We start from the raw sequence: 57,671 nt of genomic DNA on the forward strand, positions 1-57,671 counted from the left end.
CGTCCCGCGGCGGACCCGAGCGACCCGATCCGAGGTACTGACCGTGACCACGACGCCCTCCGCTTCCGCCGCCGACCCCGCTGCCGGGGCCGCCGTGAAGGCCGCCGACCGCGCGCACGTCTTCCACTCCTGGTCCGCGCAGGGCCTGATCGACCCGCTGCCGATCGCCGGCGCCGAGGGGTCGTACTTCTGGGACTACGACGGCAACCGCTACCTCGACTTCTCCTCGCAGCTGGTCAACACCAACATCGGCCACCAGCACCCCAAGGTCGTCGCGGCGATCCAGGAGCAGGCCGCGAAGCTGTGCACCATCGCGCCCGGATTCGCGGTGGACGTGCGCTCCGAGGCCGCCCGGCTGGTCGCCGAGCGCACCCCCGGCGACCTCGACAAGATCTTCTTCACCAACGGCGGCGCGGAGGCCGTGGAGAACGCGGTCCGGATGGCCCGGCTGCACACCGGCCGCGCCAAGGTGCTGTCCGCGTACCGCTCGTACCACGGCGCCACCGCCACCGCGATCAACCTGACCGGCGACCCGCGCCGCTGGCCCTCGGACACCGCCTCGGCGGGCGTGATCCACTTCTGGGGCCCGTTCCTCTACCGCTCCGCCTTCCACGCCGAGAACGAGCAGCAGGAGTGCGAGCGCGCCCTCGCGCACCTGGAGCAGACCATCGCCTTCGAGGGCCCGCAGTCGATCGCGGCGATCATCCTGGAGACCGTCCCGGGCACCGCCGGGATCATGGTCCCGCCGGCCGGCTACCTCGCCGGGGTCCGCGAGATCTGCGACCGCCACGGCATCGTCTTCATCCTCGACGAGGTCATGGCGGGCTTCGGCCGCACCGGCCACTGGTTCGCCGCCGACCACTTCGGCGTCACCCCCGACCTGCTGACCTTCGCCAAGGGCGTCAACTCCGGCTATGTCCCGCTGGGCGGCGTCGCGATCAGCGCCGAGATCGCCGCCACCTTCGACCAGCGCCCCTACCCGGGCGGGCTGACCTACTCCGGCCACCCGCTGGCCTGCGCCTCCGCCGTCGCCACCATGAACGCGATGGCCGAGGAGCGGATCGTGGAGAACGCCGCCGACATCGGCGAGCGGGTCATCGGCCCCGCGCTGCGCGAGATCGCCGAACGCCACCCGTCCGTCGGCGAGGTCCGCGGTCTGGGCGTCTTCTGGGCCCTGGACCTGGTCAAGAACAAGGAGACCCGCGAACCGCTGGTCCCCTACAACGCCTCCGGCGCCGCCAACGCTCCGATGGCCGAATTCGCGGCGGCCTGCAAGCGCGGCGGTCTGTGGCCGTTCGTGAACATGAACCGGACGCATGTCGTCCCGGCCTGCACGGTCACCGAGGCCGAGGCCAAGGAGGGCCTGGCCGCCCTCGACGAGGCCCTCGCGGCAGCCGACGCCCACACCGTCTGAGGCCGGCGCCGGGCCCGCCCGGCGACCGGAACCGCAGGTCACGGGCGTGCTGTGCGGCATGCTCACGGCAACCTCGGGCAGCGAACCGGAGCGGCCCTCGCCTATCGTGGGCGGGGGCCGCACCCATCTGCGCGGTCAGGCACGTCGAAGGAGACGCACACGATGGCCGCCGGCGGAGACAGCTCAGTCATACGACGCAGCACCCTGCGCCAGCAGATCGCCGACGCCCTGCGCGACGAGGTCCTGGCCGGCCGGCTGCCGTCCGGCCACCCCTTCACCGTCAAGGAGATCGCCGAGCAGTACGGCGTCTCCGCCACACCGGTGCGCGAGGCGCTGCTGGACCTGTGCGCCCAGGGCCTGCTCGACGTCGAACAGCACCGCGGTTTCAAGGTGCACGCCTTCACCGCCGACGACTTCCGCGCCATGGTCGAGGCCCGCACCCTGATCATCGAGGGCATCTTCCGCAGCGGCGCCGACCAGGCCCTGCGCGCCACCGCCGCCGGGGTGCTGATCTCCATCCGGCGCCGCGCCGACGAGGCCGAACGGGCCGCGCGGGCCGGCGACCTGGACGTGCTGATCGGCTATGACCTGCGCTTCTGGCGCGAGCTGAGCGGCATCGTGAACAACGCCTACATCAGCGACTTCCTCGACCGGATCCGCGTACAGACCTGGATGTTCGCGGTCCCGCTGCTGCGCCGCGAAGCCGACCTCAAGGGGCTGCTGTGGCACGACCACAGCGCGCTGGCCGATGCCCTGATCCAGCACGACCTGGCCACCGCCCAGCGGCTGATCACCGAGTACAACGAGCACTCCCTCGCTCTCGTCGGAACGCGCGGCTAGCACTACGCTGTCCCGACCATCGGCCGTAATGGGCCGTACCCGTAGCTGTACGTGCGCCGGTGTCCCCGTCCCCGACCGGAAGCGAGCCCACACTCGTGGCATGTGACCTGTGGCTGGTACCCCTCGTCGATGTGCTGTGCCACAGCCCCGACAACCCGTTCTCCGAAGAGATCGCCGCCTACGACAAGGCCCTGACGGAAGCGGGCCTGCCACCGGTCCCGGTCTTCAGCTATATGCCCGGCCTGTCCGGTGACGTCGCCCCCGTCGCCGGCTTCGACTACGACGCCCTGCACTTCCTGCGCCGCGCCTACCTGCTGCGGCTGTGCGGCCTGGAGGTCACTCCGGTCGACGAACTGGGCGGCGACTACGAGCAGTTGCTGGAGATGTTCGAGGCCACCGCCCAGCAGTCCCACCTGGTGTGGCACTACGACCACGCGGGCGCGTACGTCCCGGTCGACTTCCCGCACCCCCTGGCCAACGACGAACTCCTGGAGGGCGGCGGCCCGCTCGGCTCCTCACACGGCCTGCTGCGCGACCTCGAACTGGTCGCGCCATCCCTCGGCATCGATCCGGCCAATCCCCCCGCCGCCCCCGCCCCACCGGCCGGCCCCACCTCCCTGGAGGAACGGGCCACCGCCACCCCCCTGGACGACAGCCCCTTCGCCCGAGAACGCCACGTCTGGCTGGGCCTCCACGCCGCCGCCACCCGAAGCCTCGGCCAAGGCTCCATGATCGTCTTCAGCTAGCACCAGGCCCATCCCTCAACCGACCACCCGCACCCACCCACCAACCGCCACCACCCACACGCATCTCCCCACCCACCCACGGGAGGTGACGGGCCGGAGGGGCAGGGGTGTGGGACGTAAAGCGAAGCAGTCCCACACCCCTGCCCCGGAGGCCCGTCACCGCACCCCGACAGCCCCGCGCAGCGGACCGGCCCGCCGCAGGCGCCACGGCGGGACAGCCGAAAACAAGGGCCGAAGGCAAAGCGCAGCGCACCCCCACGGCGGGACAGCCGCAAACGCGGGCCGAAGGCAAAGCGCAGCGGAACGGCGGGACAGCCGCAAACGCGGGCCGAAGCCAAAGCGCAGCGCCCGGCGAGGGCACCGCGCAGCGGGCCACAAACGGCGAGCACCCCCACGGCGGGACAGCCGAAAACGTGGGAAGGCCCTACCGAGGCCCTTCCGGCGGCCGCTGCCGAGGCATATTCGGCCGCGGCGCCCGCGGCACCGCAAACCGCCCCGACGGCGCCGCGCCCTCCGGACGCGGCGCCACGGCGGCGGAGCCGCCCCCGTCGCCCGCGGCAAAGCGCAGCGAATCGGCCCGGAATTCCGCCATCCAGTCGGCCGTTTCGGCCCGCACCAGCTCGCCGAGGTCCTCGTTGAAGCGCCGCAGTACGCCCAGACAGCGCTCCGCCGCCTCGCCCGCGGTGCCCTCGGCCGGCCCGAGCACCTCCCGTACGCTCTCCGTTGCCCAGTCGAACTGGAGCGCCTCCAGCCGCCGGTGGATCGCCTGCGCGGTCGCCAGGTCCCGCATCCATCCGGCGGTCACCCCGAAATACCGGTCGCCGCCCACGCACACCGCGGCCAGCAGCAGCGACAGACAGCCCCAGGACGCGCCGCCCTCCCAGACCCCGGCGAGGTCCAGCAGCGGCAGCGCCCCGCCGGCCGTCACCGCGGCCGCGGCGCCCAGCCGCAGTGCCCGCGCGCCGCGGCGCTTGGCCACCCGGTCGTGCAGGTACCAGTCGGCGGCGCGCAGCGCGCCCTCCTCGGTCCAGAGATAGAGCGCGTCCAGACGGTCGGCCGGTTCGCCCCAGTCGCCGAGCGGGAAGACCCGTCCGGCGAGATCCCGGCGGACGGGCCCCCGGCCGCCGCTCTCCCGCTGGGGGCGGCGGCTCTCCCGAGGGGGCCCCTCGGGCTGCATCTCCGGCTGACTCACCCGTGCGCTCTCTCTCTACGTTCTTCACAGATACGTGCGGTGCACGCGTGACATCCGGGACGGCCGTTGCGCGCAGTCCCCCTTCCTACCGCCGAACGGCTGGCGTCGGCCCCACGATCACGCTCTTTCCGCCCGGAAGTGGTGCGGGATCGGGTATAAGGCCGCCGGGCTTCTCACCCGAAAGAGTGGCCAACGCGGTGACGCACAGTTTCCAGCCGCCGCGGCGGCGCTCGACCCCCGGGCCCGGCCGACGTCGGGGCGGCCGGGGCTCTCGTCTAGGCTGCCACCGTGAAGGTCCTCGTCATCGGCGGCGGCGCCCGCGAACACGCCCTGTGCCGCTCTCTGTCCCTCGACCCCGACGTCACCGCGCTGCACTGCGCTCCCGGCAACGCCGGCATCGCCGAGGTGGCCGAATTGCACGGGGTCAACGCCCTCGACGGCCAGGCCGTCGCCGAACTCGCCGCCGGCCTGGAAGCCGATCTGGTCGTGGTCGGTCCCGAGGCCCCCCTGGTGGCGGGCGTCGCGGACGCCGTACGCGACCGCGGTATCCCGGTCTTCGGCCCCTCGGCCCAGGCCGCCCAGCTGGAGGGCTCCAAGGCCTTCGCCAAGGACGTGATGGCCGCCGCGGCCGTCCCCACGGCCCGCAGCTATGTCTGCACCACCCCGGAAGAGATCGACGCGGCCCTGGACGCCTTCGGTGCGCCGTACGTCGTCAAGGACGACGGTCTCGCGGCCGGCAAGGGCGTCGTCGTCACCGAGGACGTCGAGGCCGCCCGCGCCCACGCGCTGGCCTGCGACCGGGTCGTCATCGAGGAGTTCCTCGACGGCCCCGAGGTCTCGCTCTTCGCGGTCACCGACGGCGAGACGGTCGTCCCGCTCCAGCCCGCCCAGGACTTCAAGCGGGCCTACGACGGCGACCAGGGCCCCAACACCGGCGGCATGGGCGCGTACAGCCCGCTGCCCTGGGCCGACCCCAAGCTGGTCGACGAGGTCATGGCCACCGTGCTTCAGCCCACCGTCGACGAGCTGCGCCGCCGCGGCACCCCGTTCTCCGGGCTGCTCTACGCGGGCCTGGCGATCACCTCGCGCGGAGTGCGGGTGATCGAGTTCAACGCGCGCTTCGGCGACCCGGAGACCCAGGTCGTCCTCGCCCGCCTCAAGACCCCGCTCGCCGGCCTGCTGCACGCCGCGGCCACCGGCACCCTCGCCACCTTCCCGCCGCTGCGCTGGAGCGACGGCGCCGCGGTCACTGTCGTCATCGCCTCCCACAACTACCCGGACACCCCGCGCACCGGCGACCCGATCGACGGCCTCGCCGACGTCGTGGCGGAGGACGCCCCCAAGGCGTACGTCCTGCATGCCGGCACCAAGCGCGACGACTCCGGCGCGGTGCTCAGCGCGGGCGGCCGGGTGCTGTCCGTCACCGCCACCGGCTCGGACCTCACCACCGCCCGGCAGCGCGCCTACCGCGCCGTCGGCCGGATCTCCCTGGACGGGTCCCAGCACCGTACGGACATCGCCGCCAAGGTCGCGGACGAGGCCGCGGGCGCCTAGCGCGCACGGCCGCGACGGCGCGTGGGGCGCCCGGATGTGCCCCTCGCGTCCGTCGCGGCCGGTGACATCTCCCCTGGGACACATGGCACATACCGTGGCATATGCCTCAGGTCTGTGGGCGCAGACCGGGCCGCGTCACCCCCTGGCCGGTGAGTGCAAACCGGGCCGAATCGCCCGCGGCCCCTACCCTTCCGACACCGGTTCCCGGCTTTGCCCAAAGCCATTCCATCGAGTGACCGCACCAAGTAACCGGCTGACGAGACGAAAAGCCCCAACTAGGGTGCCGCGCAGGCGTCCTGTGGTGGCCGTGCCGGATTCCGGCACGGTGATCACGGCGGCGTCCGGCAAGTGGCTCACCGGCATTGCGATGTCAGTGGCCGGTGCCACAGTGGGTGGGGAGTGAGCTCGCTCCGCACAACGCGCAATTCTCGTACGTCCGTCCCGTGTTCTCTCCGTCCGGCTCCATCAGGACAGCAGGGGGTGTACAGGCTCGTGGCAAGTCCGGAAACAGGCGTCCTGGCGGCGCGTGCCCGCGCCCTCGCCGTGCTGCGGATCCGCAGCACCGCGCTGGCCGTGGCGCTGCTGCCCGCGGCCGTGGCCGTGGTGCTGCTCGCCGGCCGGGCGACCGGCCATCTCGGCGCGGGCCCGGGCTGGGACCTCGCCCGCTGGATCGCCGGCGGCCTCGCGGCGCTCAGCCTGCTGCTGACCGCGCTGGTCGCCGTGGTCGTCGCGCGCGCCCGGCCCGCCCTGAGCCCGTCCGTCCCGATCTCCGAGAAGTCGGCCCCCGACCTCTACCGCCTGGTGCGCGACCTCGCCGACCGCCTGGAGGTCCCCGCGCCCTCCGCCATAGCGCTCACCCCGGACTGCGACAGCTGGCTGGAGGACCGTACGCACCGCGCCCACGGCCCGCCCCGCCGCGCCAAAGGACGGGCCGACGGGGAACGCCGGGTGCCCGAGGCGCCGGTCCTGGTCATCGGCTCGCCGTTCCTGTGGTGGATGCGGGTCGCCGAGCTGCGCGCGCTGCTGGCCCCCGTCGTCGCCGGCACCGGCCCGTCCGCGCACCCCGACATAGCGGCCGCCCGCCGCTTCATCCGTGGCCTGGACGCCGCGGTCGCGGTGTCCGCCCGCGCCCGGCGGCCGGTGCGGGGCCTCCCGCTCCGCTTCGTCGGCCGGGTGGCGCGACTGCTGCTGCGGGCCGGCCGCGAACACGCCACGATCATGGAACGGGCCGTCGCGGCCGCCGCCTCCGAGCGCGCCCAGACCGTGGACTACGGCCTGCGGATCGTCGCCCAGGAGCAGGTCGGTCTCGCGTACGCGGGCTGGGACCGGTTGCTGACCCGGGTCGCGCTGCCCGCCTGGCGGATGGGCCGCTGGCCGTCCCGGCTGGACGCCGGGGTGGTCTCCGCGCTCACCGAGCTCTCCCGCCGGGACCGCCTCGCCGACGGCTTCGCCTCCCGTCTCGGCGAGCGCCCCGCCTGCGACCTCCTGGAGGAGCCGGGCGCCATCGACCGCGCCGCCTCGCTGCTGGCCGCCCGCCTCTTCCATGGCGGCCCGGCCGAGCCGGGACCCGACTGGTCACCGGTCGGCTGGAACCAGTACCCGGAAGAGGTCGTGGACCGGAAATGGCGCCTGGAGGCCGCCCGCCTCCACCGCGTACTCGACAACCTCCCGGCGACCGCGCTCCCGGTGGCCCCGCCCGCACCGGCGGCCCCGGCCCAGGACCCGGCCCCCGCCGCCCCGCCCCTCTCGTACGCCCGCACCGCCGCCCGTACGCCCGGCCACCACCCGCCGGAGCGCCCGCCCGCCGACGAGCCCGCCATGGGCCGCCGCGACGAGCAGCCGCCCGCCCCGGCCCCCGGTCCGACCCTGGCCCGCGTCATCGACCGGCTCACCCATGACGCGTGCGCGGGCGATCTCGTCGCCGCCCGGCTGGGCGCGGAGGTCGAGCGCGAGGAGCGGGAGGAGGCGGCCCGCCAGGCCGCCCGCGGCACCTCGCAGCAGGACGCCGCCATCGGTGTGGCCTGGGGCGACGGCATGGCCGAGGGCGGCCTCCCGCTGTTCCCGCTCCAGCCGCCCCGTACGGGCCGCGAGCTGCTCGCCGACCACGTCACCGCCATGGTCTGCTGCGCCGCCGTCGACACCGCCGGTGCCACCCCGGGCTTGGACTGGCTCGACGGCCCGGCGCTGCTGGTCGACGGCGCCCGCCGCTCCGACCTCGGCCGCCCGGTGCTCAGCCTGGTCGACGACGGCGATGCGGAGCCGCTGCGCGGCTGGCTGACGACGATCGGCGTACGGCCGGAAAAGCCGGTCCGGCTGGTATGACACCGGTCCGCGGCGGCCGGCGGAGCGCCGGGCGTCCCGGGCCGCTCGCTCCATCGGCTGAATGTTCCCTTCCAGTTCGCATTTCGGGGGCGGTTGCATCTAAATTCACGACGAAGGGTGACGGAGTGGGTGCGTAATGTGATGTGCTGGGGGACGGCCGGCCGGGTTGGTCCCGCCGGCGCAGCACCGGCCCGAGGGGCCGCGGCCGATGGGGGACGCGGGAGGGGAGTGGAAGGTGGCGACGGATCAGATCAGGCGCTGGGAGTCGGGCGCCCTCGCCCACGCGGTCACGGACCCGTTCGGGCAGGGCCCGCTGCCCTGGCTGCGCGGCAGCGAGAACTACTTCGACTCCGGCCGCATCATCCCCTGGTACGTCGACCCCGCCGTCGCCCAGGGCGATCTGAGCGTGCCCGCACCCCACAAGCACAACGGCCCGCGCACCGCCGATGACGTCCACCGCCAGATCAAGGGCTTCGCCGGCCCCGGTGCGGTGGCCCCCGGCGAGGCCATCGACTTCCGGGTCTCGGTCGACCCGCCCCAGCCGTTCAGCATCGACATCTACCGCATCGGCCACTACGGCGGCACCGGCGCCCACAAGGTCACCACCAGCCCGCGGCTGGCCGGTATCGTCCAGCCGCCCCCGCTGACCGCCGAGCGCACGGTCTCCTGCCATCACTGGTGGCTGTCCTGGCGCCTCCAGGTCCCCACGTTCTGGAACCTCGGCGCCTATGTCGCCGTGCTCACCACCGCCGACGGCCGCTACCGCTCCCACATCCCCTTCACCGTCCGCGACCACGAGCCCGCCGATCTCCTCCTGCTGCTGCCCGACATCACCTGGCAGGCCTACAACCTCTACCCGGAGGACGGCCGCACCGGCGCCAGCCTCTACCACGCCTGGGACGAGAAGGGCGCGCTGCTCGGTGAGCGGGACGCCGCCACCACCGTCTCCTTCGACCGCCCCTACGCGGGCGCCGGCCTGCCCCTCCATGTCGGCCACGCCTACGACTTCATCCGCTGGGCCGAGCGCTACGGCTACGACCTCGCCTACGCCGATGCCCGCGATCTGCACGCCGGCCGGGTCGACCCGTCCCGCTACCGTGGCCTGGTCTTCCCCGGTCACGACGAATACTGGTCGGTGCCCATGCGCCGCACGGTCGAGGCGGCCCGGGACACCGGCACCTCCCTGGTCTTCCTCTCCGCCAACACCATGTACTGGCAGGTCGACCTCTCCCCGTCGCCCTCCGGCCCGGACTCCCTGCTCCACTGCCGCAAACGCCAGGGCCCCGGCCGCCCCGTGCTCTGGCGGGAGAACGGTGACCCCGAACAGCGGCTGATGGGCATCCAGTACGCCGGCCGGGTCCCCGAACCGGCCCCTCTGGTCGTCCGCAACGGCAGCCACTGGCTGTGGGAGGCCACCGGTGCCCACGAAGGCGATGAGCTCCCCGGCCTGGTCGCCGGTGAGGCCGACCGCTACTTCCCGCGCACCAGCCTCCCCAAGCACACCGAACGCATCCTGCTCGCCCACTCCCCGTACCGCGACAGCGAGGGCACCCGCCGCCATCAGGAGACCTCCCTCTACCGTGCCCCCAGCGGCGCCTGGGTCTTCGCCTCCGGCACCTTCGCCTGGTCACCCGCCCTCGACCGCCCCGGCCACGTCGACCAGCGCGTCCAGCGCGCCACCGCCAACCTCCTCGACCGCATCTGCAAACGCGACTGAGCCCACCGTCGTACCGCCGGGGATGACGGGACAGCCCCTAGCGTGCGGCGGCCGGCCCCAACTCCCGTGCCAGCGCCACGGTCAGCGCCCGGAAGATCCGCACTCCGGATCGGGGTCCTTCTCCCGGGTCGCCAGCACACTGTGTGCCCACGGCGCGTCCAGCACCGGTATGTACACCGTGCCCGGCCACGGGTAATAGCGCGCGAACGACTTCAGCGCCGAACCCGCACCCCGCCCCGCCACCACGCTCGTCAGACAGTCGTGCGGCGTCAATGCCCAGTCGGGGCTGCGCCGTTCACCCTCGTCGAAGTACAGGTAGTCGGTGAAGGGCCGCGGGGTGTGCGGCGGCAGCCGCAGATACGGCAGGTCGATGATGTCCGCCCGCCGCACCCCCTCGCCCGCGGCGTCCGCGAGCGAGGACGCCGCGGACACCACCACGATCCGCTGCTCGGTCGTCAGCACATCGACGGTGATCCCCTCGCTGTGGAAGGCGGGACGTACGAACGCCACATCCACCCGGTCCTCGCGCAGCGCGCTGCAGTGCTCGGTGAACGTCAACTGCACCAGTGACAAGGGGACTTCCGGGCGCGCCCGGCGGAAGGCGCTGACCGCGGCCGGGGTCACCTCGGCCGAACCGTGGCCCATGACGCCGACCCGCAGCGGCCGCCGCGGCGCCGCCCCCTGGGCCACGTCCGCCACATCGTCCATGGCGGCGTTGGCGGCGGCGAGCAGCGTACGGGCGTGGCTGACCAGCCGTTGCCCGGCCGGGGTCGGTGCCACGGGGCTCCGCTCCAGCAGCGGGGTGCCGAACTCCCGCTCCAGTTGCTGAATATGGCCGGTCACCGCCGCGGGCGACAGGAACAGCCGGGTCGCCGCCCGCCCGAAGTGCCCTTCCTCGACCACGGCGAGGAACGAGGAGAGCCGCCGCAGATCCATACGGCCCACGATAATTCCGGCCCGCGCCTGCACCCGGGGCCGTTCACACTTCCTGAACGGGGGAGGCGCCGCGGCCCGCGCGGCCCGTAGAAAGCCCTGCATGACGACCACGGCAACCTCCGGCGCGGGTCTCCGCTCCGGCCCCCCTGCGCTTCCGCCCCGCCACTGGCTGCGCACCGGTTGGGTGATGACCGCGTCGGGCTGGAGCGCCAACCAGTTCTCCGCCCTGCTCGGCGCCTACCACTCCGGCCCCGGGCTGACCGAGGCCACCACCACCGCACTCTTCGGCGTCTATGTCCTCGGCCTGATCCCCGGTCTGTTCCTGGGCGGCCCGCTCGCCGACCGCCGGGGCCGACGCCCCGTCGTGTTCAGCGCGCTGGCGGTCTCCGCGCTGGCGACCGCGCTGCTGATGGCGGGTGCGACGGTCACCGGTCTGCTGTGGCCCGGCCGCTTTCTGACCGGCATCGGCGCCGGTGCCCTGCTCGGTGCCGGCAGCGCCTGGATCAAGGAGCTGTCCTCGCCGCCGTACGACACGGTCTCCGCGGCCGGTGCCGCGGCCCGCCGCTCGGGGCTCTTCCTCTCCGCGGGCTTCGCCACCGGCGGACCGGCGGCGGCACTGATCGCCCAGTGGGCCCCGGCGCCCCTGATCACGGCGTACCTCCCACACCTCGTCCTCTCCGCGGCCGCCGCCCTCGCCGCGGCCCGCACGCCGGAAACCGCCCGAGCCGGCGGGCCGTTGGCGGCCACGGCCACGGCCACGGCGGCGGGGTGCGGGGCGGGGGCCATGCAGGCCGGATCCGCGACTGCCGGGCCCCGTACGGGAGGGCGCGCGGCGGTGGTGGGCACTACGGGCGGGCGCGTCGCGGTGGGCACTACGGCCGGGCCCGCGACCGCGGCAGCCCCTACGGGCGGCCATGTGCCGGCAGCGGCCACCGGGAACGCCTCCGAGACAGTCGCCCCCGCCCCCGGCACCGCCTTCCGCCGCCTGGTGGCCCCGGTCGCCCCCTGGGTGTTCGTCGCCCCCAGCATCGCCCTCGCCACCCTCCCCGGGCTCGTCGACGCCGGGCTCACCGGCTGGCAGACCGTGTACGCCGGCCTCGTCACCGCCGTCACCCCCGGCACCGGGCTGCTCGTCGCCCCGCTCGCCCGCCGCCTCGCCGCCCGGCACCGCGTCGCCACCGCCGTCGCCGGGCTCGCCGCCGTCATCCTCGGCCTGCTCCTCGCCGCCTTCGCCGTCGCCGGTATACGGCCCGATGTCGCACTGCTCGCCGCCGCCGTCCTCGGCGCCGGATACGGACTCTGCGTGGCGTACGGCCTGACGGAGGTCGCCGCCCTGGCGCCCCCGGGCCGGCTGGCGCGCCTGACCGCACGCTTCTGGGCCCTGTGCTACCTGGGCTTCTGCACCCCGTACGCGATCACCCTGCTCACCGGCTGGTTCTCCCCGGCCACGATCCTGCTCGCAGCGGTCGTCCCGGCCGCGGCCACCCTCGCGCTGATCGCCCGCCGGGGCACCCGCCGCACCGGCTGACACCGGACTCCGGGGGCGCACCCGGCCCCCGTCCTCCACCTCCGGCGTGCGTGAGGGAGAATCGGTAGGACTCCTGGATCAACCTACGCGGAGGAAGCGTGCCCGGTTTTGTAGAAAAGCCTGAGCCGGTGGAGGTCCCCGGGCTCACCCACCTCCACACCGGCAAGGTGCGCGACCTCTACCGCAATGCCGCCGGTGACCTGGTCATGGTCGCCAGCGACCGGACCTCGGTCTATGACTGGGTGCTGCCCACCGAGATCCCGGACAAGGGCCGTGTCCTCACCCAGCTGTCCCTGTGGTGGTTCGACCAGCTCTCCGACCTGGTCCCGCACCATGTCCTTGGCACCGACGTCCCGGCCGGCGCCCCCGTCGACTGGGCGGGCCGCACCCTGGTGTGCAAGTCGCTGGACATGGTCCCCGTGGAGTGCGTGGCCCGCGGCTACCTCACCGGCTCCGGTCTCGCCGAGTACCGGCAGACCCGTACGGTCTGTGGGCTGGCCCTCCCCGAGGGGCTCGTCGACGGCTCCGAGCTCCCCGCGCCGATCTTCACCCCGGCCACCAAGGCCGCCGTCGGCGACCACGACGAGAACGTCTCCTACGAGGAGGTCGCCCACCAGGTCGGCACCGAGGTCGCCGCCGAGCTGCGGCAGACCACCCTCGCCGTCTACGGCCGGGCCCGCGACATCGCCCGCGAGCGCGGCATCATCCTGGCGGACACCAAGTTCGAGTTCGGCTTCGCCGACGGGCAGCTGACCCTGGCCGACGAGGTCCTGACGCCCGACTCCTCGCGCTTCTGGCCGGCCGACCTGTGGCAGCCGGGCCGCGCCCAGCCGTCCTTCGACAAGCAGTTCGTGCGCGACTGGCTGACCTCTCCCGCCGCGGCCTGGGACCGCACGGGTGAGGAGCCGCCGCCCGCCCTCCCGCACGAGATCGTGGAGAGCACCCGCGCCAAGTACATCGAGGCCTACCAGCGCCTCACCGGCCTCAGCTGGGCATAACGGAAAGGACCCCGGTCACCGACCGGGGTCCTTTCTTCCTTGAGCGGACGACGAGGCTCGAACTCGCGACCTCAACCTTGGCAAGGTTGCGCTCTACCAACTGAGCTACGTCCGCACGCTCCGCGCAAAGCTCCTGGAATCAGGCGCCGCCGCGCGGTGCGGGGTCCACTATAGCCAACCCCGCTCGCGGGCGAGGCGCGCCGCGGCATGGCGGTTCTCCGCACCCAGCTTCGCGGTCGCCGACGAGAGATAGTTCCGCACCGTCCCCGGCGACAGCGACGCCCGTGCCGCGATCTCCGTGACCGGCGCCCCGGCCTCGGCGCATTCCAGTACCTCCGCCTCCCGGACCGTCAGCGGTGACTCCCCGGCGCTTATCGCGTCCGCCGCCAACTCCGGGTCCACATAACGGTTTCCGGCATGCACCGTGCGGATGATCTCCGCCAGCCGCTGCGCCGACACGGTCTTCGGCACGAACCCCCGCACCCCGGCCTCCAGCGCCCGCTTCAGATGCCCCGGCCGCCCATGACTCGTCACGATCATCGACCGGCACCCCGGCACCTCGCCCCGCAACGATGTGGCCACCGCCACACCGTCCGTCCCCGGCATCTGGAGATCCAGCACCGCCACATCCGGCTCATGCGCCCGCGCCATCGCCCGCGCCTCCGGGCCCGTCGCCGCCTCGGCCACCACCAGCAGATCGTCCTCCAGCGACAACAGCGCCGCCAGCGCCCCACGGATCAGGTGCTCGTCATCCGCCAGCAACACCCGGATCGCCCGCTCATTCACTCCGCCACCCCGCCTCTCCCTCCACCACGACCCCTCCCGGCACGCTCCCCGCCCCGCCTCTCCCTCCACCACGGACCGCTCCCCGCACGCTCCCCGCCCCGCCCGCGCTACCCACTCGCCGCCCCCACCGGGAGTTCGACCGTCAGCCGGAAGCCGCCGTTCGGGACCCGGCCCGATGTCAGGCTCCCGCCCAAGGGGCGAAGGCGTTCCCGGAGCCCCTTGAGACCGCTGCCGGGGACCGATCCGGCGACCGCCTCGTCCGGCGGGTGGGTGACGCCGTCGTTCTCCATGGTCATCACGAGCACCGAGCGCTGCGGATCGATCCGGGTCCGCACCGCACAGCTCCGCACCTCCACCGCATGCCGCAGGACGTTCGTGGTGCCTTCGCGGACGACCCAGCCGAGCGCCGACTCCACCTCCGGCGACAGCTGCGCCCCTTCCTCGCCCTCGATACGGCAGTCCACCCCGGCCGCCCGCAGTATGGAACGGGCCCCCGCCAACTCCGCCTGGAGATCGGCCTTCCGATAGCCGCGCACCACCTCCCGGACCTCCCGCTGGGCCTCCTGGGCGATCCGCTGCACCTCCACCATTTGCTCCACGGCCTCCGGCCGCTCCCGCCGCGCCAGCTGGACCGCCAGCTCGCCCTTGAGGGCGATCACCGCCAGATTCCGGCCCATCACATCGTGCAGATCCCGGCTGAACCTCAGCCGCTCCTCGGCGACCGCGAGCCGTGTCTCGGTGCCGCGGGCCGCATCCAGCTTCCAGATCACGCCGAGCAGCCAGCCCGTGGGCCGCGCCAGCCCGAAGCTCCAGATACCGGCGAAGAACAACAGGACCGCCATGCCCACCGCGCTCAGCCAGGAATGCGTGAGCAGGAAGAGCAGTGCCATGGCTGCGACGGCGCTGCCGGCCAGCGCGGCCAGAAACTTCCGCTTGGACACCACCAGGCTGTGGGCCATGAAGAACGGTGTGAGGGTCGCGCCGATCGCCAGCCCCGTCGAACCCACACTGTCCTTGTCGGCAGGCCCATGGACGGTGATCAGCGCGAACAACGCGACCTCCGTGACGAGGGTCAGCACCCCCGAGACCAGCAACAGGGTGCGCGGCGTCGCCCCCCGTTCCAGATAGCGGTTCACCGCGCGGTTCAACAGCGGTACGGCCAGCGCGGCCTGAGCCACATTCAGCCCCATGGCCACACCGGCCAAGGTGACCGGCAGCGGGCTGCTGCCCGCCCTGCCCATGACGGGAGCCATCCCGCTGAGCACGGGAAGCCAGGGGAGGAGGTACAGACTGCCCCGGAAATAGGCGTCGATCATGGCCATCTGGCCCCGCCGCCGCCACATCGCCCGTAGCTTGCCGATCATCCGCTGCCCGCCCCCGTCGTCCCGATCGTCCTGCGCCGCTAGCGCCTCGGCTCCCAGCGGAACCACCGCTGGACAGCAAACAACGCGAGCCCCGTCCAGACCAAGCCGGTGATCAGCTGCCCCACCGTCTCCTTGAGGCCCTCGCCCCCGGTCCAGCCGGCCCGTATCAGCTCCATCGCCGGTGACAGCGGAAGCAGTTCGAGCACGGAGGCCACCCGCTCCGGAAGGATGTCCAGCGGGGCCACCATCCCGGACCCCGCCAGCGACACCATCATGAAGGGGAGCACGGCGAGCTGAGCGGCCTCGGCCGACTTGGCGAGAACGGAGGACGCCGCGGCGAACCCCACGGTCGCGGCCATGCCGAGCACCACACCGGCGATCAGGAGATGCGGCGCGGTGGGCAGACCGGCGTCCAGGAGCAGGCCGCCCAGGACCACCAGCAGGACACACTGCACCAGCCCCAGCAGTACCGCCGGAAGCGCGGTGCCCGCCAGTATTTCCAGATCCCGCAGCTCACCGGTCCGCAGCCGCTTCAGGACCAGTTCTTCACGCCGAGCGGTATACGAGCCGGTGAGGCTGGAGTAGACGGCGAAGACCAGGACGTATCCGAGGGTCGCGGGCAACAGCGCCGATCCGATCGACAGCCCGGTGCCGGCCACCATGTTCTCGACCGCTCCCTTCATGGCGAACGCCAGGGCGACCGGGATGATCAGCGAGGTCGTCAGCGCGGTCTTGTTGCGGCCGAGAAGGGTCAACTCGGCCCGCCCCAGGGCGAGGAGACGCGCCGCGGTGCCCGTCTCCCCGGGCGTTCCGGCGCGCTCGATACCGCCGGCTTCCCGCACGCTTGCACTCATGAGTTCTCCAGCCCCTTTGCGATGTGCAGAAATGCCTCTTCCAGAGATGCGGACCTGACATCCAGATTGCCCAGCGCTATCCCCTTGTCCCGCGCCCAGACCAGGACGCCGGTCGCGGCCCGCTGGAGGTCGTCCGTCCGCAGCCGGACCGTGCGCCCGTCCGTCTCATGGCCGAGGACGCCCAGTTCGCCCAGCGGCGGGAGATCACCGAGATGGAATCCGGTGGGCAGCTCGAAGGAGATGTGCGAGGGGTGTGCGGCGACCACGTCCGCGACATGCCCCGCCGCCGCGATCCGCCCCTCGTGCAAGATCGCCAGCCGGTCCGCCAGCTCCTCGGCCTCTTCGAGATAGTGCGTGGTCAGCACGATCGTGGTCCCGGAGTCCCGCAGCTCGCGGACCAATTCCCACGTGGCATGGCGCGCTTCGGTGTCCAGACCGGTCGTCGGCTCGTCCAGGAACAGCACCTCGGGCCTCCCCAGCAGCGCCAGGGCGAGATCCAGCCGCCGGCGCTCGCCGCCGGACAGCTGCTTGACCCGCACATCCCTGCGCCGCTCCAGCCCCACGGAGCCGAGCGCTTCATCGACCGGGCGCGCCCCACTGGTGCACCCCGCCCACATCCGCACGGTCTCCGCGGGCGTCAGCTCGGCGGGGAAGCCGCCCTCCTGGAGCATGACGCCCACCCGGGGTCGCACCTTGCGCCGCTCCCGGAACGGGTCATGGCCAAGGATCCGGACCCGCCCGGCCGTGGGCAGGGCCAGGCCCTCCAGCAGTTCGAGAGTGGAGGTCTTGCCCGCCCCGTTGGTCCCCAGAAGCGCGAACAGCTCCCCGCGTTCGACGGAGAAGTCGATACCGCGCACGGCCTCGAAGCTCCGCTGCCCGCTCCGCGCCTTTTGCTCGCCACGGTCCCGCGGACCGCTCGTGCGCCGCCCGCCGGCACCGTAGCTCCTGCGCAGGCCGGTGACTTCGATCACATCGGCCCCGGAACCGGCGCTTCGCGCGCCGCCGCGGCCGACACCCCCGATGGTTTTCTCCCCGATGTTCATGAGACCAGCGTCCCGCCGGATCAAGGTTCCGGGCAGTGCGGGCTGTCATCGCAGCTGATGACAAATGTCAGTTGCCCCCGCGCGGAAGCAGGGAAGGGGGAGAGGTGATGACACAGAAAGAAGGCCCCGGTCGCAATGACCGGGGCCTTCTTTATCTGAGCGGACGACGAGGCTCGAACTCGCGACCTCAACCTTGGCAAGGTTGCGCTCTACCAACTGAGCTACGTCCGCAGGCATCCACTCGGCTTTCACCGAGCGGCGCGACAGCTACTCTACCTGATCCTTTAGGAAGGTCGAGCAGTCAGAGCGGGTGACAGGGATTGCACACTGCGCCTCCCTCTTGGAAAGAGGGCGCTCTACTACTGAGCTACACCCGCGTGACTCCGTGAGGTCCGGCCTTTCGGCCTCGCCCCTCGGCGTGCTCCAGACTCTAGCTGATCAGTAGGGGTGCTGTGCAAGTCGGCTGCGCGCGGGCCGAGGGATGCCGGCAACTCCGTCAGTGATTGGCGGCGTTGAAGGCCTCGTAGACCTTCTTCGGGATCCGGCCGCGCGGGGGGACGTCCATCTGGTTGGAGCGGGCCCAGGCGCGGACGGCCGCGGGGTCGGGGTTCACCGCGGTCCGGTGGTAGGCCTTGCCGGACTTGGCCCGCTTGCGGCCGGCCTCGACGAACGGAGCGAGGGCACCGCGCAGTTTCTTCGCATTGGCGGGATTGAGGTCGATCTCGTACGACTTCCCGTCCAATCCGAAGGTGACCGTCTCTGCGGCTTCTCCTCCGTCGATGTCATCGGAGAGCGTTACTACTACGCGCTGCGCCACGGATATCGGTCCTTTCGGGGAGCAACCCCTTGTTGACATGGGGTGATGCTCCGGATCCGGCTGATTGGGATCAATGCTTTTTCATTTGTACAGCGATGGGCATTGCATTGTGAAGCCCAGTTAATTTTGTCAGCGTGTCTTCCCGCAATCCGGACCCCGGATCTTTTCGAGGATTTTTCCTGCGGTGCACTCCTGCCGATACCTGACCGTGATCCGGCGCACTGTATATCTATGCGCGTAGATTTTCGAACACGGTACTGTGAGGACACCGCCTTACGCACCACACCACCGGGAGTGCCAGTGGCACGCGTCGTAGTCGACGTCATGCTCAAGCCGGAGATCCTCGACCCGCAGGGGCAGGCGGTGCAGCGCGCACTGCCACGCCTGGGCTTCGAGGGGATCGCCGACGTCCGTCAGGGCAAGCGTTTCGAACTTGAGGTGGAGGGTCCGGTCGACGAAGCCGCCCTCGCTCGCATCCATGAGATGGCCGAGACCTTCCTCGCCAACACCGTCATCGAAGACTTCACCGTGCGGGTCGACTCATGACCTCGCGGATCGGAGTCATTACCTTCCCCGGCACGCTCGACGACCGCGACACCCAGCGCGCGGTCCGGGTGGCCGGTGCCGAAGCGGTGCCGCTGTGGCACCGCGACAAGGACCTCAAGCAGGTCGACGCCGTGGTGCTGCCCGGCGGCTTCTCGTACGGCGACTATCTGCGGGCCGGGGCCATCTCCCGTTTCTCGCCGGTGATGGAGTCCGTTATCGAGCAGGCCAAGGCCGGTATGCCCGTCCTGGGTATCTGCAATGGCTTCCAGGTGCTCACCGAGAGCCACCTGCTGCCCGGCGCCATGCTGCGCAACAACCATCTGCACTTCATCTGCCGCGACCAGAAGCTGCGGGTGGAGAACGCGGAGACTTCCTGGACCGTGGACTACACCTCCGGCCAGGAGATCAGCGTTCCGCTGAAGAACATCGACGGCCGGTACGTCGCCGACGAGCGCACGCTCGACATGCTCGAGGCCGAGGGCCGGGTCGCCTTCCGCTACCTGGACGGCAACCCCAACGGTTCGCTCCGCGATATCGCCGGCATCACCAATGAGGCGGGCAATGTCGTCGGCCTCATGCCGCACCCCGAGCACGCCGTGGAGCCGCTGATCGGTACGGGCCGTACCGACGGCCTCGGATTCTTCACCTCGATCCTGAAGAAGCTGGTCAACGCATGACTCTCGACACCGTCAAGCACGCAGCCGAGACGCCGGACACCGACCAGCCGTGGGCCGAACTCGGCCTGAAGCAGGACGAGTACCAGCGCATCCGGGAGATTCTCGGCCGCCGTCCCACCGGCGCCGAACTCGCCATGTATTCGGTCATGTGGTCCGAGCACTGCTCCTACAAGAGCAGCAAGGTCCATCTGAAGCAGTTCGGTGAGAAGGCCCCCGAGAACGACGCCCTGCTCGTCGGCATCGGCGAGAACGCCGGTGTCGTCGACGTCGGCCAGGGCTACGCCGTCACCTTCAAGGTGGAGTCCCACAACCACCCCTCGTACATCGAGCCCTACCAGGGCGCGGCCACCGGCGTCGGCGGGATCGTCCGCGACATCCTGGCCATGGGTGCCCGCCCGGTCGCCGTCGTCGACCCGCTGCGGTTCGGCGCCGCCGACCACCCCGACACCAAGCGCGTCCTGCCGGGCGTGGTGGCCGGAATCGGCGGCTACGGCAACTGCCTGGGTCTGCCCAACATCGGCGGCGAGGTCGTCTTCGACGCCTGCTACCAGGGCAACCCGCTGGTCAACGCCGGCTGCATCGGCGTCATGAAGCACGAGGACATCCACCTCGCCAAGGCGTCCGGCGCGGGCAACAAGGTCATCCTCTACGGCGCCCGCACCGGTGGCGACGGCATCGGCGGCGTCTCCGTGCTGGCCTCGGAGACCTTCGACGACTCCAAGCCCGCCAAGCGCCCCGCCGTCCAGGTCGGTGACCCCTTCCAGGAGAAGCTGCTCATCGAGTGCACCCTGGAGATCTTCAAGGAAGACCTGGTCGACGGCATCCAGGACCTCGGCGGCGCCGGGCTGTCCTGCGCCACCAGCGAGCTGGCCTCGGCCGGCTCCGGCGGCATGCGCGTCGAGCTGGACACCGTGCCGCTGCGCGACTCCTCCCTCTCGCCCGAGGAAATCCTCATGAGCGAGTCCCAGGAGCGCATGTGCGCGATCGTCGAGCCCGGGAAGGTCGACCGCTTCCTGGAGATCTGCGAGAAGTGGGACGTCATCGCGACCGTCATCGGTGAGGTGACGGACGGCTCCCAGCTGGAGATCTTCTGGCACGGCGAGCAGATCGTGGACGTGCCGCCGCGCACCGTCGCCCACGAGGGCCCGGTCTACGAGCGCCCGTATGCACGCCCCGACTGGCAGGACGCCCTCCAGGCCGACGACGCCGCCAAGCTGGCCCGCCCGGCGAACGCGGAGGAACTGCGGGCGCAGGTCCTGCGGCTGGTGGCCTCGCCCAACCAGGCATCCAAGGCGTGGATCACCGACCAGTACGACCGGTTCGTGCAGGGCAACACCGTCCTCGCGCAGCCGGAGGACGCCGGTATGGTCCGCATCGACCCGGACAGCAACCTCGGTGTCGCACTCGCCACCGACGGCAACGGGCGCTACGCCAAGCTCGACCCCTACACGGGCGCGCAGCTGGCGCTGGCCGAGGCGTACCGCAATGTCGCCGCGTCCGGTGCCAAGCCGCTGGCGGTCTCCGACTGCCTGAACTTCGGTTCGCCCGAGGACCCGGCCGTGATGTGGCAGTTCGCCGAGGCCACCCGTGGTCTCGCCGACGCCTGCCAGACCCTGGGCACGCCCGTCACCGGCGGCAATGTCTCGCTCTACAACCAGACCGGCGAGGTGGCGATCCACCCGACCCCGGTCGTCGCGGTGCTCGGTGTCATCGACGATGTGAACCGCCGTACGCCGATCGCCTTCGCGGAAGAGGGCCAGCTGGTCTACCTCCTGGGTGACACCCGCGAGGAGCTCGGCGGCTCGGCGTGGTCGCAGGTCGTGCACGACCACCTCGGCGGTCTGCCGCCGAAGGTGGACCTGGAGCGTGAGCGGCTGCTGGCGGAGGTGCTGATCTCGGCCTCCCGTGACGGCATGATCGACGCCGCGCACGACCTCTCCGACGGAGGTCTGATCCAGGCGCTGGTGGAGTCCTGCCTGCGCGGCGGCAAGGGCGCCCGCCTCGTCGTTCCCGACGGGCTGGACCCCTTCGTCCTGCTGTTCTCGGAGTCGGCGGGCCGTGCGGTCGTCGCCGTCCCGCGCAGCGAGGAGCTCCGCTTCACGGACATGTGCGGTGCCCGGGGGCTGCCGGCCACCCGCATCGGCGTGATCGACGGCGCGGAGATCGACGTCCAGGGGCAGTTCAGCATCCCGCTGAGCGAGCTGAAGGAGTCGCACGAGGCCACGATCCCGGGCCTGATCGCCTGAGGCCGGGCCGGGCGGTGCGCACCGCCCCCGTATGACGGTCCGACGGCCCGTCCCCACCAGGGGGCGGGCCGTCTCCGCTTTCCGTGGTGGGTCGCGCCATTGCCAGGGGTTACGTAATTACGTAATCTCTCACCATGGATCTGGAGCAGCGGGTGGCAGAGCTGGAGCGACGGCTGGCCGTCCTGGAGGCCGGCCGGCCGGCACCTCCGCCCGAGCGCGAGCCCGAGGACGAGCTGTGGGCCCTGCGGGGCCTGAAGGCCCAGCTCGCCGAACTGGGCGCCGACAACGGCGGAGTGCTCTTCACCGGTGCCGTACGGATCCCGGCCGGGCAGCGCTACGAATGGCAGTACGGCCTGGTCACCGACACCGTGCTGGACCGCGACTGGGCCGCGGCCGCCGAGTCGTTCGCGGCCCTCGGCCAGCCCGTCCGGCTGCGGCTGCTGCGCGAGATCCTCGGTGGCCGCTGCACCGCCGCCGAACTCACCGAGCTCGACGGCACCGGCACCACCGGCCAGATCTACCACCACCTGCGGCAACTGACCGCCGCCGGCTGGCTGCACACGGCCGCCCGCGGCCGCTACGAGGTACCCGCCGACCGCGTCGTACCGCTGCTGGTGATGCTGACCGCCGCCGGGCGCTGACGCCCGGCCACACGACCTCACGGGGGAGACGGAATGAAGTCCACCACTGAACGCAAGCTCGCCAGGAACGCCGCACGCGCCTGCCTGCTGATCTTCCTCGTGATCTTCGTCGCGAGCTTCTTCGTCGACATTCCGTATTGGTGGGGCTGGGTCCCCCTGATCCTCTGGATACTGATCGCCTTCGGAGTGAACCGCCGGGCGGCCCGCGCGGAGGGGGACGGCGTGACGGGCCCGGCCCGCGCGCCGGTGGCGGTCGCCGCCCCGGTCACCGGCCGCTGGAAGGCTCTCAACAGCCCCGCCGACAAGGTCCCCAGCCATGGCACACGGGCCTACGGGCAGGCGTACGCGATCGACATCGTGGCGGAACCGGAGCCGAACTCCCGGCCCGGCTTCGGCTGGTGGCCCCTGGTCCGCCGCAACGAGGAGTTCCCGGCCTTCGGTGCGCCCCTGCTCGCCGTCGCCGACGCCACCGTCGTCCGTGCCCAGGACGGCAGCCGCGACCATCTCAGCCGCACGTCCTGGCCCGCGGCCGTCTACCTGCTCGCCCTGGAGGGCCCGGCCCGTACGCTCGGCGGCGCCCGCCGGATGCTCGGCAACCATGTGATCCTCGACCTGGGCGACGGCGTTTACGCGCTCTACGCCCATGTCCGCCGCGGTTCGCTCACCGTCCGTACGGGCGACCGGGTGCGGGCCGGCGAAACCCTCGGCCGGTGCGGCGACTCCGGCAACAGCAGCGAGCCGCACGTCCACTTCCAGCTCATGGACGCCGCCGACCCGGTCACCGCCCAGGGGGTCCCGTTCACCTGGCAGGGCGTCGGCATCCCGCGCAACGGCGAGACCTTCGAGCCCGGGGCGCCGCGGACGACACCGGTGAGCTGAGCGCCGGCGGCCCCGCGCCCGCATCACGCATTCGGCAGCACCTGTCGGTGCCGCCTCGTAGGCTGACGGATATGCATCCTGCCGCCCGGAAGCCGCGTCCCCGCCGGTACGACCCGAAGAAGACCCGTGGCGCCGTCACGGCCCAGCTCGCCCACGTCCAGCAGGCCGTACGCGCCCTCGACCCCGGCCAGTTGGCGCTGCCGACCCGGCTCGGTGACTGGACGGTGCGCGAGCTGGTGGCGCATCTGTCGATGGCCGTGGGGAGCGTGGCGCGCAGTCTTGAGGGGCCGGTGCCGGTGCGGGCGGAGGCCACCCTGCTGGAGTGGCCGGCGGCGGCCGCGCCGCGCGCCTCCGACGTCGACGCGCGCACCCGCGCCCTGGCCGACGCGCACGACCCCGTGGAACTGCTGGAACGCACCGCCGCGCAGTTCGCCGAGGCCGTCGCGCCGGAGCCGGACGACCGGCTGCTGCCGGTCCTGCCCGGCGCGATGCCGCTGGCCGACTTCCTCGTCACCCGCTGTCTCGAACTTGTCGTGCACACCGACGACCTTGCGGCGGCGACCGGCCTGGAGATCCCCTTCGACCGCCAGGCCCTGGCCACCACCACCCGCCTGCTGGCCGACGTCCTGGCGGACCGGGCCCCCGGCGGTTCGGTGGAGCTGCGGATTCCGCCGTTCGCCGTGGTGCAGTGCGTGGCGGGCCCCAAGCACACCCGCGGTACCCCGCCGAACGTGGTCGAGACCGACCCGCTGACCTGGATCCGGCTCGCCACCGGCCGTACGTTCTGGGCCGAGGCGCTGGACGCGGCGACGGTCACCGCCGGCGGCGAGCGGGCCGATATCAGCGGATATCTGCCCGTGCTGAGCTGACGGCGGCGGGCCCGGCACCCGCACCCGACGCGGGCGGCGCCCCCCGGCACCCGTACCGACGGCTTCCGCGGCGGCGTCGCGCATCTCACACGGAGCGGGGCGCGCCCCCACGCCGCAAGATCCACACGGTCCGCGCCGCGGGCCCCGCATCCGGCGGCACACCAGGTGAGCCAAGGGATCCGAGGCGCGCCGGGGTGTTGAGCCGCCCGCCGGGGGGCGTGGGCACGTCAGGCCGCGCGGCCCCTCTTTTATGCACTCATCCAGTTCAGCGGCCATCCCCGGTTCGGATGAATGCGCGACCTGCCCTAGACTCGGTGCCGTGCCACGTGGTGACGGACGACTCAACCACGACCTGCTCCCCGGCGAGAAGGGCCCCCAGGACGCTTGCGGCGTCTTCGGTGTCTGGGCTCCGGGTGAAGAGGTCGCCAAACTCACCTATTTCGGGCTGTATGCGCTGCAGCACCGTGGACAGGAGTCCGCGGGCATCGCGGTGAGCAACGGCTCCCAGATCCTCGTCTTCAAGGACATGGGCCTGGTTTCCCAGGTCTTCGACGAGACTTCGCTCGGCTCCCTCCAGGGCCATATCGCGGTGGGCCATGCCCGCTACTCCACCACCGGTGCCTCGGTGTGGGAGAACGCCCAGCCGACGTTCCGTGCGACCGCGCACGGCTCGATCGCGCTCGGCCACAACGGCAACCTGGTCAACACCGCCGAGCTGGCGGATCTGGTCGCCGCGCTGCCCCGCGAGGGCGGCCGCGCGACCCAGGTCGCGGCCACCAACGACACCGACCTGGTGACGGCGCTGCTGGCCGGCCAGGTCGACGAGGAGGGCAAGCCGTTGACCGTCGAGGAGGCCGCCCCGCGCGTCCTGCCGAAGGTCAAGGGCGCCTTCTCGCTCTGCTTCATGGACGAGCACACGCTCTATGCCGCCCGCGACCCGCAGGGCATCCGCCCGCTGGTCCTCGGCCGCCTGGAGCGCGGCTGGGTGGTGGCCTCCGAGTCCGCCGCCCTCGACATCTGCGGCGCCAGCTTCATCCGGGAGATCGAGCCCGGCGAGATGGTCGCCATCGACGAGGACGGCCTGCGTAGCACCCGCTTCGCCGAGGCCCGCCCCAAGGGCTGCGTCTTCGAGTACGTCTACCTGGCCCGCCCGGACACCGACATCGCCGGCCGCAATGTGTACCTCTCCCGCGTGGAGATGGGCCGCAAGCTGGCCGCCGAGGCGCCGGCCGATGCCGACCTGGTGATAGCGACCCCGGAGTCCGGCACCCCCGCCGCCGTCGGCTACGCCGAGGCCAGTGGCATCCCCTACGGCTCCGGCCTGGTCAAGAACTCCTACGTCGGCCGGACCTTCATCCAGCCCTCGCAGACCATCCGCCAGCTCGGTATCCGCCTCAAGCTCAACCCGCTCAAGGAAGTCATCCGCGGCAAGCGCCTGGTGGTCGTCGACGACTCGATCGTCCGCGGCAACACCCAGCGCGCCCTCGTCCGGATGCTGCGCGAGGCCGGCGCCGCCGAGGTCCACATCCGGATCTCGTCCCCGCCGATCAAGTGGCCGTGCTTCTTCGGCATCGACTTCGCCACCCGCGCGGAGCTGATCGCCAACGGGCTGAGCGTGGCGGAGATCGGCAAGTCGCTGGGCGCCGATTCCCTCGCCTACATCTCCATCGACGGCATGATCGAGGCGACCACGATCGACAAGCCGAACCTGTGCCGCGCCTGCTTCGACGGCGAGTATCCGATGGAGCTGCCCGACCCGGAGCTGCTGGGCAAGCACCTCCTGGAGTCGGAGACCAAGGCACCGGCGAAGTCCGACGTGGACGGCGTCCAGACGCTCACGGCCGGGGTCGGCGGCGCCGACGCGCTGCGTCGCCCGTAGAGCTCGTACACACACGACACGAAGGTTCTCAGCATGTCCGCTGAATCATCTGAGCGTGCTCCGCACGCGGGCACTGGTGCCAGCTACGCGAGCGCGGGCGTCGACATCGAAGCCGGCGACCGCGCCGTGGACCTGATGAAGGAGTGGGTGAAGAAGGCCACCCGCCCCGAGGTCGTCGGCGGGCTCGGCGGCTTCGCCGGCCTCTTCGACGCCTCGGCGCTGAAGCGGTACGAGCGCCCGCTGCTGGCCTCCGCCACCGACGGCGTCGGCACGAAGGTCGACATCGCCCGCAAGATGGGCGTCTACGACAGCATCGGCCACGACCTCGTCGGCATGGTCGTCGACGACCTGGTCGTCTGCGGCGCCGAACCGCTGTTCATGACCGACTACATCTGCGTGGGCAAGGTCTACCCGGAGCGGGTCGCCGCGATCGTCAAGGGCATCGCCGAGGGCTGTGTGCTGGCCGGCTGCGCGCTGGTCGGCGGCGAGACCGCGGAACACCCGGGGCTGCTGGGCGCGGACGAGTTCGATGTCGCCGGTGCCGGTACGGGCGTCGTCGAGGCGGACCGGGTACTGGGCGCGGATCGCATCCGTACGGGGGACGCGGTGATCGCCATGGCGTCCTCCGGCCTTCACTCGAACGGGTACTCGCTGGTCCGTCATGTGCTGTTCGACCGGGCGGGCATGGCCCTGGACCGGGAGATCCCGGAGTTCGGCCGCACCCTGGGTGAGGAGCTCCTGGAGCCCACCAAGATCTACTCGCTGGACTGCCTGGCGCTGACCCGTACGACCGAGGTGCACGCCTTCTCGCACATCACCGGCGGCGGCCTGGCCAACAACCTCGCCCGGGTGATCCCGGACGGTCTGCACGCCACGGTCGACCGTGCCACCTGGACCCCGGGCCCGGTCTTCGACCTGGTCGGCTCGGCGGGCTCGGTCGAGCGCGGGGAGCTGGAGAAGACCCTGAACATGGGCGTCGGCATGATCGCCGTTGTCCCGCAGGGTTCGGTGGAGGCCGCCCTGACCACCCTCGCCGACCGCGGTGTGGACGCCTGGGTCAGCGGTGAGATCGTCGAGCGTGGTGACCACGCCGAGGCAGTGACCCTGACCGGTGACTACGCGAGCTGACGGACCGAGCCGTCCCCCTGGTCCGGACCGGGCCGGGGGAGGTGCCGCCCGCACGGACAGCGGTCTGTGCGGCGGTCCCGGCCATGGTCATCCGGCCAGGCATCCGGGCAGCACAGAACCCGGTCCGGGTATGCCCAGGACCGGGTCCGTGATGCTGTTATGGGTGCCGCGAGCGCAGAGACTCAAGCGCGACGACGCTGGTCCGACGAGTCGCCCTCGTCCTCTTCGTCGTCGTTGTACAGCTCTGCGTACCGTGCGTACGGGTCGTCGTCCTCGTCATCCTCGAACGGCTCTCCGTTCGGAGGCTGCTGGTTCGACTGCGTTGCACCCAGCTCGTCGGCCAGTCGTGAGAGATCCGTCCCACCGCTGCTGTACTTCAGCTGGCGGGCGACCTTTGTCTGCTTGGCCTTGGCCCGGCCGCGCCCCATGGGTCGACCCCCTCAATGACGGGGCTCGGTGGCCCCAGAGTCTTGACACGCGTTCATGGATCAGAGCGGGCTCTCGACAGAGAGACCGGCCCGTAGGGCTTTAACGGTACCTGCTTCCGCGGCCATGCGGTACGTCGCCCGCATCACCCGCCGCTCGGCACGACCTGCAAGGTGCCCCGTCCCCGCTGGTCAACTGCGATTTTAACCTGTCCTGTACGGCGACCCGCCGACGGGTGGTGAGGGATGTCTCCCTGATCACCCGTGGCGGGCCGCGCAAGGCACGCTTTCCGGCCGACACGGCCCATATCCGGCCGCGTCAGGCGCGCCGGGCCTCCGCCATCCGCTGTTCGGCCAGGCGATCGGCGGCCGCGGCGGGCGGAATGCCGTCGGCCTTCGCACGAGCGAATATCGCCAGCGTGGTGTCGAAGATCTTCGCCGCCTTGGTCTTGCAGCGGTCGAAGTCGAAGCCGTGCAGCTCGTCGGCCACCTGGATGACACCGCCCGCGTTCACGACGTAATCGGGGGCGTAGAGGATGCCGCGGTCGGACAGATCCTTCTCGACGCCGGGGTGGGCGAGCTGGTTGTTGGCCGCGCCGCACACCACCTTCGCGGTCAGCACCGGCAGCGACTCATCGCTCAGCGCACCGCCCAGCGCACACGGCGCATAGACGTCCAGGCCCGCGGTGCGGATCAGTGCCTCGGTGTCCGCGACCGCGGTGACCTGCGGGTACTTGGCGCGGACCCGGTCCACCGACTCGGCCCTGACGTCCGTGATCACGACCTCGGCACCGTCCTGGAGGAGGTGCTCGACGAGGAGGTGGCCGACCTTGCCGACGCCCGCGATGCCCACCTTGCGGCCGCGCAGCGTCGGGTCGCCCCAGGCGTGCTGGGCCGAGGCGCGCATGCCTTGGAAGACACCGTAGGCGGTCAGGACGGAGGAGTCGCCGGCGCCGCCGTTGGCGGGGGAGCGGCCGGTGGTCCACTTGTTCGTACGGGCGACGACGTCCATGTCGGCGACGTACGTACCGACGTCGCACGCGGTGACATAGCGGCCCCCGAGGGAGGCCACGAACCGGCCGTAGGCGAGCAGGAGTTCCTCGGTCTTGATCAGGTCGGGGTCACCGATGATCACGGCTTTACCGCCGCCGTGGTCCAGCCCGGCCAGGGCGTTCTTGTAGGACATGCCGCGCGACAGGTTCAGGGCGTCCAGCACGGCCTCCTCTTCGGAGGCGTAGGCATGGAAGCGGGTACCACCGAGGGCGGGGCCCAGGGCGGTGCTGTGGATGGCGATCACGGCCTTCAGGCCGCTGGCACGGTCCTGGCAGAGAACGACCTGCTCATGGCCCCCCTGCTCCGACCGGAACAGGGTGTGCAGAACGCCGCCGTCGGTGCCGGCGGAGGCCGGACGTACGTCAGTCACTGTGGTGACTCCCATAAGTCGCGAAGGACGCCCTCCTTCGGGTGGGGAGGGCCGGTTGAAAAGAGCGTAAGACCTGCGCGGCCGGTTGATCGGTCGGGTGCCGAGGATCACCCTCTCCCGGGGGACGGGCATGGGACGATCTGGTCGTATCGCAGGCCGGCGGGGCCCTCGGGACCTCCCGGTGGTGGACTTCCCCTTTGAAGGAGCGGGCGTGGCCCTGGCGTCGTCGGTGAAGGTCCCGTACATGGCATATCTACGGGTCTACGAGCCGCTGGCTGCGTTCCCCGAGCCGGAGCGCTCCCACTGGGCCCGCTATGCCAAGCGGGCGAAGACCCCTACCGCCCAGGACGAGCAGCGGCGGGCCCTGGCGGATCTGCTGCCCACCCCACCGGTGCCGGTGCCGGTCCACGAGAGCGCGGACGCCTTCATCGCCGTGGTGAACGAGGTGACCTGCGTCTGCCCCTGGCGCACCCGGCTGCGCGGCTGGCAGGCCCTGGAGTCGCTGGACGAGCTGCTGCCGGCCTCGGTGCTGGACGCGGCGCTGCCCCCGGTGGTGCGCCGGCAGGCGGCCACCGACTACGAGCAGTGGCGGGAGCGCAACCCGGACGCCCGGCCCTGGATCCGCGGTGCCGCCTGGCACGTCCCGGTCCGCTGGTTCGTGCTGTTCTCCGACGGCGAGCGGGAGTACACGAAGGGTGAGCAGGAGTCGGTGATGCGCTACCGGACGCCGATGGTGCAGGCGCGGCGACGGGTCGCCCGGGGCCTGCGGACGCTGCGGGACGCCCTGGAAGAGGGGCCCTTGATCGACGGCCTGGTAGATGTGGGGCGCTGGCTCGAAGAATTCCATCCGCGTTCGCTCGTGGAGCTGGACTACGGCGGGCTGGTGCACGCGGTGCCCGAAGCGCAGCTCGCCGAGGACCGTTCCGCCGCCGAGGTGGCGGAGGGGCTGGCGGCGCTGCGCGAGGGGGACGGCGAGCGGGCCGGAGTCGCGTACGAGAAGCTTTCCCAGCGGTGGCGTGCGGTGCGGGAACGGCAGTTCTCCAGCTGAGGCGCCGGTGCGGTGCCGAAGGCCGTGGCGTGGCAGCGCTGTGTTCGCTTTCCGGTGGTTGGACGGTAAAGGACGTAGGTCCTGATCCGGGCGATTGCCTCAAGCGTGACCTAAAGCACTGACATCGGGTCTTGCTCCCAAGCCATACCCTCGTGCCAAAATAGGACAAGGAGCCCGACCTGGGCTCCTTCCGTCCAACTAAGGGCGGATAGATCGGTATTGCGTTCCTTGAGGGGTCTCGTGGCGGCTGATCACGCTGTGACTGATCGTCACGGTCGGGTGACTGTCCGCTATGGCACGGTCCATCGGCATCCGCCGAGGTTGAACACCTGAGAGGGCAATTCCATCGGTTTGGCCGACGTGGCTGGACAGATGGTGTAGTTGTAGTGCCGAGGACAAGCCGTTCGTCCTATAACCGACTCGGCCCGCGTCCGCCATTTCGGGCAACGTGGGTCAAGGTGCAGAATTTAGAGGAAAGAACCGTGATGGTTCGGTTCTCCCGAGGAGGCCGCTCATGACCGCTCGCACCCCTGACGCCGAGCCGCTGCTTACCCCTGCTGAGGTCGCCACGATGTTCCGCGTGGACCCGAAGACGGTGACCCGTTGGGCCAAGGCAGGCAAGCTCACGTCCATCCGCACGCTCGGAGGACACCGGCGTTACCGCGAGGCTGAGGTCCGCGCACTACTCGCGGGCATTCCGCAGCAGCGCAGCGAGGCCTGAACAACCGCATAACCAGGACGTTTTCGGGGCCCCCAACCCGAAAGCGCCCGCTTTGTGCCACATAGCTCGACCGCTTCACCACGCTTCACACAGCTTCATACGACGCGGCGCCTGCCCCACAGGCCCCACGCCCGCTCCATGTGGGTACGTCGTTGATCGCGCTGGACTCCGCCGGGTCCAGCGCGATTTTTTTGTGTGCGCCCGCTTCAGGGCCCGTTGGGGCGGTCGGGCCGGCCTGGCGCCCACGTCGCCCCGGACGGCGGTCAGCGGGTCTCCACGGGCCCTGTGAGGGGCTTTCCGCGGGGACCCCGAGTCCCCTCTCGGAAGCCTCCTCAGGGGAGGTGCAATTGCACATATTAAATTGACCGGTTGTAGGGCGGGTGTAAGTTCCTCATCGCGCCAAACTTGTTCGGTGACACCCGTCACACGACGTGGCGCTTGAAGACGATACGGCCGCTGCGATAGAGAACTCCGCTCGCCACACCCAACAGCCTGTCACCGCACCGCGGGTGACGCAGGCGTCGGTGGTCACCGGCTCGCGGGACCTTCGCCCTCGTCCGCCGGCGGCCCACAGACGGCCCCGGACGAGTCGGAGGCGGAAGCGGGCGCCCCGGGCCCGGAACGGGCCGTGTGCGGCTCCATGACGAGCCGTTGCAGCTGATGGCAGACAGGGCAGTGCCGCGTCAGATGGCGATAGCCCGTGGCGGCTGCCAGATGGGCCCGCAACAGCGCCCTGGTCTCGTGCCGTACCGCAGTCGTCATGCGCATACCTCCCCGGCCCCACGCCTTCCTCAGTGAGTACCCGCGGTACGTGCCGCCGTCAATACAGCGGGCGGCAATCCGGCTACGGTCCGCATTCGTCGGGAGGGAAATGGCCGGCGCCGCGACCGGGCCCGGTGGGGTGCGGGCGGAGCCGGAACGTGATCGGCGCCACGGCCCCCTCCGCGCCACGGCCCCCTCTGCGTGCGGCAGCGGCGGGGAGCGGGACCTGACGGGATGTGGGGTGCCGGTGGCGGCTTCGCGCGGCGCGCGGGGTGGGGCCCGAGTACGGACAGCAGAAAGGCCCGCATCCGAGAGGATGCGGGCCTTTCTCTATGCGGTCCTGACGGGATTTGAACCCGCGGCCTCCACCTTGACAGGGTGGCGAGCACTCCAAACTGCTCCACAGGACCTTGCGTTTCGCTTTCCGCTTGCGGCGGGCTGCGAAGCAAGACTGTACAGCAGGTCAGGGGGTGCGGTCGAACTCGATACCGGCAGGCCGGGTTCCTACGGCGCGGCGGCGTCCACCGCCTTCACGATGCGCTTGTCGGAGACCGGGTACGCGGTCCCCAGCGCGTGGGCGAAGTAGCTCACCCGGAGCTCCTCGATCATCCAGCGGATCTCCAGGGCCGCGGCCGGCACCGGGCGGCCCGGCGGGAACTGCTCCAGCAGCCAGGCGTATTCGTCTTGCATCTCCTTCACCTTCGCCATCCGGGTGCGGTCCCGCTCGGCGTTGGTGGGCAGCTGCTGGAGACGGCGGTCGGCGGCCACCAGATAGCGCATCAGGTCCGGCAGCCGCTTGGCGCCGTGTGCTGTCACGAAGCCCGGCTTGATCAGTGCCGCCAGCTGCTCCCGGATGTCCGTGAGGGACGGCAGGAGTGAGGGGAACGCCGTCTCCTTCAGCCGGCGCTCGCACGCCTGCCAGGCGGCCAGCACCTCCTGGACCTGCTGGATGGTCTTCAGCGTGACGTCCACCAGATCCGCGCGGACCTGGTCGAAGAGCTTCCGGAAGGACTCCTCGTCCCACGCCGGACCGCCCCGGGCCGCGATCAGCCGGTCCGCGGCGGCGGTGACGCAGTCCTCGAAGAGCGCGGCGATGGAGCCGTGCGGATTACGGGACAGCGCGAGCTTCTGCTGATTGCTCAGCCTGTCCTGGGCGAACTTGGCCGGATTGGACGGGATGTTCAGCAGGATGAGCCGGCGGGTGCCCGCCCACATCGCCGTGAGCTGCTCGGCCTCGGTGTCGAAGAGGCGTACGGCGACGCTGCTGCCCTCGTCGACCAGCGCCGGGTATGCCTTCAGCGGCTGGCCCGCACGCCGGGTCTCGAAGGTGCGCGGCAGCGTGCCGATCGTCCAGGAGGTCAGCCCGGTCCGCTGCTCGGGGCCGGCCGGCGCCGGTCCGCCGTCCGCGCCGCCCTTACGGTCCCTGGCCGGCCGCTCGGCGGCCTGCTCGAAGGCCTTGGAGATGGCCGCCCGGGTCTTCGGCTTGAGCTTCAGCCGCAGCGCCTCCAAGTCCTTGGCCTCGGCGAGCTTGCGGCGCCGCTCGTCGACCACCCGGAAGGTGATCTTGAGGTGGTCCGGGACCTTGGCCGGGTCGAAGTCCGCGGCCTCCACGGGCACGCCCACCATCCGCTGGAGCCCCGCGGCCAGAGACGTCGTCAGGGCGCCCTGAAGGGGGACCGTGGAGTCCAGGAAGCGGGCCGCGAAGTTCGGTGCCGGGACGTAGTTGCGCCGGATCGGCTTGGGCAGGGACCGGATCAGCTCCGTCACCAGCTGTTCGCGCAGGCCCGGGATCTGCCAGTCGAAGCCCTCGGACGAGACCTGGTTGAGGACCTGGAGGGGGATGTGGACGGTCACACCGTCCGCGTCCGCGCCCGGCTCGAACTGGTAGGTGACCTTGAACTTCAGCTTTCCCTGCCGCCAGGAATCCGGGTAGTCGTCCTTCGTGACGGCCTCGGCGGACTCGTTGATGAGCATCGAGTGCTCGAAGTTCAGCAGCTCCGGCTCGTCGCGGTGCTTCTTCTTCCACCAGGCGTCGAAATGCGCGCCGGAGACCACATCCGCCGGAATGCGCTGGTCGTAGAAGTCGAAGAGCGTCTCGTCGTCGACGAGGATGTCGCGGCGCCGGGCGCGGTGCTCCAACTCCTCGACCTCGCCGAGGAGTTTGCGGTTGTCATGGAAGAACTGGTGATGGGTGCGCCAGTCGCCCTCGACCAGGGCGTTGCGGATGAACAGGTCGCGCGAGGTCTCCGGATCGATCCGGCCGTAGGTGATCTTGCGCTGGGCGACGATCGGGACGCCGTAGAGCGTCACCCGCTCGTACGCCATCACCGCGGCCATCTTCTGTTCCCAGTGCGGCTCGCTGTACGTGCGTTTGACCAGGTGCTGGGCGAGCGGCTCGATCCACTCCGGCTCGATCTTGGCATTCACCCGCGCCCACAGCCGGGACGTCTCGACCAGCTCGGCGGACATCACCCAGCGCGGGGGCTTCTTGAAGAGCGCTGAGCCGGGGAAGACCGCGAACTTGGCGCTGCGGGCGCCCAGATACTCGTTCTTGGCGTCGGTGTCCTTGAGGCCGATATGCGAAAGCAAACCGGAAAGCAGGGAGGTGTGGATGTGATCCGGCGCCGCGTCCTCCTCGCTGAGGTGGATGCCCATGGTCTTGGCGACCGACCGCAGCTGGGAGTAGATGTCCTGCCACTCGCGTATCCGGAGGTAGTTCAGGAACTCACTGCGGCACATCCGCCGGAAGGCCGAGGAGGACAGCTCCTTCTGCTGCTCGCGGACATAGCGCCAGAGGTTGAGGAAGGCGAGGAAGTCGGAGGTCTCGTCCTTGAAGCGGGCGTGCTGCTGATCGGCCTGCTGCTGCTTGTCCGCGGGCCGCTCGCGCGGGTCCTGGATGGACAGCGCCGCCGCGATGACCATGACCTCGCGGACACAGCCGTTGCGGTCCGCCTCCAGCACCATCCGCGCCAGCCGCGGGTCGACCGGAAGCTGGGAGAGCTTGCGGCCGAGCGGGGTCAGCCGCTTCTTGGGGTCCTTCTGCTTGGTGTCGAGCGCGCCGAGCTCACTCAGCAGATCGACGCCGTCCTTGATGTTGCGGCGGTCCGGCGGGTCGATGAATGGGAACTTCTCGATGTCGCCGAGGCCGGCCGCGGTCATCTGGAGGATGACGGAGGCGAGGTTCGTCCGGAGGATCTCCGCGTCGGTGAACTCGGGGCGGGAGAGGAAGTCGTCCTCGGAGTAGAGGCGGATGCAGATGCCGTCGCTGGTACGGCCGCAGCGGCCCTTGCGCTGATTGGCGCTGGCCTGCGAGACCGGCTCGATGGGCAGCCGCTGGACCTTGGTGCGGTAGCTGTAGCGGGAGATCCGGGCCATGCCCGGGTCGATGACGTACTTGATGCCCGGGACGGTCAGCGAGGTCTCGGCGACGTTCGTGGCCAGCACGATCCGCCTGCCCGTATGCCGCTGGAAGACGCGATGCTGCTCGGCGTGCGACAGCCGCGCGTACAGGGGGAGGACCTCGGTGAACGGGAGGGCCTTCTTGTTGAGCGCGTCGGCGGTGTCGCGGATCTCCCGCTCGCCGGAGAGGAAGACCAGGATGTCGCCCGGCCCGGCGGACTGGAGCTCGTCCACGGCGTCGCAGATCGCGGTGATCTGGTCGCGGTCCGCGTCCTGGCCGCCCTCCTCCAGCAGCGGGCGGTAGCGCACCTCCACCGGATACGTCCGGCCGGAGACCTCGACGATCGGCGCGCTCGGCTTCGTCTCCTCGTCACTCCCGGCCGGGGAAGCGGCGCGGTCCGGCGCCGCCCCTACGGACGCGAAGCTGCCGAAGTGCCGGGCGAACCGCTCCGGGTCGATGGTCGCCGAGGTGATGACGACCTTGAGGTCCGGGCGCCGGGGCAGCAGCTGGGCGAGATAGCCGAGGATGAAGTCGATGTTGAGGCTGCGCTCGTGCGCCTCGTCGATGATGATCGTGTCGTACTGGCGCAGCTCCCGGTCCGTCTGGATCTCGGCGAGCAGGATGCCGTCCGTCATCAGCTTGACGAGGGTGTCCCCGCCGACCTGGTCCGTGAAGCGGACCTTCCAGCCGACCGCCTCGCCCAGCGGGGTCTTCAGCTCCTCGGCCACCCGCTCGGCGACCGTACGGGCCGCGATCCGGCGCGGCTGGGTGTGCCCGATCAGGCCCCGGATGCCCCGGCCGAGCTCCAGGCAGATCTTGGGGATCTGCGTCGTCTTGCCGGAGCCGGTCTCGCCGGCGACGATCACGACCTGGTGGTCGCGGATCGCGGCGAGGATCTCGTCCTTCTTCTGGCTGACCGGCAGCTCTTCCGGATACGTGATCTCGGGCACCGCGGCGCGCCGCTGCTCGACCCGCAGCTCCGCCTCGTCGATGCCGCCGGAGATCTCGGAGAGCACGGCCGCCCGGGCTTCCGGCTTACGGATACGGCGCGCGCCGTCGAGCCGGCGCCCCAGCCGCTGCTGATCGCGCAGCATCAGCTCGGGCAGACGTTCCAGCAGGTCGGAGAGGCCGGGAGCGGCGGTGCCGGGCAGCGCGGGAGCAGAGCCGTCGGGCAGGGCGGAGGCAGGCTGACTGGACATACGTCCCCCAGGATCTCACCTCGGATAAACGACTGGCGAACCATTTGCCCGCGCGGACGGCGCCCCGCGCTCCCCGGCAGCCCGCCGGGAACCTCCCTCGCGCCCCGGCCGGTGCTCGCGGCCGCCCGTTTCCGATGCGGCGGCACCGCCGTCCGGGTGGCCGCGGGGAGAGCGGGCGGGGACCGGAAACAGGATTACGACATGATCGCCGGTAGGCGAGAATGCCCGTATGGACAAGGGAATACGACGGGTTGCGGGCATCGTCATGATGGTCGCCGGTATCGCGCTCGGCGCCTGGCTGGTCTTCGGCGCGCCGCACGACTGGGAAGGCGATGTGCGGCTGGTGAAGATGGCGATGGGCCTGGCGGCGACGGGGATGATCACCGGCGGTGCCCGGCTGATCTTCTGGCAGCCGGAGGACGAGCCCGCCGGGGAAGCCGGCGTCGGATAGCGACGAAAAAGGCCCCGATTCGAGGAATCGGGGCCTTCTCCCAATGGGTGTGGCTGGGGCCGGGGTCGAACCGGCGACCTATCGCTTTTCAGGCGATCGCTCGTACCAACTGAGCTACCCAGCCGCAGCGGTCCTGACGGGATTTGAACCCGCGGCCTCCACCTTGACAGGGTGGCGAGCACTCCAAACTGCTCCACAGGACCTTGCATTGTGCGAAAGTGGCGTGAGCCAGTCTCGCACACGGTGATGCGTGCCCCCAACGGGATTCGAACCCGTGCTACCGCCTTGAAAGGGCGGCGTCCTGGGCCACTAGACGATGAGGGCTGGTGGCCACCTTGGCGTCGTTACCGGCGCCGTCGGGGACGTGAGAAGCATATGGGATGGGAGGACCGTTCGCCAAAACGGTTTAGCGGGGGTGTTCGGACGGGCTCCTGGCCGGGCGCGCGGAAGGGCCCGACGGGGGCCCGGAGGACGGGCCCGCCGAGGGCGGTGAACCGGACGGCGCGGGCGTGGCGCCGGGTTGGTTCTCATGGGGGAGGTGGCGGCTGACCTCGGCCCGCGACAGGCCCAGTCCGCCGAGGGTGATCTCGTCCCACGCCTGGAGCCGTTTCGTCCGCCGGTCCAGATAGAGCACCGAGGCCAGGACCGGCTCGGGCTTCTTGTTGTGCACCGCGCGCAGTCCGCCGCCCGTCGAGCCCTCGACCATCAGCCGGGTGCCCTGGGGGAGCAGGGTGTTCTCCCGGTGGTGGACATGGCCGGCCAGCGCCAGCGGGGCCAGGCCGTCCGCCTCGCGCACCGCGGCGGGGTTGTGGGCCAGGGCGAGGTCGACGGGGGTGCCGGCCAGCCGCTGGGTGCGCAGCGCGTCGGCGAGGTGGCCGCCGGCGGTGCGCTCGGCGGGGTCGCCGGCCGCCACCACGGAGCGGTCCGGGGTGAACTGCGGGTCGCCGACGCCCGCGATACGTACGCCGGCGACCTGGGTGACCTTGCCGTGGTCGAGGACGGTGACATGGCGTCGGCCGGTCAGGTACTTCTGCGTGCCCCGGGAGTCGTGGTTGCCGCGCACCCATACGTAGGGGGCGCCGAGGGTGGAGACCGGGTCCAGGAAGTGGTTCTCGGCGGCCGAGCCGTGGTCCATGGTGTCGCCGGTGTCGACGATCACGTTGATCCGGTACTGCTTCACCAGGGAGGCGATGATCCGCCAGGCGCCGGGGTTGAGGTGGATGTCGGAGACGTGCAGGACGCGGATGGTGGTCGGGTCCGGCTGGTAGACGGGCAGCGTCGAGGTGGCGTCGTAGAGCTTGGTGACGTTGGTCACCAGGCGCGCCAACTCCTTCTGGTAGACGTTGAATTCGCTGACGATGCTGCGGGCGTTGCCGACCACCGAGGGCGCCGAGGTGAGCAGGCCGGAGAACTTCGGCTCCAGTACGGACTCGGGGTTCCAGGTGGCGTATGCGGTGCCCGCGGAGGCGCCGAGCAGGGTGAGCGCCAGACCGCCGGCGGCCAGTGCGCGGCGCGGGCGGCGGTAGACGGCCAGGCCCAGCGCGGTGGCGCCGGACGCCACGGCGACGCAGGAGTGCAGCGCCAGTCCCAGGGCGCCGCGGGTGACGTCGTGGGTGACCTCGGCCTGGAGACCGGCGAACCGTTCGGGGTGGTCGACCAGCGCCTGGGAGCGGACCGGGTCCAGGCGGTCGACGTCGACATCGAGCCGTACGGGCGCGTGGTGGCTGCTCAGTTCCAGGTCGCCCAGCGGCGCGACCTCGATCCGGGTGCCGCCGGACAGCGAGGGGCGCAGCGCCATGCTGGTGTCCATCGGGCCGACGGGGACACGGAGGCTGCCGATCAGCAGCAGCCCCAGACAGGCGCCGACGACGGTGACGGCCATCAGGCCGAGGGTGGATGCCAGGGGGCGGTGCGGAGCGCCGTCGAGCAGGGTGGCGGTGGGGGCCGTACGGCGGGAGCGGTAGCCGCGGCGGACGGCTGCCGGGAGGGCGCGTACGCCGTCGAGGCCGGTATGGAGCAGTCGGTGCGGGTGGCTTTGCGGGGCGTCGGGGTTCGGTGTCCGGGAGCGCGCTGCGCGGGCCATTGGTCCCGTATGCCCGGCCGTGGCGCCGTTAAGCGAGGAGGGGGCGCTTCCGGTTGGGCTGCGGTGCGGCGGGCGGACCGCGACGATCGGTGGGGAGGCGCCGTGGCGGAGAATGGTGGTGTGCTGGAAATGACGCGCGAGGAGTTCGAGGAACTGGTCGCCGAGGCGCTGGACCGGATCCCGCCGGAGCTGACCCGGCTGATGGACAACGTGGCGGTCTTCGTCGAGGACGAACCCCCCGCCGAGGACCCCGACCTGCTCGGGCTCTACGAGGGGACGCCGCTGACCGACCGGGGGGAGTGGTACGCCGGTGTGCTGCCGGACCGGATCACCGTCTACCGGGGGCCGACGCTGCGGATGTGCGACACCCGCGAGGACGTGGTCGCGGAGACCGAAGTGACGGTCGTTCATGAGATCGCGCACCACTTCGGGATCGACGACGAGCGGCTGCACGCGCTGGGCTACGGCTAAGGGCTGTCCCGTGGGCGGGCCCCGGCAGCCGCAGGGCCACGGCCCGGCGGGAGTGCGTCCCGGAAGCCGCGCCCGGCGCGATCGGCCGGGCCTGGTGCGTGTCCTCGGGTGGGGGGCGGGAGTTGGGCAGGGCGTCCGTGCCGCCGTCCCTGCGTTCCGGATCCGGAGGTCCCGCCGTGCGCCCGAGCCCACATCGCCCGTCCCTGACGCCGACACCGTCCCCGTCGTCGTCCCCCGCCCCTTCGTCGCGCCCCCCGTCGGCCCGGGTGCGCTCCCGTGCCGCCGCCGCGGCCGTGACCGTCTCCGCGCTGGCCGCTGCGCTGGCCGGCTGTATGAGCGTGAGCGACCCGGAGGAGCCGAAACCGTCCGGCAGCACCGCGCGGCACGACGGGAAGGACAGCTGGTCCGGTCCCAACGGGGTGACCGTGGACGGGCGCGGCGGCGGCCCGCGGCGGATGGGGCGCGACGGCGAGGCGCACCCGGCCGGCGGCAAGGGCAAGAAGGCGGGCAAGGCGTCGAAGAGCGCGGCACCGGAGCCGTCCGAGCCCGGTACGCCGTCCCGTCCGGTGCGGCCGTCGGGCCCCGAGCCGGGCGCGGGCGGCGGCTCCGGCGGCCATGGCGGGCGGCCCCGTCCGGAGCCCTCGCCGTCCCGCCCCGACCGCCCGGCCACCCCGCCGGCCTCGCCCGCGCCCAGTACGCCGCCCGCGCAGCCGACCCCGCCGGCGAGCAGCCCCCCGCCACCGCCGAGTTCCCATGCCTCCGGCCCGTCCCCCGTCTCGCCGATGGCGTCGCAGTCGGAGCTCTACGACGAGGAGGCGTGAGGGGTTCCGGGCGGGGCGGGTAGCTTTGTCCGGGGGCGCGGAGGGCCTGGCCAGAAGGTCATTTGCCATCCGGGGGGCGGAGTGCGTATGGTGGTAGATCGTTTGATCCCATTTGCCCGGCGCCAGAACAGAAGCGCGCCGCGTGGCGCGTTCTCTCCCTTGCCGTGGCTGACCGCATAGAGGCGGTCTTGTGAAACACACGGAGTTTGGGCGCGTGCCGAGACTCCGGAAGGTTTCGCATTTCGCATGTCCATTTCCACTGAGCAGTCCGTCATGCCCGCAATCGACGAGCAGACGGCCCCCGAGGTGACGGCGGCCGACGAGTCGCCCGAGACCGACACCGTCACCTTCGCCGACCTCGGACTGCCCGAGGGCGTCGTCCGCAAGCTCGCGCAGAACGGCGTCACCACCCCCTTCCCGATCCAGGCCGCGACCATTCCGGACGCGCTGGCCGGCAAGGACATCCTCGGCCGTGGCCGCACCGGCTCCGGCAAGACGCTCTCCTTCGGTCTGCCGACCCTGGCGCAGCTCGCCGGCGGCCACACCGAGAAGAAGAAGCCGCGCGCCGTCATCCTCACCCCGACCCGTGAGCTCGCGATGCAGGTCGCGGACGCTCTCCAGCCCTACGGCGACGTCCTCGGCCTGAAGATGAAGGTCGTCTGCGGCGGTACGTCCATGGGCAACCAGATCTACGCCCTGGAGCGCGGCGTCGACGTCCTCGTCGCCACCCCGGGCCGGCTGCGCGACATCATCAACCGCGGCGCCTGCTCCCTGGAGAACGTCCAGGTCGCGGTCCTCGACGAGGCCGACCAGATGTCCGACCTGGGCTTCCTGCCCGAGGTCACCGAGCTGCTGGACCAGGTGCCGGAGGGCGGCCAGCGGATGCTGTTCTCCGCCACGATGGAGAACGAGATCGGCACCCTGGTCAAGCGTTACCTGACCAACCCGGTCAGCCACGAGGTCGACAGCGCCCAGGGCAACGTCACCACCATGACCCACCACGTCCTGGTCGTGAAGCCGAAGGACAAGGCGCCGGTCACCGCCGCCATCGCCGCCCGCAAGGGCCGCACCATCATCTTCGTCCGCACCCAGCTGGGCGCCGACCGCATCGCCGAGCAGCTCGTCGAGTCCGGTGTGAAGGCGGACGCGCTGCACGGCGGTATGACGCAGGGCGCGCGGACCCGGGTGCTCGCGGACTTCAAGGACGGCTACGTCAACGCGCTGGTCGCCACCGACGTCGCCGCCCGCGGTATCCACGTCGACGGCATCGACCTGGTCCTGAACGTCGACCCGGCCGGTGACCACAAGGACTACCTGCACCGCTCGGGCCGTACCGCCCGCGCCGGCCAGTCCGGCACCGTCGTCTCGCTGTCGCTGCCGCACCAGCGCCGGCAGATCTTCCGGCTGATGGAGGACGCGGGCGTGGACGCCTCGCGTCACATCGTCGGCGGCTCCGGTGCCTTCGACGAGGACGTCGCCCGGATCACCGGCGCGCGCTCGCTCACCGAGGTCCAGGCCGAATCGGCCAACAACTCCGCCAAGCAGGCCGAGCGTGAGGTGAGCGAGCTCACCCGTGAGCTGGAGCGCCTTCAGCGCCGCGCCGCCGAGCTGCGCGAGGAGGCCGACCGGCTGACCGCCCGGGCCGCCCGCGAGCGCGGTGAGGACCCGGCCGAGGCGCTCGCCGCCGCTGCCGAGACCGCCGCCGCCGAGGTGGCCGAGGCCGCCGTTCCGGCCCAGGCCGGCGCGGCCGAAGAGCGCCGCGACGACCGGGGCAACTTCGAGCGCCGCGACCGTCGTGACGACCGCTCCGGTGGCCGCTCCTTCGACCGTGACCGCCGCGACGACCGGGGCGGCTTCAACCGCGACCGCCGCGAGGACCGTTCCGGTGGCCGTTCCTTCGACCGTCGTGACGACCGTTCCGGCGGTGGCTTCAACCGTGACCGCCGTGACGACCGGGGTGGTTTCGGCCGTGACCGTCGTGACGAGCGTTCCGGTGGCCGTTCCTTCGACCGTCGTGACGACCGTTCCGGCGGTGGCTTCAACCGCGACCGCCGTGACGACCGTTCCGGTGGGCGTACCTTCGAGCGCCGTGACGACCGTTCCGGTGGCGGTTTCAACCGTGACCGCGGCGACCGTCCGAGCCGCCCGTTCAACCGTGACGACCGCTCCGGCGGCCGCGCCACGGGCCGTTCCACCGGTGGCTACCGCTCCGGTGGCGGCGACCGTCCCTTCAACCGTGACGACCGCTCCGGTGGCCGTCCGTCCGCCGGTGGCCACCGCTCCGGCGGCGACCGCCCGTACGGCCGCCGTGACGACCACCGTGGCGCCCCGACCGGCTCCTTCGGCCGTCGCGAGGACAAGCCGCGCTGGAAGCGCAACGGCTGATCACCGACGCTGATCCGCGGGGCCCGTACGCACACAAGTGCCGTACGGGCCCCGCGCGTTGTACGGCCCACCGCAGCCCCCACCGGCCCCGCCGACCGGCCTCGGGGCACCCCGTCGAATGGCTTGATCCGTAATGCCTTCGGGCTGCGGCACCTGCTCGGGCTATGCTGCTCGGTGCGGGCCATTAGCTCAATTGGCAGAGCAGTGGACTTTTAATCCATTGGTTCAGGGTTCGAGCCCCTGATGGCCCACCGTCATCGGTCGAGGAGACCTCCTCTGACCTGCGAGGCAGCGCTCCCATCGGCTCAGGCCGGTCGGGGCGCTGTTTCGTTTTCGGCTTGTGCGTGAGCGATGCGTGAGCGGGAGCGCCGGGGCCCTCGGCAACGGGTCCTGTCCGGCGGCTCCTCGGGACGAGCTGCGCCGCCCTCTCGGCTATCTCGCGGTCGAGTTCGGGCAGCAGGCTCGTGTACGTGTCCGAGGTCAGGGCGATGGTGGAGTGGCGCAGGACCTCCTTCACCGTGTGGATGTCCCCGCCGCCTCCGTGCGTCAGGGTGGCCGCGACGTGGCGCAGATCGCGAAGCGTGATCGGCGGGAGGGCCGTTGACGCCAGAATGCGGCGGAAGGTCTCGGAGACGGTTTCCGGGTGCAGGGACGAGCCGTCTTCCTGGGTGAAGACCTTTCCCGTGTCCTGCCACGCGGAGCCCCATGCCAGGCGCTCCGCGTCCTGCCGGGCCTTGTGGGCTCGCAGAACGGCCAGATTCAGGTTGTCGAGCGCGATCGTGCCGGCACTGCCGTCGGTCTTGGGCGCGGACTCGTACGGGGCCCAGCCATCCACCACGATCTCCTTGGCGGGAGTGATCAGCCCCGCCTCCAGATCGATGTCCGTCCATTCCTGACCGACGCCTTCACCGCGCCGCAGCCCGCGGGTCCCGACGAGGTGGAAGAACGGGTACAGGCGGTCGCCCTCGGCGGCGTCGAGGAAGACACCGAACTGTGCCGGTGTCCACACCATGACGGGGCTCGGCAGCTTGCCCGTCTCGCGCCAGCGGCGAACGCGCTCCTCCGTCCAGAGCAAGGGCTTCGGCCGCTTGCCGGATTCGAGCAGTCGGCGGCGCCGGCTGATCGGAGCTACGGGCCCGGCCGCGTGCTGCAGGAGCCCGGTTCAGGGCTGACCGGTTCCACCACGGGTACGTGGGCTATCGGGTGGCATCGCAGGTGCAGCAACGGCTTGTCCCCCGCAAGTCCGGTGTTGCCCTCGGTCACCTTGAGCGCAAATCGGCCTGCTCCTCCTGCCGCATGGGCCCCGGGGCCACAGGGCCCCGCTAGCACGGGAGTTGGGCCTGGATGGTCTTGCCGGCTCCGGGGGTGGGGGTGATGGCCAGGTGGCTGGTGAGGTGGCGGATCATGCGCCAGCCGAATCCACCGCTGCCGCCGTTGAGATCAGGTGTGCGGTCGCGGGGGCTGAGCTGAGGTCGCCGACCGCGGCGGTCAGCGCGTCCGGGCCGGCAAAGAGGTGGAGGGCGTAACGGCCCGCCGCCGCTTCCTGGTGCAGCTTCCCTCAGGCGTGGACGACAGAAGCTCGGCCATCGCCTTCACAGAAAACCTGTCACGGCGGTGGTAGACATGCCGCCCCCCGGGGGTTAGGATTTTCGTCGTAGCCAAGAGATCGAAAGGCGCGGCAGAGGTCGAACTGCCGCGCGTGCAGTGCCAGAAGAGGTACGGCAGTGGAGTCGCGGGGCCGAAAGGTATGCAGGTGGGCCCCGCGACTGACTGCCGGGCCGGGCGGCCCCTGGGGCCGCGAGCGGGATCACAGGATCCGCAGTAGCAAGCAAGCCAGAAGAAGGATGAGAAGGAGGCAGGCGCCATCAGGATCGCCCGGGCGAGGAAGTGAGTCCGCTCGGGTACCGCAGGCCCCGGATTGGAAGGTGGTCCCCGGTCACGCATCCGCGATCCCCGCACTTCCCGCCCTCTCCCGGGCGACGGTGCGGAAACAGAAAGCCGGCACCGCAGTAAGTCGGCAGATGGTGTTCAATCCCTCGGGGCCCTGGTGCGTGTTCGGCACCAGGGCCCCACGATGCATTCCCCCATCAGAGGTGCAAATGACCGCAGAAATCTCTCACGACCGTCTCAACGACGAGGACTATCCCGCCTACACCATGGGTCGAGCCGCCGAAATGCTCGACACCACCCCCGCCTTCCTGCGGGCCCTCGGTGAGGCCAAGCTGATCACGCCGTTGCGTTCCGAGGGCGGCCACCGCCGCTACTCCCGCTACCAGCTGCGTATCGCCGCACGCGCCCGCGAACTCGTCGACCAGGGGACCCCCGTCGAGGCCGCCTGCCGCATCGTCATCCTCGAAGACCAGCTCGAAGAAGCTCAGCGCATCAACGAAGAACTGCGCGCTTCACCCTCCGGTCCCCACCTCAAGACCGACGTCTGAAGTCCGCTTCCGCGCCCGCGCACGGCGGCCGCGCCGGGGACGTTCAGTCGGCGTCGGACAGGCCGGCGTCACAGCTGACCCGCAGCAGCACGCAGACGAGCTCCGTCGATATCGTCGCCGGAGCTCTTCGCCGTCAGCCTGACGCCAAACGGGCTGAGCACCGCGGTCGAGATGTCCCCTGATCTGGCGGCAGCGTCCGAGGCTCCGCGCCTCTGATTCCTCCGGGCCGGGCGGGCCATCGGGACATGGGACCGATGAGGCCCACGAGCCGGCAGACCGCAGTGGTCAGCCGACGGCGAGGGAGATGGCGATGTAGTGCGCGGTGAAGCCTGCCACCGTCAGGGCGTGGAAGACCTCGTGAAAGCCGAACCAGCGAGGTGAGGGGTCGGGGCGCTGGAGGGCGTAGACCACCGCGCCCACGCTGTAGAGGAGACCGCCGGTCACGACCAGGGTGAGTACGGCCACTCCGCCGGTGTGCAAGAAGTCGGGCAGGTAGCGCACCGGTGCCCAGCCCAGGGCCAGGTAGCAGGGGGTGTACAGCCAGCGGGGAGCTCCGACCCACAGGACGCGGAAGGCGATGCCGACCAGCGCCCCCGTCCACACGACCCACAGCAGGACGGGTCGCTGAGCCGAAGTGAGGAGGAGCACGGCCAGGGGGGTGCAGGTGCCGGCGATGATGAGGAAGATATTGGCGTGGTCGAGACGACGCAGAACGGCCTCACCGAGCGACCCCCAGGTACCGCGGTGGTAGATGGCGCTCGTCCCGAACAGCAGCAAGGCGGTGACGGCGTACACAGTGCAGGCCAGGGCAGCCTGCGGGGTTCGGGCCAGGCGGATCAGGACGACGCCAGCAATCAGCGCGGCGGGGACCGTTGCGGCGTGGAGCCAGCCACGAAGCTTCGGCTTGATCGGCTCCACCAGGTCGGCCCCTCGCTCCACCAGAGCGGCAATCGGGTGAGGGCCCTCACCGGCACTGGCACGGTGCGCTTCGCGGGGTTGGCCGGCTGGAGCACGTGCTCCCCTCACCGGGGCGAGGGGCACACTTGCGGATTCGGCGGCGTCGCGGGACACAGCTTCCGTCCTCCTTCGGGCTGTCGGGCCTCGCTGACAACCAGGTAGCCATGGCAGGAGTGACCCCGCAACAGCGTTTGGGGAGGCCAGCCTCGGACCGTCGGGCCTGCATCGCCACAGCCGTCAGGTCAGGCCCGGGCCGGGTGCCCCAGCAAGGCCGACGCCGTCTCCAGTGGTGTGAGAGCGGTCGGGGGCACGAGCGCGGCGGCTGGGCGGCACACGAAGCCGAGGCGGCTCAGGGCTCGGGTCACTTCACCGGCGGAGAAGTCACGGCGATCCTGCCGGGTGATGATCTCCCCGACCTGCTTGACGGGGTAATGGCGGCGACCGATGAGCACGGACTCACCCGTAACGGGTTCGGGTTTGATGCCCTTCATCGCATCCTGCACCTCGGTCTTGAGCAGGTCGAAGGGGAAGCGGGCGATGACGACGCGCATAGTGCCTCTACAAGGTCGAAGAGAAGCCGGAAACGGATCGCCGGCCGGGCGGGAGCGGTATCAACGGGTGAGGACGACGACGCTCAGGGCGTGCCCGTCCCCACCGATCACGGGCGAGGTCCCGCAGCGCGCGTTGCGTCGCCGGCTGCCTTGCCGGAGTGGTCCGCTTGGGGGTGGCTCCGAAGCATCGACGAAAGCCTCCGTGACGAGGGTGGCGATCCGACGAGCTGAGCGTGATTGTCCGGGACCGGCCTAGGCGGCCGGGGCCGAGGAGGTCTGCCGCGCAGTCGGTGTCGCGCTTCGGGCTGATCCGGCGGCACGGCGGGCCTGGGCGGGGCGGCTGCGGCGGCCGCGCGTGGGGGAGCCGCTGCGCTTGGCGCGTTCGACGACCGGTGCGGCGATGGTGACCGGAATGCCGGAGGGTGCCTGGGCGCCGGTGATGCGGCTCAGTTCGGCCTCGCCGGAGCGGACCTGGGTGGACTGCGGGGTGATGCCCGCGTCGGCCATCAGGCGATTCATGGTGCGGCGCTGGTTGGGCAGGACGAGGGTGACGACGCTGCCGGACTCGCCGGCGCGGGCGGTGCGTCCCCCGCGGTGCAGGTAGTCCTTGTGATCGCTCGGCGGGTCGACGTTGACGACGAGGTCGAGGTTGTCGACGTGGATGCCGCGGGCGGCGACGTTGGTGGCCACCAGGACGGTGACCTGGCCGGTCTTGAACTGGGCCAGGGTGCGCGTGCGTTGGGGCTGGGACTTGCCACCGTGCAGGGCCGCGGCGCGCACGCCGCTGTTCAGCAGGTGTTGGGTGAGGTTGTCGACCGCGTGCTTGGTGTCCAGGAACATGATCGACCGGCCTTCGCGGGCCGCGATCTCGGTGGTGGTGGCGTGCTTGTCGGCACCGTGGACGTGCAGCACGTGGTGCTCCATCGTGGTCACGGCGCCCGCCGAGGGATCGACGGAGTGGACCACCGGGTCGGTGAGGTAGCGGCGGACCAGGAGGTCCACATTGCGGTCCAGGGTGGCCGAGAAGAGCATGCGCTGCCCCTCGGGCCGGACCTGGTCGAGCAGGGCGGTGACCTGGGGCATGAAGCCCATGTCGGCCATCTGGTCGGCCTCGTCCAGCACGGTGATGGCGACCTGGTTCAGTCGGCAGTCGCCGCGCTCGATGAGGTCCTTGAGCCGTCCCGGCGTGGCGACGACCACTTCGGCCCCACCGCGCAGTGCGCTTGTCTGACGGCCGATCGACATCCCGCCGACCACGGTGGCCAGCCGCAGCTTCAGCGGCCGGGCGTAGGGGGTGAGTGCGTCGGTGACCTGCTGGGCCAGCTCCCGGGTGGGGACCAGGACCAGGGCCAGTGGCTGGCGGGGCTCGGCGCGCTGTCCGGCGGTGCGGGCCAGCAGGGCCAGACCGAAGGCCAGCGTCTTGCCCGATCCGGTGCGTCCGCGGCCGAGAACATCGCGTCCGGCCAGCGAGTTCGGCAGCGTGGCGGCCTGGATGGGGAACGGGGCGGACATGCCTTCCGCGGTGAGGGCCGCCCGCAGCGCCGACGGCATGTCCAGCTCGGTGAAAGTCTCGGCCGGGGGCAGGGCGGGAGTGTGGGTGACGGGCAGGGCGAACTCTCCCTGCAGTGTCGCGGGACGCCGTCCGGGGCCCCCGGAACGGCCCGTGCCCGAGCGGTCCGGCCCGCCGGAGCGGTAGCCGCCGCGGCCTGAGCCGGACGAGCCGGCAGAGCGGGAGTAGCGGTCATTCGTGCGAGCTGTGCGGTTCATGGAGAACCTTCCTCGATGCGGTACGTCGAGGAATTCCCGGCGGCAATGAGCCGCACACAAAGAATCGCAAGAACGAACCGATGAATTGAGATGAAACGAAGCGGGGCGGAAATATGTCGACCCTGCACGCAGAAGCGGGACCGGCAATGCTGCAAAGAAGAGCGAAACAGTTGCCGGAGCATGAATGCGGGCGGATTGCCCGCCGTGTCATGGCGTCGGGAAGTCGAACTGGCTGCCCGCACGCCGCGTGTGCGGCCGTTGCGGGGCACACGGGAAACACCGAAAAGCAACGAGCTGGGGCCCGCACCCAAGGTGCGGGCCCCAGCTACGGTGTGCGCGTCAGCGTCAGGCGGGAACGATGTTCTCGGCCTGCGGGCCCTTCTGGCCCTGCGTGACGTCGAAGTTCACCTTCTGGCCTTCCTGCAGCTCGCGGAAGCCCTGGGCTGCGATGTTCGAGTAGTGGGCGAAGACGTCGGCGCCGCCACCCTCCTGCTCGATGAAGCCGAAACCCTTTTCCGCGTTGAACCACTTCACGGTGCCAGTAGCCATGTCATATCTCCTTCGGGGCAGTGCCCGGAGCCCACACCGTGCGGGCTCCGTATCGCTGCGTTGATTGCCCGTCCGGAAACAAACACCGGAAATACGAAAACGCTCCGCCGTGTACGACAGCGAGCACGCTTGAAGTCTTGGGAACCACAACTGCAACTGAGATCGACGGTAGCACGGTACTGGCGGCCGTGCGCGGCACATGGTCCCGACGCTTTCGAGAGGGTAAAAAACAACTACCGCCCCCGTGGCCATTTCTACAGTTGCGGTATGAGATATTCAGCACCGGCGCTCGACTCTATTCGACCGGAAATGCGCCGCCCTCCTCGGCCACCGCCCAGGCTCCGCAGGCACGGGCCGGGCACCATCTGTGCCTGACCGCACCGCGCCGGTACAGTTCGTGCCGCGCCGCGATGTGGCCCTGACGGTTGGGGAATCGTCCGACCCTGCCTGAGGCAACCCCGACGAACCTTTGGAAGCGGGGTGGTGAGCACGCCGGCCCTGCACACTTGCACCAGCAATCCCGCCGCGGGTACCCACGTGCCCCTCTCTTCCGCCTGCCTGCACGGGAATCTTGACGGCAAGCAGTCGCCTCCCGAAGACGTCCGTGCCCTCCGCATGCCCCAACGAGCGGTGAATCACGGTCAATACGGGTCCCCACCGACCCTCTTCACTCTGCCCCACGGCACGCGTTTGCGCAGGTCAGATCCGCAATGGCGCGTACACGCCCCATTGATTCCCAAGCTCAGGGCACAGGATAGGTCCGCGTCGCGTGGCCAAAGCTGCTTGGCAACCAGTCATTACGGGGGCGGCAGAGGGTTCCGGAGGCACACGAAGCAATCGCCGGACTGGGGCTGAGGAAGGTGGGATGGTGATCCGACTTCACCAGCTCTCGTCTCACGGGACCTGGGTGAGGAGCCGGGCATCCGACAGGAGAGGACGACAGGCCGTGACGGAACAGCGCTGCGATCGCTGTGATCTCATCATCGGGGCGGGGTGCGCCTGCCCGTCCGAGGGTGTGGCTCCTCGCATTGTTGGCGGCCAAGCACCGAAACAGGCCAGCCGCCACGGGCAGCTGCCCCACGCCATCATCGTGTCGCCCGCGGGGAACGCCCACCTGCCCGGCTGCAACCACCTCTCCGACAGCGAAATCGCTGGGCCGAAGTTCGGCTGGGTGGCCGGCCTCGATCCAGATGCCTGGTCCCGCATATCGGAGTCGCAGCCGCTGCGAGCCACCGAGGGCAACACCGGGCGAGTGGCGACCCGTCGCTGCCTGACTTGCGATACCTACGCGTAAGGCGCTGCGCCGAATGCCTGGTCAGCCGTCCGCGATGCGTGAGCGATGCGTGAGCGGACGGCGTGACACAGGCCGGTCCGGCGCTGGACCTGGCGTCAGCCGTAGGTGCTGTGACCAGGGAGAACTGGACTCCGGTGGACTACCTGGGACCGTCGGTCCCCGGTTCGTCGGGTCTTTTAATCCATTGGTTCAGGGTTCGAGCCCCTGATGGCCCACCAGAAGCGGGACGGGAAGACCGTCCGGCGGATGCAGTGCCCCGAGGGCCCGGACCGTGTGTGGTCCGGGCCCTCGGGCGTGAGCGGGGCGCCTGGCGGGCTTCAAGTGCCCTTGAGCGGGGCGCGCTTGGAGGCGGGCGCGGCGGCCCCGGCTTCCTCCCGGGCTTCGTTCGCCGCCCGCGCGCTGCCTCCCCGGACGGGCCCGTGACCCGTCCGGCCCCCGACGAGTCGCCGTCCCGGCCCGTACCGGCAAGCCTGGGGACGTCGAGGCGACCGGCACGGCGGTCCCGTACGGACGGGCGGGAGTGGGGCGAGACCGGTGCGGATGCTCCGAGGTGAGGCGCCCCCCGAGGGCAGCGGGGAGCGCCGTGCCCGGCTGGTGTGGTCCGGCCGGCTGCTGGTGCGCCGGCTTCCCGTCCTCCTGATCGTCGGCGGCGTCGCCTTCGGTGTGGGGACGCCCGCCGGCTACACCGCCGCCCCCTTCTTCTCGGCCGCCCCGCTGGTCGCCGCGCCGCTCTTCGCCCTGCGCGGCACCGCTCTCACGGCCCTGGCCGCCGTGTTCGGCGAGATCTGGGTCGTCCTCTATCGCGGCGGCGCCGCACAGGACCACGGCGAGTCGGCGACGGAGGTCGCCATGGTCCTTGCCGTCGCCCTGTCGGCCCTCGGCATCAACCGGCTCGTCCGGAGCGCCGACGTCCGCCCGGCCTCCCTACGGGACGTCTCGGCGGCCGCCCAGCGCGCCGTCCTGCCCACGCCGCCCGAACGGCTCGCCGGGCTCGCCATCGCCGCCCGCTATGTGGGCGCGCGGGCGGCGGACCGGAGCGGTGGCGACCTCTATGCGGTGCAGGAGACCCCGCACGGCGTACGGCTGCTCGTCGGGGACGTACGGGGCAAGGGGCTGGACGCGGTGCGGACCGCGGTGATCGTCATCGGCGCCTTCCGTGAGGCGGCGGAACAGGAGCGCACCCTGGAGGCGGTGGCGGGCCGGCTGGAGCGGGCGCTGCGGCGGGAGGGCGGGCGGCGCGACGGGGTGGAGCAGACCGAGGGCTTCACCACTGCCGTCCTGGCCGAGATCCCCGCCAACGGGCCGTCCGTGCTGCGTGTGCTCAACCGGGGCCACCCCTCGCCGCTGCTGCTCACCCCGGACGGCGGGCTGCGCGAGCTGCTGCCGGGGGCACCGGCGCCGCCCCTCGGGCTGGGCGAGATGGCACACCGGCCGGACCGGCCGGACGAGACGTTCTTCCCGGCCGGGGCCCTGCTGCTCTTCTTCACCGACGGTGTGACCGGTGCCCGGGACCTGCTCGGCCGCTACTACAACCCGTCGGGCAAACTGCGCGGCTGCCGGTTCCCCGGCCCGGACGTCCTCGTGGACACCGTGGTTGAGGATGTGGCACGGCATACGGGCGGTGCGTCGGCCGACGACATGGCACTGCTGGCGGTGCAGCGGCCTATGGGGGTGTAGGCGGTGGCCCGTAGGAGGGCTTGGCGGGCGGGGGCCTATGGGGGCGGGACCCGCGTAGGGGGGACGGGCGGGCGTACGGCGGGCCGTACGGGAGCCGGGGAGCGCATCCGCCCCCCGGCCCCGCTCAGCGCCCCGGCGTGCCCCTCGCGCCGGAGAGGCTGTGCAGGCTCTGGCCATGCGGGCCGGTGAGCGCGACCGGGTGTCCGTCGAGCGCGAGGGTCAGGTGCAGGGCGTCGTCCGGGCGGGGCGAGTGGGGTGCGGAGTCGGTGATCCACGGCAGCACGGAGTGGTGCTCGTTGGAGATCCAGTGGCCGCCGCCGGGCCGCCCGGCGAGCAGCGACCGTACGAGACGGGCGAACTCCTCGCGGCGGGCGGGCGGGAGATAGGGCAGCACGGCGCTGTGGAAGATGACCAGCGTCGCCTCGGGCGGTGCCTCGGCGGCGAGCGCGGGCAGCTCGTCGATCAGGTCGCCGCGTACCATCCGCGGCCGCGGCGCCGGCCGCACCGTGTCAACGGCCGCGGACAGCCGTGCCGCACGCTCCCCGTCACCCGGCCATACGAGCGCCTGGAGCCAGCGCAGATCGTCCGGTTCGTCGACCGGATCGAGCGGGTCGAGGTCGATGCCGGCCCGCCAGACGATCTGCGGCAGCCGTTCGGGCAGCTCGTCGGCCGCCCCTCCCGTACGGCAGGTGAACACCAGCGGGCTCTCCGGCGCCCCCAGCTCGGCCCGGCGGCGCGGCCCGTCCTCGCCTGCGGCCTCGTACCGATAGCGATAGCGGTCGGGGTGCAGACACAGCCCCGCCGACGTGCCGGCCTCCAGCAGCGCCAGCGGCTGCGGCAGACGGGCGAGCAGCGGCAGCAGGGTGGCGCAGCGGGCCGGTTCGTTGGTCTGGGTGGCGCGCTGCATGATCACCGCGCGCACCTCGTCCCAGTGCCGGATCGTCCACTCGCGCCAGCGCCCGTACGCGGCCGCACCGCGCGGGCCCATTTCGGCGTGCGGGCCGTCGAGATAGCGGACGGCGGCGAGCAGGAGGTCCGGCTGCTGTTTGCTGCCGGCGGGCAGCGAACCGGACAGCAGATCGCAGAACTCCGGGTCCTGGCTGATCCGCGCGCTCAGCTCCTCGTGCGCGTCGGACCGGCCGCGCGCCTCCCGCCAGGAGAACTCCCGGTACCGCTCCGCCACTCCCCACGCGTAACCGGCAGCCCGTCCGGCGTTCCCGGTGTTCCCGACGTTGACGACCATGATCCGACGTTACTGCTCTCACCCTCCGTAGCTGAGGGGCACCCCTGCGCATAACGACTGGCACACAATCCGCGCGAGATCGTTTAGGGGTGGCGGGCCAACTCGCCCGGATTGCTGCCCTGCTGGCCGAAAAGACCGCGCGGCAGCTCGTGCGGAGCGCATACGGATTCGTGGGAACGCTTGGAATTCGGTCGCCGTCTCTATTACTGTCCGATAACGCAGCGCGGTCGTCCCAGCCGTCGCCCGAGGCGGCACCGCGCGCCGACGCCGAATCCCGCACGCGCTTTTCACGCACCCCCAAGCACTTCGAACTGCACCAAGGGAACCGGGGAACCACTTCCTTGGGGTGAATCGGACGCCCTCCGCCAGCGGGCGTCCGTAGGAGACCTTCCTGCTCCGAACCCGTCAGCTAACCCGGTAGGCGAGAAGGAAGGAAAGGAGTGCGCCCCCGTGGCGTCCAACAGGCCTACCCCCGAGGACCCGACCGCCTACGCGCTCGATGACCGAGGTGCCTTCGCCGGCCCCGGCGTCGATGACGGCGACGGACCGTGGGAGGAATGGAATCCCACCGAGGAATCCACCCGTTCCGTTCGAGGCAAGCACCGCGTCGCCAAGCAGCGCGGCGGTGGATTCGCCCGCAGCGGCACCGTCCTGGGTGTCGGAGTCATCGCGGCGGTCGGTGCGAGCGGAATGGCCTCGGCCGAGGACCGTCCGCCGGTGCCGATCTCGATGCCCGACATCGGCGGCATGGCCGACGACCTCTCCGAGAAGCTGCCGGACGCCAAGGAGCTTCCCGGCATCGGCGAGCTGATATCCGACGAGGACTCCGCGGCCACCGACGCCGCCTCGGCTCCCGCCGACGGCGCGGCCACTGTCGCTTCCACGCGGACGGGCGCGGACACGGGTAACGCCGCGGGCGCCGGTGAGGCGCTGCGCAGCCGCATCCTCCAGCAGGCCGACGCGCAGCAGGGCAGCGCCGAGCAGGAGGCCCGCGACGCCGCCGAAAAGGCCGCTGTCCAGCAGGCCGCAACGGAAGCCGCCGCCCACCAGAAGTCGGCCGAAAAGGCCGCAGCAGCCAAGAAGGCGGCCGAGATGGAGGCCAAGCGCAAGGCGGAGGAAGCGGCCCGGCGGAAGGCGGAGGCCGAGCGCCTCGCCGAACTGGCGAAGAGCTTCATCGCCCCCGTGTCCTCCTACACGCTCACCGCCAGCTTCGGCCAGGCCGGCGACCGCTGGGCCGCCGACCACACCGGACAGGACTTCGCCGCGCCGACCGGCACCCCCGTCAAGGCGGTGCACTCCGGCACCATCACCCAGGCCGGCTGGGCGGGCTCTTACGGCTACCGCATCGTCCTCACCCTCGACGACGGCACCGAACTCTGGTTCTGCCACCTGTCCTCGATGGTGAAGACCTCCGGCAAGGTCAACACCGGCGACGTCATCGGCCGCGTCGGCGCCACCGGCAACGTCACCGGCCCCCACCTCCACCTGGAGGTGCGCCCCGACGCCGGCGACCCGATCGACCCGATGCCGTGGCTGCGCGATCATGGGCTCAGCGTGTGACGGACGGCGTGTGTGCGTGACCGACGGGGACCGTGCATGGCCGATGGCCTCAACGTATGAGCGGCTACATGGGCGCATGATCGACGGCCTCAACGCATGAGCGGCGACATGGGTGCCTGAACACCGACCTCAATCGGTGTGCATCTGACGGGAGTTGCCTGTACGCGCACCGGGGGAAGAGGACGGAATAACTCCTCTTCCCCCGACGCTGCAACAACGTATGACCGCCGCACACAGCGCTCCAGACATCGCAGGCAATCCCGGCCCCCGAAGCCCCCTCGGCCGCAGGCCCCTCGGCTCGCTCTCCGTCTCCCCGCTGTCCCTCGGGGGCAATGTCTTCGGCTGGACGGCCGACGAAGCGACGTCCTTCGCCGTGCTCGACGCGTATGTGGCGGGCGGCGGCAATTTCATCGACACCGCCGACGCCTACTCGTACTGGGTCCCCGGCAACGAGGGCGGCGAATCCGAGACCGTCATCGGCAACTGGCTGGCCTCCCGCGGCAATCGCTCCGAGGTCGTCATCGCCACCAAGGTCGGCGCCCTCCCCGGTTACAAGGGCCTGTCCCCCGCCACCATCAAGTCCGCGGTCGACGCCTCGCTGACCCGTCTGCGCACCGACTACATCGACCTCTACTACACCCACTACGACGACGAGTCGGTCGAGGTCCCGGAGTTCCTCACCGCCCTCGACGACCTCGTCCGGGCCGGCAAGGTCCGCGAGATCGCCGCCTCCAACATCTCGGCGCAGCGCCTGGAGGAGTCCCTGGCCTGCTCGGCCCGCGAGGGCCTGGCCCGCTATGTCGCCCTCCAGCCCCACTACAACCTGGTCTCCCGCGACACCTACGAGGGCGAACTCGCCGAGGTCGCCGCCCGCCACGACCTGGCCGCCGTGCCGTACTACGCCCTCGCCTCCGGCTTCCTGACCGGCAAGTACCGCCCGGGGACCCATGTCGACAGCGCCCGCTCGGGAGGCGCCGCCAAGTACGTGGACACCGACCGCGGCCGCCGCGTCCTCCAGGCCCTCGACACCGTCGCCACCGCCCACCGCGCCGAACCCGCCACCATCGCCCTCGCCTGGCTCACCGCCCAGCCCACCGTCGCAGCACCGATCGCGAGCGCCCGCACGGTGGAACAGCTCCCGGCACTACTGGCGGTGGGCGATGTGACCCTGACGGAGGACGAACTCAAGCTGCTGGATGAGGCTTCGGCCTGATGTAATCGGGCCTTCAACAAGGTTGTGGGGTGGTGGCGTTGGAACCTTGCGTCCCACCCCACCTGTCGGCGTCATGGCGTGCGGTCGTGACGTTTCGCTGTCACGTGGTGCCGTCGCACCGCCGATGGTCCACCGCCACCCACGAAGCGAGTGCCATCCCACCCGCCACCGCGAACACCGAAGGCCACGCCCCGATCTTCTTCGCCAACGGATGCGACCCGGCAAACGCGGCGACATACATTCCGCACAATGCCGCAGCTGTTGCCCCTCCGGCCTGTCGCTCCCACTCCTTGGCCGCAACGGCCCCGGCCGCCGCCAGCGCCATACCCCCGAGCGGCCGCTTCTTGCTCCAGCGAGCCACACCGTAGCCACCTACCAGGCCACTTGCTGCAACCACTGCTGTGGGAATCCGGGCCATCAGTACAACCTCCTCATCAGGGACGACTTCTCCGAGCCTACGCACAGGTTGCCGGTGCCGGCCCTCCGTCGTCGCCCTACAGGGAGACCCTGGCGGGCTTCCTCGAACGCTTGCGGCGACATTCTCCGGTTGCGCTGTTCGGGTAGCTCCCCCTGAGTGGCTCAAGGCCGAACTGAGGGCGTCGCAAGGGAAAAAGTGCAGTGGTGCCGGCAGGCATGGAGAAGGGCGGGCACGACTTGTGCCGCAGAGTCGACGTCGTGCCCGGCAGTTGAACAAGCACGAGCGTTTGCTGTCCGGGCGGCGTGCTCGGAGTCATTCCTGCCCCCCGCGCAATGCCTGTCGGATGACCTTGGCTATGGCCGTGGCCAGCTCGACGGGAACCGCGTTGCCGATCTGACGAGCGATCTGTGACTTGCTGCCGAACCAACGGAAGTGCTGAGGGAAGCCCTGGATCAGTGCTGCTTCGAGGTGTGTGATGGGCCGGTGCTCATCGGGGTGGAGATAACGTCCCTTCTCCGGCTTGAAGAACTCCGTCCTGATGGTGACCGAGGGCTTTTCCCAGACAAGGCGTCCCATGACATCGCCCGAGCCGGAGTGGTGGTTCATCCAACTCTCTGTCGAGAGCAACTTCCCACCGACCTTCGAAGCATTTACCAGGTCATGTCGATTGCCGCCTGGGGGAATGGCCCTGTAGCGAGCCAGCGACAATTCTGTCGGATTTCGCCCGATGTGTAGCTGCGACGTTCGGAAGGGACCGGGCATCTGATTCCGGATGCGATCGATGAAGGCCTGATTCAGGTGCCCGGTCTCCTTGACTTTGCGTGAGATGCGCACCAGTGCGGGGGTGTCGTGAGCAGTCACAATGGGGAGGTCGGTGCCTGTTACGCGCGGTGTGACGTGTTTTAGGCATTCGGCGAGCGTAACCCAGTCATTGGCCCTACTGCCTTCGCCCGGAGTCGCAGGAGTGGCGAAGCTGAGCTGCGTATTCTTCTCCGTTCGAGGCTCAGGAATCTGCGGCTGCTCCGGGCGCCCGTGTGTTGCCGACGGGTGCTCGACCATCGGGTGGTCGGTCCGGGTGCCGATGATAATGGTGCGCTTGCGTGCCTGGGCGACACCGAAATCCGCGGCGTTGAGCAGTTCCTCGCAGATCTCGTAGCCGGCTTCTTTGAACTCTGCGCGAAGGTTCTCGAATTCTTGCGACGTGCTGAATCGGTCAACGTTTTCGATGACGAAGATCTTCGGATTCACCTTTTCGACGACCTTGAAGTATTGTCGCCACAACTGATTTCGAGGGTCGTCCGGATTCTCTTTCCCGAGGCCGGAGAATCCTTGGCAAGGTGGCCCGCCCAGGATTACCTCTGCCTTGGGGAGTTCGCCCTGGGCCCAATCCGAAATGTCGCCGAGGTATACGTGATCCGTACCCCCTGACAGCTTGCCGAAGTTCTCCGCATAGGTCATGGCCGCCGCGGCGTCGACTTCCACTGCGGCGACAGGTGAGAACGCTGATTGAGTGGTCGAATCGTCATCGGGGATGGTCGAGCCGTCAACCGCGACGCGGAGGAACCCCTGTGTCAGCCCGCCCGCCCCGGAGAAGAGGTCGATCATTCTGATGGGGTCGGGGGCGTGCATGCTCATGCCGGCGAGTGTAGCCGGCACGACTGACAAGGGGCATTGTTCTTGCACAGCACCGGTGTTGATGTGGCATCAGCCAGGATCGTCGGAGGCTCTCGACGGTCCTGAGTCAGCGGCGTCGAGCTGTAGCGGAAAGGGTTGTCGCGACCTGATCCGCAACCGCCACCGGATCCTCGTGCTCCCAGAAGCGCAGTACCGTCCACCCCT

Annotated in this window: 46 protein-coding genes, 8 tRNA genes, 1 pseudogene and 1 riboswitch (1 of these 56 cut by a window edge); of the genes and pseudogenes, 27 read left to right on the plus strand and 28 right to left on the minus strand. The window is 70.9% G+C overall.

Annotation, left to right across the window (positions count from 1 at the left end; all coding sequences use genetic code 11):
• The first annotated feature begins 43 nt into the window (after positions 1 to 43).
• From TU31_RS08920 to TU31_RS08930, 3 genes are all read left to right on the plus strand, one after another.
• Positions 44 to 1,414 (plus strand): aspartate aminotransferase family protein, encoded by a 1,371-nt coding sequence (locus TU31_RS08920; RefSeq protein WP_042151511.1) that lies wholly within the window; start codon positions 44 to 46, stop codon positions 1,412 to 1,414.
• A 162-nt stretch (positions 1,415 to 1,576) separates the two neighbouring features.
• On the plus strand, positions 1,577 to 2,254 hold the full coding sequence (locus tag TU31_RS08925; RefSeq protein ID WP_042151515.1) for a GntR family transcriptional regulator: 678 nt from the start codon (positions 1,577 to 1,579) through the stop codon (positions 2,252 to 2,254).
• 95 nt (positions 2,255 to 2,349) lie between these two features.
• Positions 2,350 to 3,000 (plus strand): putative DNA-mimic protein, encoded by a 651-nt coding sequence (locus tag TU31_RS08930; protein ID WP_042151518.1) that lies wholly within the window; start codon positions 2,350 to 2,352, stop codon positions 2,998 to 3,000.
• A 424-nt stretch (positions 3,001 to 3,424) separates the two neighbouring features.
• Here TU31_RS08930 and TU31_RS08935 read toward each other — a convergent pair whose 3' ends face one another.
• Positions 3,425 to 4,192: an SLATT domain-containing protein gene (locus TU31_RS08935; protein ID WP_078885631.1), complete on the minus strand. Its 768-nt coding sequence runs from the start codon at positions 4,190 to 4,192 to the stop codon at positions 3,425 to 3,427.
• A 288-nt stretch (positions 4,193 to 4,480) separates the two neighbouring features.
• On the opposite strand from TU31_RS08935, the gene purD reads away from it, so the two are divergent.
• The 3 genes from purD to TU31_RS08950 all read left to right on the plus strand — a co-directional run bounded on the left by purD (position 4,481) and on the right by TU31_RS08950 (position 9,785).
• Complete coding sequence (purD, locus tag TU31_RS08940) at positions 4,481 to 5,746, plus strand: phosphoribosylamine--glycine ligase (protein ID WP_042151524.1); 1,266 nt, start codon at positions 4,481 to 4,483, stop codon at positions 5,744 to 5,746.
• Positions 5,747 to 6,238: 492 nt separating this feature from the next.
• Entirely contained in the window at positions 6,239 to 8,068 is a 1,830-nt protein-coding gene (locus TU31_RS08945) for a hypothetical protein (RefSeq protein ID WP_245698457.1), read from the plus strand.
• Between the two features lie 235 nt (positions 8,069 to 8,303).
• Entirely contained in the window at positions 8,304 to 9,785 is a 1,482-nt protein-coding gene (locus tag TU31_RS08950; protein WP_078885632.1) for a N,N-dimethylformamidase beta subunit family domain-containing protein, read from the plus strand.
• An 81-nt stretch (positions 9,786 to 9,866) separates the two neighbouring features.
• Here TU31_RS08950 and TU31_RS08955 read toward each other — a convergent pair whose 3' ends face one another.
• Positions 9,867 to 10,721, minus strand: a complete 855-nt coding sequence (locus TU31_RS08955) for a LysR family transcriptional regulator (RefSeq protein WP_245698458.1) — start codon at positions 10,719 to 10,721, stop codon at positions 9,867 to 9,869.
• A 187-nt stretch (positions 10,722 to 10,908) separates the two neighbouring features.
• Between TU31_RS08955 and TU31_RS08960 the strand changes: the two genes are divergently transcribed.
• Together TU31_RS08960 and TU31_RS08965 are read left to right on the plus strand one after the other, a co-directional pair.
• Positions 10,909 to 12,249, plus strand: coding sequence for an MFS transporter (locus tag TU31_RS08960; RefSeq protein WP_042151529.1), 1,341 nt, complete (start codon positions 10,909 to 10,911; stop codon positions 12,247 to 12,249).
• 98 nt (positions 12,250 to 12,347) lie between these two features.
• Complete coding sequence (locus tag TU31_RS08965; RefSeq protein WP_042151532.1) at positions 12,348 to 13,247, plus strand: phosphoribosylaminoimidazolesuccinocarboxamide synthase; 900 nt, start codon at positions 12,348 to 12,350, stop codon at positions 13,245 to 13,247.
• Between the two features lie 42 nt (positions 13,248 to 13,289).
• On the opposite strand, the gene TU31_RS08970 is transcribed toward TU31_RS08965, so the two are convergent.
• The 8 genes from TU31_RS08970 to TU31_RS09005 form a co-directional block, all read right to left on the minus strand.
• Positions 13,290 to 13,362 (minus strand) — tRNA-Gly (locus tag TU31_RS08970).
• A 53-nt stretch (positions 13,363 to 13,415) separates the two neighbouring features.
• The gene (locus TU31_RS08975; protein WP_042151969.1) at positions 13,416 to 14,018 is read right to left on the minus strand and encodes a response regulator transcription factor; all 603 of its coding nucleotides are present in this window, start codon (positions 14,016 to 14,018) and stop codon (positions 13,416 to 13,418) included.
• A gap of 122 nt (positions 14,019 to 14,140) precedes the next feature.
• A complete protein-coding gene (locus TU31_RS08980) occupies positions 14,141 to 15,463 on the minus strand; it encodes a sensor histidine kinase (RefSeq protein ID WP_245698460.1) in 1,323 nt (440 codons plus the stop codon).
• Positions 15,436 to 16,251 carry an ABC transporter permease gene (locus tag TU31_RS08985; protein ID WP_181018568.1) on the minus strand — a complete coding sequence of 272 codons (816 nt, stop codon included), beginning with the start codon at positions 16,249 to 16,251 and terminating at the stop codon, positions 15,436 to 15,438. The genes TU31_RS08980 and TU31_RS08985 overlap by 28 nt, the downstream gene beginning before the upstream one ends.
• Positions 16,248 to 17,294, minus strand: a complete 1,047-nt coding sequence (locus TU31_RS08990; protein WP_042151541.1) for an ABC transporter ATP-binding protein — start codon at positions 17,292 to 17,294, stop codon at positions 16,248 to 16,250. The genes TU31_RS08985 and TU31_RS08990 overlap by 4 nt, the downstream gene beginning before the upstream one ends.
• A gap of 158 nt (positions 17,295 to 17,452) precedes the next feature.
• Positions 17,453 to 17,525 (minus strand) — tRNA-Gly (locus TU31_RS08995).
• A 74-nt stretch (positions 17,526 to 17,599) separates the two neighbouring features.
• A tRNA-Gly gene (locus TU31_RS09000) sits at positions 17,600 to 17,671 on the minus strand.
• Between the two features lie 119 nt (positions 17,672 to 17,790).
• Complete coding sequence (locus TU31_RS09005; RefSeq protein WP_030086195.1) at positions 17,791 to 18,111, minus strand: histone-like nucleoid-structuring protein Lsr2; 321 nt, start codon at positions 18,109 to 18,111, stop codon at positions 17,791 to 17,793.
• 300 nt (positions 18,112 to 18,411) lie between these two features.
• Between TU31_RS09005 and purS the strand changes: the two genes are divergently transcribed.
• The 8 genes from purS to purM all read left to right on the plus strand — a co-directional run bounded on the left by purS (position 18,412) and on the right by purM (position 26,976).
• Positions 18,412 to 18,657 carry a phosphoribosylformylglycinamidine synthase subunit PurS gene (purS, locus tag TU31_RS09010; protein ID WP_042151546.1) on the plus strand — a complete coding sequence of 82 codons (246 nt, stop codon included), beginning with the start codon at positions 18,412 to 18,414 and terminating at the stop codon, positions 18,655 to 18,657.
• The gene (gene purQ, locus TU31_RS09015) at positions 18,654 to 19,334 is read left to right on the plus strand and encodes a phosphoribosylformylglycinamidine synthase subunit PurQ (RefSeq protein WP_042151550.1); all 681 of its coding nucleotides are present in this window, start codon (positions 18,654 to 18,656) and stop codon (positions 19,332 to 19,334) included. The genes purS and purQ overlap by 4 nt, the downstream gene beginning before the upstream one ends.
• Positions 19,331 to 21,580 carry a phosphoribosylformylglycinamidine synthase subunit PurL gene (purL, locus tag TU31_RS09020; RefSeq protein WP_042151554.1) on the plus strand — a complete coding sequence of 750 codons (2,250 nt, stop codon included), beginning with the start codon at positions 19,331 to 19,333 and terminating at the stop codon, positions 21,578 to 21,580. Before purQ ends, purL begins: the two co-directional genes overlap by 4 nt.
• Positions 21,581 to 21,714: 134 nt before the next feature.
• Complete coding sequence (locus TU31_RS09025) at positions 21,715 to 22,221, plus strand: ArsR/SmtB family transcription factor (protein WP_107070638.1); 507 nt, start codon at positions 21,715 to 21,717, stop codon at positions 22,219 to 22,221.
• Positions 22,222 to 22,254: 33 nt separating this feature from the next.
• Positions 22,255 to 23,100 (plus strand): murein hydrolase activator EnvC family protein, encoded by an 846-nt coding sequence (locus TU31_RS09030; RefSeq protein WP_042151562.1) that lies wholly within the window; start codon positions 22,255 to 22,257, stop codon positions 23,098 to 23,100.
• Positions 23,101 to 23,171: 71 nt separating this feature from the next.
• The gene (locus TU31_RS09035; RefSeq protein ID WP_042151566.1) at positions 23,172 to 23,969 is read left to right on the plus strand and encodes a maleylpyruvate isomerase family mycothiol-dependent enzyme; all 798 of its coding nucleotides are present in this window, start codon (positions 23,172 to 23,174) and stop codon (positions 23,967 to 23,969) included.
• Between the two features lie 319 nt (positions 23,970 to 24,288).
• Positions 24,289 to 25,848, plus strand: a complete 1,560-nt coding sequence (gene purF / locus TU31_RS09040; RefSeq protein ID WP_042151568.1) for an amidophosphoribosyltransferase — start codon at positions 24,289 to 24,291, stop codon at positions 25,846 to 25,848.
• A 33-nt stretch (positions 25,849 to 25,881) separates the two neighbouring features.
• Positions 25,882 to 26,976 (plus strand): phosphoribosylformylglycinamidine cyclo-ligase, encoded by a 1,095-nt coding sequence (gene purM / locus TU31_RS09045; RefSeq protein ID WP_042151571.1) that lies wholly within the window; start codon positions 25,882 to 25,884, stop codon positions 26,974 to 26,976.
• A gap of 182 nt (positions 26,977 to 27,158) precedes the next feature.
• On the opposite strand, the gene TU31_RS09050 is transcribed toward purM, so the two are convergent.
• Entirely contained in the window at positions 27,159 to 27,404 is a 246-nt protein-coding gene (locus TU31_RS09050; RefSeq protein ID WP_042151574.1) for a DUF3073 domain-containing protein, read from the minus strand.
• Positions 27,405 to 27,720: 316 nt separating this feature from the next.
• Positions 27,721 to 28,839: a Leu/Phe/Val dehydrogenase gene (locus tag TU31_RS09055; RefSeq protein WP_042151576.1), complete on the minus strand. Its 1,119-nt coding sequence runs from the start codon at positions 28,837 to 28,839 to the stop codon at positions 27,721 to 27,723.
• A gap of 196 nt (positions 28,840 to 29,035) precedes the next feature.
• On the opposite strand from TU31_RS09055, the gene TU31_RS09060 reads away from it, so the two are divergent.
• Positions 29,036 to 29,872 carry a DUF8083 family protein gene (locus tag TU31_RS09060; protein ID WP_042151578.1) on the plus strand — a complete coding sequence of 279 codons (837 nt, stop codon included), beginning with the start codon at positions 29,036 to 29,038 and terminating at the stop codon, positions 29,870 to 29,872.
• Between the two features lie 514 nt (positions 29,873 to 30,386).
• Positions 30,387 to 30,593, plus strand: coding sequence for a developmental transcriptional regulator BldC (bldC, locus tag TU31_RS09065; protein ID WP_003949541.1), 207 nt, complete (start codon positions 30,387 to 30,389; stop codon positions 30,591 to 30,593).
• Positions 30,594 to 31,121: 528 nt separating this feature from the next.
• On the opposite strand, the gene TU31_RS36635 is transcribed toward bldC, so the two are convergent.
• The 3 genes from TU31_RS36635 to hrpA form a co-directional block, all read right to left on the minus strand.
• A complete protein-coding gene (locus tag TU31_RS36635; RefSeq protein WP_078885654.1) occupies positions 31,122 to 31,355 on the minus strand; it encodes a DUF6274 family protein in 234 nt (77 codons plus the stop codon).
• 335 nt (positions 31,356 to 31,690) lie between these two features.
• Positions 31,691 to 31,765 (minus strand) — tRNA-Asp (locus tag TU31_RS09070).
• A 94-nt stretch (positions 31,766 to 31,859) separates the two neighbouring features.
• Entirely contained in the window at positions 31,860 to 35,954 is a 4,095-nt protein-coding gene (hrpA, locus tag TU31_RS09075) for an ATP-dependent RNA helicase HrpA (RefSeq protein ID WP_078885633.1), read from the minus strand.
• A gap of 229 nt (positions 35,955 to 36,183) precedes the next feature.
• On the opposite strand from hrpA, the gene TU31_RS09080 reads away from it, so the two are divergent.
• Positions 36,184 to 36,405, plus strand: a complete 222-nt coding sequence (locus TU31_RS09080) for a hypothetical protein (protein ID WP_245698461.1) — start codon at positions 36,184 to 36,186, stop codon at positions 36,403 to 36,405.
• Between the two features lie 50 nt (positions 36,406 to 36,455).
• Here TU31_RS09080 and TU31_RS09085 read toward each other — a convergent pair.
• The 4 genes from TU31_RS09085 to TU31_RS09100 form a co-directional block, all read right to left on the minus strand.
• Positions 36,456 to 36,529, minus strand: a tRNA-Phe gene (locus TU31_RS09085).
• 4 nt (positions 36,530 to 36,533) lie between these two features.
• Positions 36,534 to 36,608 (minus strand) — tRNA-Asp (locus TU31_RS09090).
• 48 nt (positions 36,609 to 36,656) lie between these two features.
• A tRNA-Glu gene (locus TU31_RS09095) sits at positions 36,657 to 36,729 on the minus strand.
• A gap of 82 nt (positions 36,730 to 36,811) precedes the next feature.
• Complete coding sequence (locus TU31_RS09100; protein ID WP_042151583.1) at positions 36,812 to 38,488, minus strand: metallophosphoesterase family protein; 1,677 nt, start codon at positions 38,486 to 38,488, stop codon at positions 36,812 to 36,814.
• Positions 38,489 to 38,608: 120 nt separating this feature from the next.
• Here TU31_RS09100 and TU31_RS09105 point away from each other — a divergent pair, with 120 nt between their 5' ends.
• From TU31_RS09105 to TU31_RS09120, 4 genes are all read left to right on the plus strand, one after another.
• On the plus strand, positions 38,609 to 38,959 hold the full coding sequence (locus TU31_RS09105; protein ID WP_042151976.1) for a metallopeptidase family protein: 351 nt from the start codon (positions 38,609 to 38,611) through the stop codon (positions 38,957 to 38,959).
• Positions 38,960 to 39,225: 266 nt separating this feature from the next.
• Positions 39,226 to 39,780 (plus strand): hypothetical protein, encoded by a 555-nt coding sequence (locus TU31_RS09110; RefSeq protein ID WP_042151585.1) that lies wholly within the window; start codon positions 39,226 to 39,228, stop codon positions 39,778 to 39,780.
• A gap of 246 nt (positions 39,781 to 40,026) precedes the next feature.
• Entirely contained in the window at positions 40,027 to 42,165 is a 2,139-nt protein-coding gene (locus TU31_RS09115) for a DEAD/DEAH box helicase (RefSeq protein WP_042151588.1), read from the plus strand.
• A gap of 178 nt (positions 42,166 to 42,343) precedes the next feature.
• Positions 42,344 to 42,416: transfer RNA gene (locus TU31_RS09120), tRNA-Lys, on the plus strand.
• A gap of 137 nt (positions 42,417 to 42,553) precedes the next feature.
• Here TU31_RS09120 and TU31_RS09125 read toward each other — a convergent pair.
• Positions 42,554 to 43,267, minus strand: a pseudogene (locus TU31_RS09125) (tyrosine-type recombinase/integrase); the annotation flags it as partial.
• A 997-nt stretch (positions 43,268 to 44,264) separates the two neighbouring features.
• Here TU31_RS09125 and TU31_RS09130 point away from each other — a divergent pair.
• A complete protein-coding gene (locus tag TU31_RS09130) occupies positions 44,265 to 44,603 on the plus strand; it encodes a MerR family transcriptional regulator (protein WP_042151593.1) in 339 nt (112 codons plus the stop codon).
• Positions 44,604 to 44,888: 285 nt separating this feature from the next.
• Here the strand turns inward: TU31_RS09130 and trhA are convergent, their stop codons facing one another.
• The 4 genes from trhA to TU31_RS09150 form a co-directional block, all read right to left on the minus strand.
• Positions 44,889 to 45,629, minus strand: a complete 741-nt coding sequence (gene trhA / locus TU31_RS09135) for a PAQR family membrane homeostasis protein TrhA (protein WP_370682716.1) — start codon at positions 45,627 to 45,629, stop codon at positions 44,889 to 44,891.
• Between the two features lie 173 nt (positions 45,630 to 45,802).
• Positions 45,803 to 46,111 carry an SCO5918 family protein gene (locus TU31_RS09140; RefSeq protein ID WP_042151598.1) on the minus strand — a complete coding sequence of 103 codons (309 nt, stop codon included), beginning with the start codon at positions 46,109 to 46,111 and terminating at the stop codon, positions 45,803 to 45,805.
• Positions 46,112 to 46,363: 252 nt separating this feature from the next.
• On the minus strand, positions 46,364 to 47,878 hold the full coding sequence (locus TU31_RS09145; RefSeq protein ID WP_042151601.1) for a DEAD/DEAH box helicase: 1,515 nt from the start codon (positions 47,876 to 47,878) through the stop codon (positions 46,364 to 46,366).
• A 345-nt stretch (positions 47,879 to 48,223) separates the two neighbouring features.
• Positions 48,224 to 48,427 (minus strand): cold-shock protein, encoded by a 204-nt coding sequence (locus TU31_RS09150; protein ID WP_006604711.1) that lies wholly within the window; start codon positions 48,425 to 48,427, stop codon positions 48,224 to 48,226.
• Positions 48,428 to 50,261: 1,834 nt separating this feature from the next.
• On the opposite strand from TU31_RS09150, the gene TU31_RS09160 reads away from it, so the two are divergent.
• Positions 50,262 to 51,398 carry a PP2C family protein-serine/threonine phosphatase gene (locus TU31_RS09160; RefSeq protein WP_042151607.1) on the plus strand — a complete coding sequence of 379 codons (1,137 nt, stop codon included), beginning with the start codon at positions 50,262 to 50,264 and terminating at the stop codon, positions 51,396 to 51,398.
• A 124-nt stretch (positions 51,399 to 51,522) separates the two neighbouring features.
• On the opposite strand, the gene TU31_RS09165 is transcribed toward TU31_RS09160, so the two are convergent.
• Positions 51,523 to 52,641, minus strand: coding sequence for a DUF2332 domain-containing protein (locus TU31_RS09165; protein ID WP_042151611.1), 1,119 nt, complete (start codon positions 52,639 to 52,641; stop codon positions 51,523 to 51,525).
• A 284-nt stretch (positions 52,642 to 52,925) separates the two neighbouring features.
• A riboswitch (cyclic di-AMP (ydaO/yuaA leader) is annotated at positions 52,926 to 53,080 on the plus strand.
• 11 nt (positions 53,081 to 53,091) lie between these two features.
• Here TU31_RS09165 and TU31_RS09170 point away from each other — a divergent pair.
• A complete protein-coding gene (locus TU31_RS09170; protein WP_042151614.1) occupies positions 53,092 to 54,201 on the plus strand; it encodes a M23 family metallopeptidase in 1,110 nt (369 codons plus the stop codon).
• A 220-nt stretch (positions 54,202 to 54,421) separates the two neighbouring features.
• Positions 54,422 to 55,414, plus strand: a complete 993-nt coding sequence (locus TU31_RS09175) for an aldo/keto reductase (RefSeq protein ID WP_245698462.1) — start codon at positions 54,422 to 54,424, stop codon at positions 55,412 to 55,414.
• Between the two features lie 100 nt (positions 55,415 to 55,514).
• Here the strand turns inward: TU31_RS09175 and TU31_RS39625 are convergent, their stop codons facing one another.
• The 3 genes from TU31_RS39625 to TU31_RS09190 form a co-directional block, all read right to left on the minus strand.
• A complete protein-coding gene (locus tag TU31_RS39625) occupies positions 55,515 to 55,832 on the minus strand; it encodes a hypothetical protein (RefSeq protein ID WP_042151617.1) in 318 nt (105 codons plus the stop codon).
• A 312-nt stretch (positions 55,833 to 56,144) separates the two neighbouring features.
• Complete coding sequence (locus TU31_RS09185; RefSeq protein WP_063770785.1) at positions 56,145 to 57,467, minus strand: DNA cytosine methyltransferase; 1,323 nt, start codon at positions 57,465 to 57,467, stop codon at positions 56,145 to 56,147.
• A 106-nt stretch (positions 57,468 to 57,573) separates the two neighbouring features.
• Positions 57,574 to 57,671 carry the 3' end of a very short patch repair endonuclease gene (locus TU31_RS09190; protein WP_042151622.1) on the minus strand. It continues 286 nt past the right edge of the window, so 98 of the gene's 384 nt are visible here — the last part of the coding sequence; its start codon lies off the right edge, out of view; it ends in the stop codon at positions 57,574 to 57,576.

Source organism: Streptomyces lydicamycinicus, from assembly GCF_000829715.2.
GTDB lineage: Bacteria > Actinomycetota > Actinomycetes > Streptomycetales > Streptomycetaceae > Streptomyces > Streptomyces lydicamycinicus.

Bases quoted from the DNA above. Each gene is read 5' to 3' on its own strand.
- hrpA (WP_078885633.1), bottom strand. From the start codon at position 35,954: ATGTCCAGTCAGCCTGCCTCCGCCCTGCCCGACGGCTCTGCTCCCGCG.
- purM (WP_042151571.1), top strand. From the start codon at position 25,882: ATGTCCGCTGAATCATCTGAGCGTGCTCCGCACGCGGGCACTGGTGCC.
- TU31_RS09185 (WP_063770785.1), bottom strand. From the start codon at position 57,467: ATGAGCATGCACGCCCCCGACCCCATCAGAATGATCGACCTCTTCTCC.
- purQ (WP_042151550.1), top strand. From the start codon at position 18,654: ATGACCTCGCGGATCGGAGTCATTACCTTCCCCGGCACGCTCGACGAC.
- TU31_RS09035 (WP_042151566.1), top strand. From the start codon at position 23,172: ATGCATCCTGCCGCCCGGAAGCCGCGTCCCCGCCGGTACGACCCGAAG.
- TU31_RS09140 (WP_042151598.1), bottom strand. From the start codon at position 46,111: ATGCGCGTCGTCATCGCCCGCTTCCCCTTCGACCTGCTCAAGACCGAG.
- TU31_RS08925 (WP_042151515.1), top strand. From the start codon at position 1,577: ATGGCCGCCGGCGGAGACAGCTCAGTCATACGACGCAGCACCCTGCGC.
- TU31_RS09050 (WP_042151574.1), bottom strand. From the start codon at position 27,404: ATGGGGCGCGGCCGGGCCAAGGCCAAGCAGACAAAGGTCGCCCGCCAG.
- TU31_RS09175 (WP_245698462.1), top strand. From the start codon at position 54,422: ATGACCGCCGCACACAGCGCTCCAGACATCGCAGGCAATCCCGGCCCC.
- TU31_RS08960 (WP_042151529.1), top strand. From the start codon at position 10,909: ATGACCGCGTCGGGCTGGAGCGCCAACCAGTTCTCCGCCCTGCTCGGC.
- TU31_RS09145 (WP_042151601.1), bottom strand. From the start codon at position 47,878: ATGAACCGCACAGCTCGCACGAATGACCGCTACTCCCGCTCTGCCGGC.
- TU31_RS36635 (WP_078885654.1), bottom strand. From the start codon at position 31,355: ATGACGACTGCGGTACGGCACGAGACCAGGGCGCTGTTGCGGGCCCAT.
- TU31_RS09130 (WP_042151593.1), top strand. From the start codon at position 44,265: ATGACCGCAGAAATCTCTCACGACCGTCTCAACGACGAGGACTATCCC.
- purL (WP_042151554.1), top strand. From the start codon at position 19,331: ATGACTCTCGACACCGTCAAGCACGCAGCCGAGACGCCGGACACCGAC.
- TU31_RS09030 (WP_042151562.1), top strand. From the start codon at position 22,255: ATGAAGTCCACCACTGAACGCAAGCTCGCCAGGAACGCCGCACGCGCC.
- TU31_RS09160 (WP_042151607.1), top strand. From the start codon at position 50,262: ATGCTCCGAGGTGAGGCGCCCCCCGAGGGCAGCGGGGAGCGCCGTGCC.
- TU31_RS08955 (WP_245698458.1), bottom strand. From the start codon at position 10,721: ATGGATCTGCGGCGGCTCTCCTCGTTCCTCGCCGTGGTCGAGGAAGGG.
- TU31_RS09165 (WP_042151611.1), bottom strand. From the start codon at position 52,641: ATGGTCGTCAACGTCGGGAACACCGGGAACGCCGGACGGGCTGCCGGT.
- TU31_RS09100 (WP_042151583.1), bottom strand. From the start codon at position 38,488: ATGGCCCGCGCAGCGCGCTCCCGGACACCGAACCCCGACGCCCCGCAA.
- TU31_RS09150 (WP_006604711.1), bottom strand. From the start codon at position 48,427: ATGGCTACTGGCACCGTGAAGTGGTTCAACGCGGAAAAGGGTTTCGGC.
- TU31_RS08985 (WP_181018568.1), bottom strand. From the start codon at position 16,251: ATGAGTGCAAGCGTGCGGGAAGCCGGCGGTATCGAGCGCGCCGGAACG.
- bldC (WP_003949541.1), top strand. From the start codon at position 30,387: ATGACCGCTCGCACCCCTGACGCCGAGCCGCTGCTTACCCCTGCTGAG.
- TU31_RS09115 (WP_042151588.1), top strand. From the start codon at position 40,027: ATGTCCATTTCCACTGAGCAGTCCGTCATGCCCGCAATCGACGAGCAG.
- TU31_RS09025 (WP_107070638.1), top strand. From the start codon at position 21,715: ATGGATCTGGAGCAGCGGGTGGCAGAGCTGGAGCGACGGCTGGCCGTC.
- TU31_RS39625 (WP_042151617.1), bottom strand. From the start codon at position 55,832: ATGGCCCGGATTCCCACAGCAGTGGTTGCAGCAAGTGGCCTGGTAGGT.
- TU31_RS09055 (WP_042151576.1), bottom strand. From the start codon at position 28,839: ATGGGAGTCACCACAGTGACTGACGTACGTCCGGCCTCCGCCGGCACC.
- TU31_RS09080 (WP_245698461.1), top strand. From the start codon at position 36,184: ATGGACAAGGGAATACGACGGGTTGCGGGCATCGTCATGATGGTCGCC.
- TU31_RS08990 (WP_042151541.1), bottom strand. From the start codon at position 17,294: ATGAACATCGGGGAGAAAACCATCGGGGGTGTCGGCCGCGGCGGCGCG.